The sequence below is a fragment of the Sphaerisporangium melleum genome, assembly GCF_014646695.1.
Classification (GTDB): domain Bacteria; phylum Actinomycetota; class Actinomycetes; order Streptosporangiales; family Streptosporangiaceae; genus Sphaerisporangium; species Sphaerisporangium melleum.
The window spans coordinates 59175-115966 of the sequence record NZ_BMNT01000019.1 but is presented as its reverse complement, the minus strand read 5'-3'; the positions used below and the strand labels follow the sequence as shown (position 1 = coordinate 115966).

Here is a 56792-nt window from a genome sequence, read left to right as displayed (position 1 = left end):
AGATCGACCACCTGAACACGGTCGCCGACGCCCTCCTCAGACACACCCTCACCGTCCCCCCCACCGGCATCCTCGACCTCGACATCGACCTCCCCCCATGGGCGGTGATGTCCCTCACCCAATCGTCCTGACCGCGCCGCCATGCCGCCCCTCAGGGATGGGAGGGGCGGTTGGGGCGGGGTTATTTCTGGGTGCCGACGTACTGGCGGAGGTGGTGGGCGGTGAGGGTGTCGGCGGAGGCGACCAGGTCGGACGGGGGGCCGGTGAAGACGATCTGGCCGCCGTCGTGGCCGGCGCCGGGGCCGAGGTCGATGATCCAGTCGGCGTGGGCCATGACGGCCTGGTGGTGCTCGATGACGATGACGGTGTTGCCGTCGTCGACCAGGCGGTCGAGCAGGGCGAGGAGCTGGTCGACATCGGCCAGGTGCAGGCCGGTGGTCGGCTCGTCCAGCACGTAGGTCGTGCCGTTCTTGGCCATGTGGATGGCGAGCTTGAGCCGCTGCCTCTCGCCGCCGGACAGGGTGGTGAGCGGCTGGCCGAGGCCGAGGTAGCCGAGGCCGACGGCGGCGAGGCGGTCGAGGATCACCCGGGCCTGCCCGGTGGGGAAGAACGCGCGGGCCTCCTCGACCGGCATGGCGAGCACTTCGCTGATGTTCTTGCCGCGCAGGTGGTACGCCAGCACCTCGGGGGTGAACCGCTTGCCCTCGCAGTCTTCGCACACCGACGCCACGCCGGCCATCATCGCCAGGTCGGTGTAGATGAGGCCGACGCCCTTGCAGCCGGGGCAGGCCCCCTCGGAGTTGGCGCTGAACAGCGAGGCCTTCACGCCGTTGGCCTTGGCGAAGGCCGTTCTGATCGGGTCGAGCACCCCGGTGTAGGTGGCGGGGTTGCTGCGGCGCGAGCCGCGGATCGGCGACTGGTCGGCCACCACGACGCCCTCGCGCCCGGCGACGTACCCGTGGATCAGCGAGCTCTTGCCCGAGCCGGCGACGCCGGTGACCACGGTCAGCACGCCGAGGGGGATGTCGACGCTGACGTCCCGCAGGTTGTGCAGCGAGGCGCCGGTGACCGGCAGCCACCCGGCCGGGGTGCGGGGCTTGTCGCGCAGCTCGGCGCGGTGGTCCAGGTAGCGGCCGGTGAGGGTGCCGGAGGCGCGCAGCCCGGCCAGGTCGCCCGCGTAGCACAGCTCGCCGCCGGCCGCGCCCGCGCCGGGGCCGAGGTCGGCCACGTGGTCGGCGATCGCGATCGTCTCGGGCTTGTGCTCGACCACCAGCACGGTGTTGCCCTTGTCGCGCAGCCGCAGCAGCAGGTCGTTCATCCGCTGGATGTCGTGCGGGTGCAGCCCGGCCGTCGGCTCGTCGAAGACGTAGGTGACGTCGGTCAGGCTGGAGCTGAGGTGGCGCACCATCTTCACCCGCTGGGCCTCGCCGCCGGACAGCGTGGCGGACTCGCGGTCCAGGCTCAGGTAGCCGAGGCCGATCTCGGTCAGTGAGTCCAGGGTCTCGCGCAGGGTGTCCAGCATCGGGCCGACGGAGGGGGCGCGGATGCCGCTGACGAAGGCGGCCAGGTCGCTGATCTGCATGGCCGAGCAGTCGGCGATGTTACGTCCGTCGATCGTCGCCGACAGGGCGGCGGGGTTGAGCCGGGCGCCGCCGCAGGCCGGGCAGCCGATCAGCTTGACGGCGCGGTCGGCGAACGCGCGGGCCTGCGGCTGCATCGACTCGCGGTCCTTGGCCAGGTAGGTCCGCCGCACCTTGACGATGAGGCCCTCGTAGCTGATGTTGTGCGTGCCGATCTTGACCTTGGTGGTCGGCTTGTGCAGGAAGTCCTCCCACTGCTGGGGCGTGAAGTCCTTCAGCTTGACCGCCGGGTCGTAGAAGCCGGAGTTCGCCATCACCTGCCAGTACCAGGTGTCGACGGCGAACCCCGGAACCTTGATCGCCCCGTCGTTCAGCGACAGCTCGCGGTCGACCAGCTCGTCGACGTCGATGTCGGAGACCTTGCCCAGGCCCTCGCACTCGGGGCACATGCCTTCGGCCCGGTTGAAGCTGAACGCGGCCGCCGGCCCGATCTGCGGGGTGGCCATGCGGCTGAACAGGATGCGCAGCATGGTGTAGGCGTCGGTGGCGGTGCCCACGGTGGAGCGGGCGTTGCCGCCCATGCGCTCCTGGTCGACGATGATCGCCGCGCTCAGGTTGCGCAGCGCGTCGACGTCCGGCCGGGGGCGGCTGGGCATGAAGTTCTGCAGGAACGCCGTGTAGGTCTCGTCGATCAGCCGTCGCGACTCGGCGGCGATCGTGTCGAACACCAGGGAGGACTTGCCGGAGCCCGAGACGCCGGTGAAGACGGTGAGCCGCCGTTTGGGGATGTCCAGGGAGACGCCCTTGAGGTTGTTCTCGCGGGCGCCGCGCACCTGGATGAGGTCGTGGCCGTCCGCGGCCGCGTGTGTCGTCTCGGCGGGCCGCCCGGCGGTGCCGGGCTCGCGCGGGTCGTCGTGGCGCCGTACGTCGTCTGCCTGCTGGGTGGGGATCACGGGACCTTCCAAGGTCGAGTGGTGGTTGCGTGAGGATAGGGGCCCGCACCGACAGAAACCGGCCGTGGCAGGCAGCGTCGAGCCGCCTGCCGGGTGAGGCGCGTCGGCGGCGCGGAACGCGGGAGGGAAAAGAGGTCGGCGCGAGACGGCGGAGCGGCGCCGGCCGGCGGGTCGACGCGGGCCGGCGCCGGCTCGTGAGGGAAAAACCGCAGGTAGCAGGCTACATCGCCCGGCGCATGGCCTTCTCGCGGCGGGCCGCCACCCGGGACCCGGACTCGCGCCGGGCCATGCGGCGCAGCACGAGCGGCGCGATCAGGAAACCGGCCACCGCCCACACGCCGAGGACGGCGATCGTCTCCAGGTGCCGCCAGGAGTCGCCGACCTCGGCGGCGGCCAGGGTGTCGGGGAGCAGGGCCGAGCGCAGGCCGAGGCCGAGCCAGTAGATCGGGAACGTCTGGCCCACCCACTGCAGCCAATCAGGGAGGGCGGTGAGCGGGTAGAACACCCCGGAGATCCCCATCAGCCCCATCATCGGCAGGGTGATGACGCCCACGTTCTGCGTGCCCTCGAACAGCGAGCCGATGACGGCGCCGAACGGCAGCATCGCGACCAGGCCGATCGTCATGACCCACGCCATGGTCAGCCAGGACGACACCTCGCCCAGCCGCAGGCCGTCGAACAGGAACGCCGCCGGGACCAGGGGGAGGAGCGCGCCCGCGACGGCCAGGCCGGCCCGGCTGACGACCTTGCCGGTGAGGTAGCCGAGCATGCCGTTCGGCGTGGCCTTGGCCCGCAGCAGCGTGCCGTCCTCGCGGTCGATGGTGAGCGCCATGGCCAGCCCCATCATGCCGTTGAGCACGACGTTCAGGCCGATGATGCCGGGGATGGACTGCGAGCTGAGCGAGAAGGCGACCCCGGGGACCTTCTGCCCCCTCATCAGGTACATCACCAGCAGCGCGATGACCGGGAGGAACAGCGCGCCCCAGATCTCCTGGGGGCTGGTCGCGCTCTGCCGGAACTCGATGCGGGCGCGGTGCAGACCGGCCCGGAAGGCGGCGGCCCGCGGGCTGCGGGAGACGGCGGGGGCGAAGGTCTCGCTCACGCGGACACCTCCGCCAGCTCGCCGGGGATCCCGGTGTGCCGCCCGGCCTCGAAGTCGCGCACCATGGCCAGATAGACGTCCTCCAGCCGCACCCGGCGGACCTCCAGGTCGCCGATGGCGTCGCCGTACCGCGCGAACAGGCCGCGGACGTAGCCGGTGGCGTCCTCGACCGACTCGGTGTGGAACTCGCCGTCCCTGCTGTAGCGCACCTCGGCCCGCCCGGTGACCCGCCGGGCCAGCTCGGCCGCGGTGCCGTCGGCGACGATCGTGCCGCCGGCCAGGATCAGGATGCGGTGGGCGAGCTTCTCGGCCTCGTCCAGGTCGTGCGTGGTGAGCAGGATCGTGGTGTCCTCCAGGTCGGCCAGCCGGCGCACCAGCTCGTGGAAGTCCTGCCGGGCCTGCGGGTCGAACCCGACGGTCGGCTCGTCGAGGAACAGCAGGTCGGGCCGTCCCACCAGGCCGATCGCCACGTCCAGCCGGCGCCGCTGGCCACCGGAGAGCCGTCCCGCGACGGCGTCCTCCCGCCCCGTCAGGCCGACCAGGGCGATCAGCTCGTCGGTGTCGTACGGCCGCCTGCGCGAGGGCGTGCTGTAGGGGACGTAGTAGCGGCCGAGGTGGTCCAGCAGCTCGCGCACCCGCCACTTGCCGTGGTCACGCCACGACTGCAGCACGATGCCGAGCCGCGCCCGCCACGCCTCGTCGCCGTGGCCGGGGTCGGTGCCGAGCACTCGCACCTCGCCCGCGGAGCGTCCGCGGAATCCTTCCAGGATCTCGATGGTCGTCGTCTTGCCGGCGCCGTTCGGGCCGAGCAGGGCCACCACCTCGCCGCGGCGCACCCGCAGGTCCACTCCGCGCAGCACTTCGGTGGAGCCGTAACGCATGTGGAGGCCGCGGGTCTCGATCGCCGCCTCTTCGGGTATCTCGTCGTCGTTGTCGCCCGAATTCATACCTTCGATTCTGTCATTGAAGTGCCCTCTTGAACTTTGCGCCGCCGATCAGCAGGCCGGGCAGGGCGTGGAGGCGGATAACCTTCAACTCGCCATGTAACGTTGGGCGGGAAGGCGAGGACGATGGGCGGCGGCGGAACGGGGGCGGGCCTGCGCCCGGTGGATCTGGCCCGGCTCGCCGGCGTCTCGCCGCAGCAGATCCGCAACTACGCCGACGACGGCATCCTGCCTCCGGTGCCGCGTACCCCCGCCGGTCATCGCAGATTCGGCGAGGAGCACCGGGCCGCCATGCTGACCTACCGCGCTCTCGCGCCCGGGTTCGGCTGGGAGGAGGCCCGCGCGATCATGCAGGCCGTACACGCCGGGCACGTCCCGCGCGCGCTGGAGATGATGGACGCCGGCCACGCGGCGCTGCACGAGCAGCGGCGCTCGCTGCGGGCGACCGGCGCGGCCCTGGAGGCGGTAGCGGCCCAGGACGCCGCGCAGGACGAGGTGACGCCGCAGCAGGGCGGGCGGGCGCGGGCCACCGGGCAGGACGGCGCGACGGCGCAGGGCGGTGGCCGGGAGGCGCGGGCGGCCCACGGAAATGCGGCGCAGGGGAGTGCGGCGCAGGGGAGTGCGGCGCAGGGGAGTGCGGCGCAGGCCCAGCGGGGGCTGCGCGTCGGCGAGGTGGCCGCGCTGCTCGGCGTGCGCACCTCCGCGCTGCGCCTGTGGGAGTCGGCCGGCCTGCTCGCCCCCCGGCGCGAGCAGTTCACCGGCTACCGGCGCTACGGCCCGGCCGACGTCCGGGACGCGCGCATGATCGACATGCTGCGGCGCGGCCGCTATCCGCTGCCCCAGATCAAGGAGATCATCGAGGGCCTGCGCCGGACGGGCGGCAGTGAGGCGTTGCGCACGGCGATCGCCCGGCGGCAGGGCGAGCTGACCCGGCGGGCCGCCGCGATGCTGCAGGGCGCGAGCCACCTGCACGCCTATCTCACCGCCACCGGTGCGATGCCCGGCATGCCGGAGACCGCCGCCGCCCGGTAGGGATGTCCCACGGGCGGAGGCGGTCCGGATCCACGCCCTCCGCGCCGCCACGGGTGCGGGAGGGCGTGGGGTGCTCAGCGGCCGGGCGGGGGCACCGGGTCGGCGGGCACCTTCTCGGGCAGGTCGTCGGAGGAGGAGGGTGGCATCGGCAGCGGCACCGCCGGAGCGGTCCTGCCTCCCCGCGTGGAGGCGAACCGCCGCATGATCGGCTGTTCCACCAGCGAGTACAGCGCCCACGACAGCGCCAGGGTGATGCCGACGAGCAGCGCCATGATGCCGAATCCCGCCCAGGTGCTCCAGCCCTGCGGGTTGCCGAACCACTGACGTACGTAGATCAGCACCAGGAAGTGCCACATGTAGAACGCGTACGACACCTCGCCGAGCCACACCATCGGCTTGCTGCCCAGCCAGCCGGTGCGCCGTTCGGAGTCGTTCACCGCGCCCGCGGCGATGATCAGGCCGAGCGGGATGACCGAGATGGCCACCACGTCGAAGGCGATCGGGACCGAGGACGAGACCGCGTACAGCAGGATGCCGATCGCCACCGCGCCGCCCAGGCCGACCGGGATCTTCCGGCCGGTCATGACGATCCGGGCCAGGATCATGCCGAAGACGAACTCCAGCATCCGCACCGGCGGGAACTGCATGACGAACCACATCTCCAGCTCCGTCATGGGGAAGCCGGGGATGGTCGGCTGCGCCGGGAGCAGCTTGGCCACGAACGGGGCGGCGAAGATGGCGGCCACGGTGAGGCCCGCGTACCCCCACAGCCGCTCGGCCTTGATCCGGCTGATGTAGCGGAGCAGCAGCGGGAAGCACAGGTAGAACAGTGCCTCACACGACAGCGACCACGCCGGCGAGTTGAGGGCCGTGCGGATGCTCAGCACCGGCACGTACGCCTGCAGCAGTGTCGCGTGCAGCAGCGCGACGCCGACGTCGATGGTCTGCTTGCCCACCCAGGCCACCAGGACCAGCGCGGCCAGCAGCGTGATGATGTAGTTGGGGTAGATCTTGAAGAACCTGCGGCGCAGGAACGACGCCGCGGTGTCGGAGGACCGCGCCGCGTACGTCAGCACGAATCCGCTCAGGATGAAGAAGTAGGAGACCGCCGCCCAGCCGCCCTGCACGACCGTCGACATGTACAGACCGGCGAACGCCTGGTCGGCGAACAGGGTCGCCCCGATGGCGTGGGTGAGGAACACCAGCCCCGCCGAGACGAACCGCATGCCGGTCAGCGACGGAAGCCGCGATGGCAGGGCAACGGGACGGGAACCGACGGATTGCGATAACTCCACCATGACGCACCTTCTCAAGTTCTGGCCGACTCGGGTTCGACGAGCGGACGGCCCGGCGTGCCCTTTCGCGCGGTCGATCGGGGGAGCCACCGTTCATCGATCGGCAGGACATGACGCTCGCACCCTGGGATACGGCGCCGCATTTTCCAGATTGCGGTCTTCGCGCCGGGGCGCGCCGGACGCCGGGGCAGGAGGAAGGCGACCCGCGCAGGTCAGGCCACCTTTCCCGCCGCCGGCGCTGCCCGGCGGCGCGGCACAGCGCATTCCAGGAGATGCCCGCGCCGCGGGCGGCGGGGAACGCTGGCTCTACGACACGGTTCCGCCGACCATCCGAGACGAAGGACTGCGCGCCGATGGCAGTGGCCACGAACGTTACCGAGCATGGAGTCGCGCTCCGGGGCGAACCCGCCCTCACCCCGGTGGAGATGGTGGCGCGGGCCGAGGCCATCGCGGCGACGCTGGTCGACCGCCAGGCCGAGACCGAGGAGCGCACCTTCTACGCCGAGGACACCCACGAGGAGTTCCGGCGGGCCGGCTTCTACCGGATCCTCGTCCCGCGCCGCTACGGCGGCCTGGAGTACGGGATCGACACGTTCATGCGGGTGGCGATGGCGCTGACCAGAGGCTGCCCGTCCACCGGCTGGATGTACTGCCTCGGCCACGCGCACGCCCTGGTCGTCGCCGCGCTGTTCGACGAGCGGGCGCAGGCGGAGATCTTCGCCGAGGGCGACTTCATCTGCCCGGCCACGGTGGCGCCGAGCGGTACGGCCGAGCGCACCCCCGGCGGTGACTGGGTGCTCAACGGCACCTGGCACTACAACTCGGGCTCGCCGTACGCCACGCACTTCATCGGGCACACCATGGTGTCCCAGGCCGAGGGCGAGCCGCCCGCGCCGATGATGTTCATCGCCCCGCGCAGCCAGTGGCAGCGCGTGCCCGGATCGTGGGGCAAGCAGCTCGGCCTGAAGGGGAGCGGCTCGCACAGCATCACGATGGAGAACGGCGTCGTGCCCGGCCACTTCACACTGGCCACGCACGTCAGCCAGGTCGACGTGTCCAAGGGCACCCCCGGGCGCGCCCTGCACGGCAACCCCGAGTACGGCGGCGGCCAGCTCAGCTTCATGGTCATCGAGGACGCCGCGCTCGCCGTGGGCATGGCGCTCGGCGCGCTGGACGCCTACGAGGAACTGATGCGCGACCGCTTCGCCATGTTCCAGTTCAACGTGCCCCGTACCAAGGACCCCGACTACCAGTACTGGTACGGCCAGGCGGCCGGCATGATCGCCACCGGCGAGGCGGCCGTGCTGAACGCGATCCAGCAGTGGATGGACATCTGCGCGCAGGGCCCGGCGGCGGTCACCAAGGAGCGCGAGATGCGCCTGGCCGCGATCTGCCACCAGGTCGTGGACCTGTGCTGGCACGCCGTGGAGAACTACCTGTTCCCGACGGCCGGCTCCAGCGCGGTGCGGCAGGGCGAGCGCATCGAGCGGGTCTGGCGGGACATGTCGATGTTCCACAGCCACGCCGGGTTCGCCGTCTTCCTGTCCACCATCGCCAAGCGTGAACTGGCCAAGGCCCGCTTCGGCGTGGAGGACGAGCACTGACCCCGTGGGCGGCGCGACCGCCCACCGTCCCGCGATCGGGGACCGGCCCGGCAGGGCCTGCCCCGGGGGACGCATCGACCCTGCCGGCCGTGTCCATCGACGACGCTGCGCACGGCCGGCAGAGAATATCCGCGCCGACCTCACCACCCCTGGGACCACCCTGCCGGGAGCCGCTCCGCGGCACCCGGCCCGCGCCGGCGAAACGCGCGAAACGGCTCCGCCGCCCGGATCACTCATCCGGGCGGCGGAGCCGTTTCGTGTACTGATGCGGTGTTCGCGCCGCACCGCCGGCCCGTGCCCTCAAGGGGCGAGCCGCCGGTACGGCCGGGGCGGGCTCAGCGGACGGGCTTGCGGGCCGAGACGATCACGTAGCCGATCTGGTCCTTGCGCGGCGCGAAGAAGCCCAGGTGCCTGCGGGAGAACTCCGCCAGGGCCTCCTCGCCGAACTTCGCGGCGATCTCGTCCCGGTGGTCCATCGCGGCCCGGATGTACTTGCTCTTCTTGCCGAACACCCGCGGGCCGCACTGGGTGTACTCCTCGACCTCGAAGCCGGCCCGCCGCGCGTGCTCGATCCACTCCTGCAGCGTGGGCAGCTCGCGCAGCTTGAGCGTGCTCATGAACCGCCGCACCCGGGCCGGCTCGGCCGCCGACTCCAGGCTGAAGTCGGAGAACGAGATGCGGCCGCCGGGACGCAGCACCCGGAACAGCTCGCCGAGCACCAGCTGCAGGTCGGGGGCGTTCTGCAGCGACTCCAGGGCCAGGACGGCGTCGAAGGAGTCGTCGGGGTAGGTGAGCCCGGTGTAGTCGCCGTACTCGAAGGTCACCCGGTCGGTCACGCCGTTGGCCGCGGCCCGCTCGTTCGCCTTGTCGATCTCGAACGAGCTGACGGTGACGCCGGTGACCCGCACGCCGTACTCCTTGGCCAGGAACACCGCCGTCTCGCCGGGGCCGCAGCCGGCGTCCAGGACGTGCTCGCCGGGGCGCAGGCCGAGGGTCTCGGTGACCTTGCGGCTGACCCGGTGGACGGCGTCCTTCAGCGGCGTGTCGTCGTCGTTGTCGTACCAGTACCACATGTGCAACTGGCCGTTGCGGAACTCGTCCCCGATCGGCGAACGCTGGTCGTAATGGATGCCGATGTCGGCCGAGTCGATCGTTTCGCTGGACATCAATCCCTCACTCCACACGATGGGCGGCCGGCGGCGGGACCCAAGGAAAGAAAGGGGCGGGCCGGCGGCCGGATCGCCGTGACCCGCATCCCGCGGCCGACGGCGGAAGACGGCCGAATCGCTTTTCCCACCCCTCATGGTGGCCGCGCGCCGGGCCGGTCCGCATCTTTACGCGTGCTGCCTGCCAGGGCATCGCGCCAGCTCGGAAGGGGGAACGCCGGTAAGCACGCTCGGAGAAGCCTGGTAATGGGGGCCGGTGCGAAGATTTCGTGGACGGATTTCGCCGGACGGGCGCCCGCCCATTCCACCCTTTCGTGAAAGGACGCGCGCATGAGTGTTTCCACCACGGGGCCCGCGGTCGCCGAACTGCTGACCGATTTCACCTCGGCCGCGCCGGCGAGCCTGGAGGCGGACTTCCAGCGGCTGGTCGCGGCGCTGTGGCACCGCGGCGAGGCCTCGGAGGACGCCCGGGAGGCGGTCCCCGCGCTCGTCGCCGCGCTGGAGGAGGCCGGTGACGACCGCAAGGGGTACCTGGCCGTCCTGCTCGGCCTGCTGGCCGAGGCCGAGTACCCGATCGTCGACGGCCCACTCAACGCCGCCGTCCGCGAGGGCCTGGACCGCTACCTCGGCCTGCTCGCGGCCGCCGGCAAGGGCACGCCGTTGACCCTCGCCCTGCTCTACCTGGTGTCGCACTTCCCCGGCGACCGGGACCGCATTCTCGCCGCCGTCGCGCCGCTCGACCTGGACCCGCCCGAGCAGAGCCGCCTGGAGCGCGGCCTGGCCTCGCTCGACCGCGACGACCCCGACATCGGCCGGATGTGGCCGTCCCCGTCGGTGTGGGACCTCAGCGCGGCGGACCTGGAGTTCCACCGGCAGCAGCTTCGCAGCCTCACCCCCGCCCAGGTCACCACGAACTGGGAGAACGACACCCGGATGCTGTACGCCTACTCGGGCGCCATGGCGTACTGGGCCGTCCGCAACGGCATGCCGGTCGACCTCCCGCCGGCTCCCGGGAGCGGCGAGTCGCCCGCACCGGCCGGCGAGCTCGGCATCGAGGTCTTCGCGCAGTACGCCGACGTGCTGCGCTGCACCACCTGCTCCGGCTCCCTCGAGCTCGACGGTGAGATCGTCCGCTGCCCCGCGTGCGCGGTCCGCTATCCGATCGCCCTGGGCATCCTGGACCTGTCCGACGGCATCAGCGAGGCCACGGCCGACCTGCCGCACGAGGCGACCGCGAACCTGCTGGCCAAGCTCGCCGAGATGCCCAGCCTCGGGGTCTACTACGAGAAGGTGCTCCGCCCGGCCTACCTGCGCATCGCGGGGGCCAACTGGGGCGGCGCGGTGACCGCGAAGGACGAGGACGCCTACATCGCCCGGCAGATCCGCCCGGTGGACGGCCCCGTGCTGGACCTCGCCTGCGGCGCCGGCCGGTGGACCACCGTGGTCGCCGGGGCCGTCGGCCAGGAGCGCCTCGTCGGCGTCGACATGGGCCTGCCGATGCTCACCGTGATGCGCGGCAAGCTCCCGCAGGTGCCCGCGGTGCGGGGCAGCGCGCTGAACATCCCGTTCGCCGACGCCACCTTCGGCGCGGTGAACTGCTGGAACGCCCTGCAGGCCTTCCCCGACGACGCGGCGGAGGCCATCGCCGAGGTCGGCCGGGTGCTCCGGCCGGGCGGCACGTTCACCGCGATGACCTTCCTGTTCGACCTCGACCCGATCGCCCGTCACTTCCAGGAGTCGCACTACTTCCCCAGCCGCCCGGAGGGCCAGTTGCTCTTCACGATGGAGGAGCTGGAGCGGTGGTTCGCCGACGCCGGCATGTCGATCATCGACGCCTCCGGCCCCGGCACCTTCGTCTTCATCACCGCCGTCCGCGACTGACCGGTGAACCGGCCGCAGACACCTGACCAGAGAGGCGGGGCCGCGATGACCACGATCGACGAGCGGGACACCGGTGTCGCGCTGCCCGGCGAGGCGCCGTACGAGGAGGCGACCCGGGTGTTCAACCTGGTCGCGCCCGCGCGGCCCGCCGCGGCGGTGACCGTCCGCACGGTCGAGGACATCCGTGCCGCGCTGCGCCTGGCCACCGTCGAGCGCATGCCGGTGCGCGTGCACACCACCGGCCACGCCTCGGCGACCGCGCGCCCGATGGACGGCGCCCTGCTCATCCGCACCCGGATGGCGGGCGCCGTCGAGATCGACCCCGTCCGCCGCCTCGCCCGCGTCCCCGCCGGGACCAGCTGGGGCGAGGTCGTCGCGGCGTCCTCGGCCCACGGGCTGATCCCGCCGCACGGCTCCTCCCCGGACGTCGGCGTGGTCGGGTACCTGCTGCGCGGCGGCATGAGCTTCTACAGCCGCAGGGCCGGCCTGGCCGTCAACAGCGTCCGCGCCGTCGAACTGGTCACCGCCGACGGCGAGTGGCGCAGGGTGGACGCCGCCACCGATCCCGAGCTGTTCTGGGCGCTGCGCGGGGGCGGCGGCGGCTTCGGCGTCGTGACCGCGGTCGAGGTGGAGCTGTTCCCCGTCGCCCGCGTGGTCACCGGCGCCGCGTTCTGGCCGGCCGAGCACGCCCCGGCGCTGCTGCGCGCCTGGCGCCGGTGGACCGAGGACGCCCCCTGGGAGGCGGCCACCTCGGCCCGGGTGATGAACCTGCCACCGCTGCCGGACGTGCCGCCCGTGCTGGCCGCGGGGCCGATGCTGTGCGTGGACGGCGTGGTGCTCGCCGCGGACGAGGACGCCGTGCCGGCCGCGCTGGCCCAGGCCGAGGACCTGCTCGGCCCGCTGCGCGCCGTGGCCGAGCCGGTGATGGACACCTTCGAGCTCACCACGCCCGCCATGGTGCTGCAGGCGCACATGGACCCCTCCGACCCGGTGCCCATCGTGGGCGACCACATGCTGCTCGGTGAGATCGGCGACGACGGCGTGGCGGAGCTGCTTCGGGTGATCGGCCCCGGCTCGGGGTCCCCGCTGGTCGTCGCCGGCCTGCGCCAGCTCGGCGGCGCGTACGCGGTGGCCGATCCGGCGGGCGGGGTGCTGAGCCACTTCGACGCGCGGTTCGCCTACTCGGGGGCCGGGGTGCCCGAAGGCGGGCTGACCAGGGAGGCGATCCTCGCGCACTGCGCCACCGTGCGGGAGGCCCTCGCGCCGTTCGACACCGGCCGCACCGCGCCGACGTTCGTGGAGCGGTTCGACCAGCCGCAGGGCCACCTCACCGCCGACCAGGTGGTCGCCGTCGACCGGGTGCGCGCCCGGGTCGACCCGGCCGGCCTGTTCCGCCAGGACACGATGCGGTCCACCACCGCCCTCATCTGAGATCGGGCCGCGGCCCGGCGCTCTCGTCCGGCCCCGCCCGCCTCCGGCCGCGCCCAGTGCGCCGCCGCCGGCGGGCGGGGCCGTCGCATGCCGGCGCGTCACCTGGGGGGCGGGGGCCCGTATCGTCGGAAGGTGGGGCCGCACCCGCGGGAACCGTGGGCTCCGCGGGCCTGTGGGGGAGCGCGCCGAGGCGAATGCCGTGCGGGACTCGTGCGCCCTCGGCGCCCATCGAAATACGGTACAGGGGTATGGTGTTACCGAGAGGGGAGCGCAGCCTCCCGCCCGCACCGACGACAGGAGTGATCGCGTTGACCACCACCACCTACACCGTCAAGGGCATGACCTGCGGCCACTGCGTCAGCTCGGTGCAGGAAGAGGTCGGCGAGGTGCCGGGCGTCACCGGCGTCGAGGTGGACCTGCCCACCGGCCTGGTGACCGTGCGGAGCGAGGGCCCGGTCGACGCCGCCGCGGTCGCCGCCGCCGTCCAGGAGGCCGGGTACGAAGTGGTCGCCGGCTGACGATCGCCGCCCGACGCCCGCCGGACGGCTGGACAAGGAGAGAAGGCATGGCTTCGGTCACCGATGAGAAGACGCCGGGTGCCGGCGGGTCGGTCGAGCTCTCGATCGGCGGCATGACCTGCGCCTCGTGTGCCAACCGCATCGAGCGCAAGCTGAACAGGCTCGACGGGGTCACGGCGACGGTCAACTACGCCACCGAGAAGGCCAAGGTCACCTTCCCCGAAGGGCTGGACCCGGAGTCGCTGGTCGCCGAGGTGGAGAAGGCCGGCTACACCGCCGCCCTTCCCGAGCCGCCCGCCCTCTCCGATCAGGACGGGGATCGGACGGCCGGCGAGCCCGACGAGGCGGGGCCGCTGCGGCAGCGGCTGGTCACGGCCGTCGTGCTGTCGGTGCCGGTCGTCGCGATGGCGATGATCCCCGCCCTGCAGTTCACCAACTGGCAGTGGCTGTCGCTCACCCTCGCCGCTCCGGTCGTGGTCTACGCGGGCTGGCCGTTCCACAAGGCCGCCTGGACCAACCTGCGGCACGGCGCGGCCACCATGGACACGCTGATCTCCATGGGCACGATCGCCGCGTTCGGCTGGTCGCTGTGGGCGCTGTTCTTCGGCACCGCCGGCATGTCAGGGATGACCCACTCGTTCGAGTCGGCCATCGAGCGCACCGACGGGTCGGGCAACATCTACCTGGAGGCCGCGGCGGGCGTGACCGCCTTCATCCTGGCCGGCCGCTACTTCGAGGCGCGTGCCAAGCGCCGGGCCGGCGCCGCGCTGCGCGCCCTGCTGGAGCTCGGCGCCAAGGACGTCGCCGTGCTGCGCGACGGCGTGGAGGTACGGGTCCCGAGCGACCGGCTCGCCGTGGGGGACCGCTTCGTGGTGCGCCCCGGCGAGAAGATCGCCACCGACGGGGTGGTCGAGGAGGGCTCCTCGGCGGTGGACGCCTCCCTGCTGACCGGCGAGTCGGTGCCGGTGGAGGTGCGCCCCGGTGACGCGGTGACCGGCGCCACGGTGAACGCGGGCGGACGGCTGGTCGTGCGCGCCACCCGGGTCGGCGCCGGCACCCGGCTCGCCCAGATGGCCAGGCTGGTCGAGGAGGCCCAGACCGGCAAGGCGCAGGTGCAGCGGCTCGCCGACCGGATCTCCGGCGTCTTCGTCCCGATCGTGATCGCGCTGTCGCTGGGCACGCTCGGGTTCTGGCTCGCGACCGGCGCCGGGGCCGGCGCGGCGTTCACCGCGGCGGTCGCCGTGCTGATCATCGCGTGCCCGTGCGCCCTGGGCCTGGCGACCCCGACCGCGCTGCTGGTCGGCACCGGCCGCGGAGCCCAGCTCGGCATCCTGATCAAGGGCCCCGAGGCGCTGGAGTCCACCCGGGCGATCGACACGGTGCTGCTGGACAAGACCGGCACGGTCACCGAGGGCCGGATGACCCTGATCGAGATCCACCTGGCCGAGGGCGAGGACGAGGCCGAGGTGCTGCGGCTGGCCGGCGCGCTGGAACACGCCTCGGAGCACCCGATCGCCCAGGCCGTCGCCCGCGGCGCGGCCGAGAAGGCCGGCCCGCTCCCCGCCCCGCAGGAGTTCGCCAACGTCGAGGGGCTCGGCGTCCAGGGCGTCGTGGACGGGCACGCCGTGCTCGTCGGCCGCCCGCGCCTGCTGGCCGAATGGTCGCAGGCCCTGCCGGCCGGGCTGGAGGGCGCCGTGCGCGCCGCCGAGGCGGCCGGGCGCACGGCCGTCGCCGCCGGCTGGGACGGCCGGGCCCGCGCCGTGCTCGTGGTGGCCGACGTCATCAAGCCGACCAGCGGGGAGGCCATCGCCCGGCTGCGCGCCCTCGGCCTGACCCCTGTGCTGCTGACCGGCGACAACAAGGCCGTGGCCCGCACCGTCGCGGCCGAGGTCGGCATCGACGAGGTGATCGCCGAGGTGCTGCCCGCCGACAAGGTCGAGGTCGTCAAGAGGCTGCAGTCCGCGGGCCGGACGGTGGCCATGGTCGGCGACGGGGTGAACGACGCCGCCGCGCTGGCCCAGGCCGACCTGGGCCTGGCGATGGGCACCGGCGCCGACGCGGCCATCGAGGCGTCCGACCTCACCCTGGTCCGCGGTGACCTGCGGGTGGCCGCCGACGCCATCCGGCTGTCGCGCCGCACCCTGCGCACCATCAAGGGCAACCTGTTCTGGGCCTTGGCCTACAACGTGGCCGCCCTGCCGCTGGCCGCCGCCGGCCTGCTCACCCCGATGATCGCCGGGGCCGCCATGGCCTTCTCGTCGGTCTTCGTCGTCAGCAACAGCCTGCGCCTGCGCCGCTTCCGCTGACGGACCGCCCGAGGTCTCGTGAAAAGGCCCGCCACGGTGGAAGGACCGGGCGGGCCGTGGCGAACGGGAGGGCCGGGAGAAGGCCGCGGAGGTGGGGGGAGCCCCCACGGCCTTCTCCCGATCCCGTCTTGAGGGGCGGGCCTGACCGGGCCGCCGGACGGGAGTGGTTCAGAGGGGGATGGAGGTGGTCAGACCGCCGTCCACGACGAGTTCGTGGCCGGTGATGTAGGAGGACCGCGGCGACAGCAGGAAGACGGCGGCGTCGGCGATGTCGGCCGGGAGACCGAGCCGGCCGAGCGAGGTGTGGCTGCGGCACTCCTCCTGCGCCTCCGGAGCGGAGGCGATGGAGGTGAACATGTCCGTCACGATGTAGCCGGGGCTGATGGCGTTCACCCGGATGCCGCGGGTGCCGAGGTGCGGGGCGAGGCTGCGGGTCAGACTGATCACCGCGGCCTTGGTGGCGGCGTAGACCGAGCTGAAGGCCATCGCGCGGTGGGTCAGCCACGACCCGTTGACCACCACGGAGCCGCCGTCGCGCAGCAGCGGCAGCGACGTCTGGATGGTGAAGTAGACACCCTTGAAGTTGATGCCCACCAGGGAGTCGAAGTCCTCCTCGGAGACGTCGCCGGTCAGGCCGAAGCGTGCGACGCCGGCGTTGGCGAACACTCCGTCCAGCCCGCCGAAGCGCTCGGTGATCCGCGCCGCGAGCCGGTCGAGATCGCCGGTGCTGGAGACGTCGGTGGGGACGGCCAGGACGCGGTCGCCCGCGTCGAGCTCCTTCACCGCGCTCTCCAGGCGATCCTCGTCGCGACCGGCGAGCACGACCGAGGCGCCCGCCTCGACGAGCCGTTGTGCGGTGGCCAGGCCCATGCCGCTGCCGCCACCGGTGATCAGTACCGTCTTTCCTGTGAACTCGGCCATGGCGTAAGGGTCACATCCCCGCGGGCTCGCGCACATCTTTGTGATTGCGATTCTCCGCGCCTTCCCCGCCGCGCTTGCCCACCGCTTTCTCCGGGCCATTTCCACCTGCCGTGAACCGGGCTTTTGTAGAAGTGAACTCCGGGTGCCGCGAGTGGCTGCCGGGCGGCGAGCACAGCATTTACAGAGATGCGACGCCGCGCGATCGGGCGTGACGATGTAGCGGTGTTGACCGGCGGCGGATACACCGCGCCGCCGTAAGGTCAAGGAAGGAGCCTGCCGTGCCTCGTACCCGTGGCTAGCATCGCTATCGGCACGCCGTCACGGGCCGGGTGGAATCGCTTTCCACGTCGGCCGGGCGGGATCTTCGCCGGGCCGTAAACCGTCCCCGACCTGCGGGCATGCTCCGGACTTCCGCAGCAGGGGCGATTCCACCACGTTCTTCGACCGCCACCCGGACGCCGCGTCCCGGGCCGCCGCAAGGCCGGCCGCCGCGGGCGTGCGCCGGCGCCGGACACATTGTCCGCCACGCTCGCACGCGATTTCCGGGCACCCGCCCGAGCGGTATGCACGACCGCGGTCCGCATGCCCTTTCCCCCGGTCGTGACCGGCCCAGGGAACGGCCGCGGGAAAACCGCTGTGGCGCGGGTGGTCAGCAGGCAGGAAATGGCCGGTACGGCACCGGCCGCCACCGGCCACAGCCACAGCCGATGCCGGATCACAATACGGATTTTCGAGGAGATGACCACGATGGGCAACGACGCCAATACCCGCGCGGTGGTGCTCGGCGGCAGCCTTGGCGGACTGTTCGCGGCCAGAGTGCTCGCCGACGCCTACGACGAGGTCGTCGTAGTGGACCGCGACCTGCTGACCGAGGTGAAGGAGGCCCGGCGCGGCTGCCCGCAAGGACGCCACATCAGCGGATTGCTGACCCGCGGCCAGCGGGCCATCGAGAGCATGTACCCGGGTATCGTCGAGGAGCTTTTCGCCGACGGCGTGCCGCAGGGCGACCTGGCCGGCACCGTGCGGTGGTACGTGCGCGGCAAGCGGCTCAAGCCGCAGAACGCCGACATGCTGTGCGTGGGCGCGAGCCGTCCGATGCTGGAGTACCACGTCCGCCGCCGCACCCTGGCGCTGGGCAACGTCTCCTTCGCCGAGCGGCACGACATCCTCGGCCTGGAGGCCACCTCCGACCGCCGCAAGATCACCGGCGTGCGGGTGCAGAACCTCGACGGTGACAAGGGCGTCGAGGTCATCGAGGCCGACCTGGTCGTCGACGCGACCGGCCGCGGCTCCCGCACCCCGATCTGGCTGGAGGACCTCGGCTACCCCCGGGTCAAGGAGGACCGCAAGAAGATCGGCCTCGGCTACGTCACCCAGCACTACAAGCTGCGCAACGACCCCTACAACGGCGACCTGTCCATCAACGGCGTCGCCTACCCCAAGACGCCGCGCGGCATCCTGTTCGCCAAGACCGACGGCGACCGGGCCGAGATGACCACCTACGGCATCCTCGGCGACCACCCGCCCACCGACCAGGAAGGGCTGTTCGAGTTCATCCGGTCGATCGGCATCCCGGAGATCTACGAGGCCGTCGTCCAGGCCGAGCCGCTGGAGGAGCCGGTCGCGTTCCGGTTCCCGACCACGCTGCGCCGCCGCTACGAGGACATGGAGCGCTTCCCCGACGGCCTGCTCGTCGTCGGTGACGCGGTCACCACGTTCAACCCGGTGTACGCGGGCGGCATGACCGTCGCCGCGCTGTCGGCGCTCACCATCCGCGAGCACCTGCACAGCGGCGCCACCCCGCAGCCGCTGGACTACTTCCGCGACCTGGCCCGCAACGTCATCGACCCGCCGTGGCAGATGACGCACAACGTCGACCTCAGCTTCCCCGGCGTGGAGGGCAAGCGCCCGCTCAGCCTGAAGTTCGAGCAGGCGTTCATGACGCTGGTGCAGACCGCCGCCGCCCGCGACAGCCGGGTCACCGCCGGGTACATGCGGGTCGCCGGCCAGGTCGAGCACCCCAGCACCCTGATGAAGCCGAAGTTCCTGCTGCGGGTGATCCTGGCCGCGCTCGGGCTGTCCAAGACGCCCGGGCCGGAGATCTCCACCCGGGAGATCCCGAAGGCGACCACGACGGCGGCCACGAAGACCGCCAAGACGACCGCCAAGGGCAAGGTCACGACCTCCTGAAGCGGCGGCGTCCCGGCACCGGGGCGACGCGATGGACCGGCCGCCGGGGCCCGACCCGGCGGCCGAACCTCGAAGGGAACGCGAGTGACTGAGGCATCTCCCGCCCGGCGGGCGGTGACATCCCGCGCGCAGGACGGAGCGTGGTTCCTCGACCGGCTCGTCCCCGGCTCTCCGGCGCACCACGCGTACCGGGCGTACCGGGTGACCGGCGACGTGGACCTCGCCGCGCTGGAGGCGGCCTGGCGGCACGTGGCCGCCCGGCACGAGATCCTCAGGACGACCCTGGCGGAGGAGGGCGGCCGCCCCGTCCCCCGATCCGCGCCCACCCCGCCGGCGGCCCCGGCCTTCACCGACCTGACCGCCAGCCCCGATGCGGAGCGGTGGTGCGCCCACCAGGCCGCCACGCCGTTCGACCTCGCGACCGGGCCGCTCGCCCGGCTCGCGGTCGCCCGCATCGCGCCCCGCGAGCATCTGGTGGCGCTGACCCTGCACCGCGCGGTCGCCGACGACCGCTCGCCGACCATCGTGGCGGAGGAGATCTCCGCCTGCTACGCGGCCCTGGTGGCCGGGCGGGCGCCGCACGAGGCGCTGCCGGAGCCGCCCCGCCGCTACGCCGACCTCGCGCTCGCCCAGCGGGAGCGGGAGTCCACGCCGGAGTTCCGCCGGCTGCGCGACTGGTGGGCCGCCGCCCTTGACCCGCAGCCGCCGGCCCCGGCGCTGCCCACCGATCGCGCCCGGCCCGCCGGCCCCGCCGAGAGCGGCGGTCAGGTGCGCTTCGACTGGGACCGCGAGGTGGCCGCTGACCTGCACGCTCTCGCCGCCGCCGAACAGGCCGCGCCGCTCGCCGTCCTGCTCGCCGCGCTCTGGTGCCTGCTGGGCCGGTACGGGCGAGAGGAGCGTCCGGCCGTCGCGATCACGGCGGATGTGCGCCCGCCGGGCTTCGAGCGGGTCGTCGGCCCCTGCGCCAACCTGCTCGTCCTGCCGGGAGACCTGTCGGGACGTCCCTCGTTCCGCGCGGTCGTCGCCCGGGCGGCGCGGCTGCTGCGCGACGTCCACGAGCACCGCGACCTGCCGTTCGACGAGCTGGTGCGCGTGCTGAACCCGCACCGCGACCCCTACCGCCTGCCGTGGTGCGACGTCATGCTCGTCCCGCGCGACCTGCCCGAGGGCGAGCTGGAGCTCACCGGGACCCTCGTGCGTCCCCTGCCGGTGTCCGTGGGCGCTGCCCGGACCGATCTGGCCCTGGTCGTGGACCGGGCCGCGCCCACGATCACCGGCTTCCTGGAGTACCGCGAAGGGCTGTTCGACCTCTCGTCCGCGCGGCGGATGCTCGGCCAGCTCCGGACTCTGCTCGGCGCGGCCCTGCGCGACCCCGGCGCGCCGATCGAGGCGCTTCCGCTGGAGGACGCCGACACGCTGGCCGCCGCCGTACGCGCCGCCGACCGCGTCACCGCCGCGCCGGTCGGTGACACCGGCCGCGCGGACCTGTCCGGCGCGCCTGGCGAGCAGGGCACGGCGATCGCGCCGGAGCCGGTGCACGAGCTGGTGCGCCGGCGGACCCGCGAGCGTCCGGACGCCGTCGCGGTCCGCTGGGACGGCGCCGAGGTGACCTACCGGGAGCTCGCGGCACTCGCGGCGCCGCTGACCGCCGCGCTGCGCACGGCGGGCGGCGTCGAGGGGCGGCCGGTGGCGGTGCGGATGCCGCAGGGCCCGCGCCAGGTCGCCGCGCTGCTCGGCGTGCTGGACGCGGGAGCGCACCTGGTCTGCCTGGGCACCGGCGACACCGGTGAACGGGGCAGGTCGGTGCTCGCCGACATCGTCCCCGCCTGCCTGGTGCTGGACGGCGAGCCGGAGGCGGACCAGCTGGCCGGCTGGTACCGCGGCGAACTGGACGGCCGGATCATCGACCTGTCCGCCCTGGACACGACGACGACGGCGAGCGGCGCCGCCCCGATCGGCACGCCAGGACAGGACGCCACGGAGTCCGCGGAGGGCCGGGAGGTACCGGACGCGCAGCGGCGGGCGTACGTGGCCTACACCTCCGGCTCGACCGGCAGGCCCAAGGGCATCCCGCAGTCGCACGCCGCGCTCGCGCAGTTCGTCACCTGGTTCGCCGCCGAGTTCGGCATCGGCCCCGGCTCCCACGTCGCCCAGTGGGCCGCGGCCGGGTACGACGCGAGCCTGGTGGAGATCTTCGCGACGCTCGCCGCCGGCGCGACGCTCTGCCCCGTCCCCGACCGGGTCCGCGCGAACCCGGACCGGATGGCCGGCTGGCTCGCGGCCGAGCGCATCACGCACTTCCAGACCGTCCCGAGCTTCGCCCGCCAGCTCCTCGCCGCGATCGTCGACCAGAGCGCCCAGGCCGGCCCGGACGAGACCCCGGCGGCGCCGGAGGCGCTCGGGCACCTGCTGCTGGCGGGGGAGCCGCTGGCCGGGGAACTCGCCAACGGGCTGCGCACCACGCTGCCACGAGTGCGCCTGGTCAACATGTACGGCCCGACCGAGACCATCCTGGCCACCTGGCACGAGATCACCGGCCCGGTCTACGGCGTCGCGCCGATCGGCCGGTCCATCCCCGGACGCCAGGTCCTGGTGCTGGACGACCAGGACCGGCCCTGCCCGGCGGGCGTCACCGGGCACCTCGTCATCCGCAGCCCGCACGTCACCCCCGGCTACATCGGCGCCGCCGCCGGAGAGCGCGCCCCGTTCCGGCCGCTCACCGGCTTCGACCCGGCCTGCCCCGGCTACCGCACCGGCGACCTCGGCCGCAGGCGCTGGGACGGCGCACTGGAGTTCGGCGGGCGCGCCGACTTCCAGGTCAAGTTCAACGGCGTGCGCACCGAGCTCACCGACATCGAGGCCGCGCTGGCCGCGCACCCGTCGGTGGCCGAGTGCGCCGTGGTCGCCGTCCCGGACCGCGACGGCCTGGTCACCCGGCTCGTTGGCCACGTCGTCCCGCGCCCCGGGCAGGACGGCGGGCCGGACGCCTGGCGGGCGGCGCTGCGGCGCAGGTTCGGCAAGACCATGCCGCCCGTGTCCTTCCGTACGGCCGAGGCCCTGCCGCGCAACGTCGGCGGCAAGGTGGACCGCAACGCACTGCCACGGCCCGCACCGCCGGCCGCCCGCGCCGGCCGGCCGCCGCGCACACCCGCCGAAGCCGAGATGGCGGAGTTGTGGGCGGAGTCGCTGGGCGGCGCCCGCATCGAGGCGGACACGACGTTCTTCACCGCCGGCGGGCACTCCCTGCTGATCCCCGCACTGCTCGAACGGATCCGCCTGCGCTTCGGGGCGGTGGTGTCTCCGGCACAGTTCTTCGCCGACCCGACACCGGCCGGTCTGGCCGCCCTGGTCCAGGCGCGATCCGTACCGAGAAAAGCTGTTACCCAAACCATGATGGGGTGAGAAACGTGACTCTGGTGGAAACCGAACTGTCCGTTGATTTCGACGGCGAGAGCCTGGAAATCGCCGACGTCCGGCGGGTCGCCGAGGATTGGGCGAAGGTCGCCATCGCCCCCGCGGCGCTGGCCAGGGCCGCCACCAGCCGCCGGATGTTCGAGGACACCGTGCGGCAGGGCATTCCCGTCTACGGGGTGACCACCGGCTACGGCGAGATGATCTACATGCTGGTGGACACCTCCAAGGAGGTGGAGCTGCAGACCAACCTGGTGCGCAGCCACAGCGCCGGCGTGGGCCCGCTGTTCGCCGAGGACGAGGCCAGGGCCATCCTGTCCGCCCGGCTGAACGCGCTGGCCCGCGGGTACTCCGCGGTGCGGCCCGAGCTCCTGGAGCGGCTGGCGCTCTACCTCAACCTGGGGATCACGCCCGCCATCCCGGAGATCGGCTCGCTCGGCGCGAGCGGTGACCTGGCGACCCTGGCGCACGTGGCCACCACGCTGATCGGCGAGGGGTACGTGCTGCGCGAGGGCAAGCGGGTCGAGACGGCCACCGTCCTGCGCGAGCACGGCATCGAGCCGCTGCAGCTGCGCTTCAAGGAGGGGCTGTCGATGATCAACGGCACCTCCGGGATGACCGGGCTGGGGTCGCTGGTCGTCGGCCGGGCCATCGAGCAGGTGCGCCAGGCCGAGATCGTCACCGCGCTGGTGGTGGAGACGCTGCGCGGCTCCACCAGCCCGTTCCTGGCCGAGGGCCACGACCTCGCCCGCCCGCACCAGGGCCAGATGGACAACGCGGCCAACATGCGCGCGCTGATGAAGGGCAGCGGGCTGACCCTGGAGCACGCCGAGCTGCGGCGGCAGGCCCAGGAGCAGCGGGCCGGCAAGGGCGTCGACCGCACCGAGGTCTACATCCAGAAGGCCTACACCCTGCGCGCCATCCCGCAGGTCGTCGGCGCCGTCCGCGACGCCCTGTACCACGCGATGGAGAAGCTGCGCATCGAGCTCAACTCCTCCAACGACAACCCGCTGTTCTTCGAGGGCCAACCGGAGATCTTCCACGGCGCCAACTTCCACGGCCAGCCGATCGCGTTCGCCATGGACTACGTGACGATCGCCCTCACCCAGCTCGGCGTCTTCTCCGAGCGCCGCACCAACCGGCTGCTCAACCGGCACCTCAGCGACGGCCTGCCGGAGTTCCTGGTCAAGGGCGACCCGGGGCTCAACAGCGGCTTCGCCGGCGCGCAGTACCCGGCGACCGCGCTGGTGGCCGAGAACCGCACCATCGGCCCCGCCAGCATCCAGAGCGTCCCGTCCAACGGCGACAACCAGGACGTGGTCAGCATGGGCCTGATCGCCGCGCGCAACGCCCGCCGGGTGCTGGGCAACAACAACCGCATCCTCGCCGTGGAGTTCCTCGCCGCGGCCCAGGCCGTGGACGTCTCCGGCAGGTACGACCAGCTGAGCCCGGCCGGCAAGGCCACCTACGGGCTCGTGCGCTCGCTGGTGCCGACCCTGGAGGCCGACCGGTTCATGTCCGACGACATCGAGCTGGTGGCCGCCGCGGTGTCCCGCGGCGAGTTCCTCGAGGCCGCCGCCAGCGTCGACGTCACGCTGCGCTGACCCGCCGCGCCGCCGCCGCGGCGGCGCGGCCCGGCGCCCGGGAGTCGTCCCGGAATCCAGCACTACAGAAGAACAGCGACCCGGTCCGGGATGGTTATGGTGAATCGGTATGGCCGCGCGGCCGTTCGTTTCCATCCCGGGCCCGGACGGCCCGATGAATTCTCCGGCGCGTTCCGGAATTCCGCGCGGACCCGTCGGCGCCGGGTAATGGGACCGCGCGGACCCGGAGGAGGATCTGGAGCATCATGACGATTTCTGCGGCGCCGTACGCGCCGGCCGGCACGGCGGATCGCATTCCGCTCTCCTTCAATCAGGAATTCCTCTGCAATTTCGACAAGGGTGATGAGGAGGGGCCGTTCGGCCCCAAGTACAACATCGTCTGCGGCTGGCGGGTGGCCGGCGCCGTCGACGTGGAGACGCTGCAGGACGCCCTGGACGACGTGGTCACCCGGCACGAGTCGCTGCGTACGCTGATCATCCGCGACGCCTCGCCCCGCCACCAGGAGGTCCTCCCGCCGACCCCCGCCGCGCTGCTCGTCCACGACTTCACCGCCGTGGCCCCCGACGCGCGCGAGCTGCGCGCCGAGCAGCTCCTCATCGAGCTGGAGGCCGGCAACTACGGCATCGGGGAGCTTCCGCTGCTGCGGGCCGTTCTCGGCCGCTTCTCTGACGACGACGCGGTGCTCGTCCTCATCGCGCACCACACCGCCGCCGACGAGTGGTCGATGCGCCTGCTCATCCGCGACCTGGTCGCCTGCTACGCGTGGCGCGCCGGGCAGGGTGACGAACCACCCCCGGTGCCGCAGTACCCCGAGTACGCGATCTGGGAGCAGGAGAACGCCACCGGCGCCGCCTCGGCGAGAAAGCGCGCGTACTGGCGGGAGAAGCTGCGCGACGCGCGCATCCTGGCCACCCCCACCGACCACCTGCGCTCGGCCGGCCTGCCCAAGGCCACCGCCTGGCACCGGTTCTGGATCCCCGCCGAGCTGACCTCCGGCGTCTTCGACATCGGCAAGAGCCTGCGCGCCTCGCCGTTCATGGTGCTGCTCTCCGCGTACGCGACGCTGCTGCGCAAGCGGACCGGGGTCACCGACGTCGTCGTGCCGACCTTCACCTCCGGCCGCGCCCAGCCGCGCTTCATGGACACCGTCGGCTCGTTCTTCAACTTCGTCCCGCTGCGCATCGACCTCGCCGGCTGCGAGACCTTCCGCCAGGTGGTCGAGCGCACCCGGTCCACCTGCATCGCGGCGTACTCCAACGACATCCCCTTCGCGCAGGTCCTCGAAGAGGCGCCCGAGCTGATGCTCCCCTCCATCGCCGACGACCGCGCCGTGTGCGCCTTCCAGGTCTTCCGCTCGCCCCTCGCGGGGGAGGACTCCTCCGCGGGTGGCCTGTCCTACTCGGAGATCCGCCGGCGGCTGCTGTCCCAGCCGGTGGGCGGGGACATCCCCGACGGCGCGATGTGGCACCTGGAGATCGACTCCACCGGCGACATCGTCGGGACCCTCGGCTTCAACAGCAATCTGTTCGACAAGAACACCATCACCGACATGGCGTCGGAGTTCCACCAGGTGGTCGCCGACGCGGTCACCGCCCCCGACGCCCCCGTCCGGTGGACCGAGAGACCAGCAAGCACCAGTCGAACCGACAGCGAGCGAGAGGACGTCGAAATGAGCGCAGAGGGCACCGGGAAGTACACCGTGGCCGAGATCGAGCAGAAGGTCGAGGCCATCTGGCGGGCCGTCCTGCAGGTGCCCGAGGGCCACGAGGACGAGACCTTCTTCGAGCTGAACGGCGAATCCATGGCCGCCAACCGGCTCGTGTCCCGGGTCGAGGGCGAGCTCGGCATCTTCGTCGAGGTCGGCGACATCTTCGAAGAGGACCCCGACCTCGCCGGTTTCATCCGCACCGTCGTCGCGAAGGCCGGCGACCCGACGCGCGTGTGACCTCCTTGGGCCGGTCATCCGCGACGCCCGCGCGCGGCCCGCGCGCGGGCGCGGCAACTCTCATGAGGAAAGGTGGTCTGCGATGGCGGGCCTGACCCGGGTAGGACCCGATGCCGACCTCGATGAGGTCGTGGAGATCCTGGAACGCGACGGTGCGATCATCGTCGAGAACCTCGCCGACGACACCACGCTCGCGGCGCTGTGGGACGACTTCGGGCCGGCCCTCGAAGCCTGCGAGTACAGCCAGGACTGGTACAACGGCAAGCGCACGCGGCGGGTGTCGTCGCTGTTCGCCCGCACCACGCACCTGACCCCCGTGGTGACCCACCCGCTGTACCTGGGGGCCGCGCGGCGGATCATGCAGAAGCCGGTGCCGATGTGGCTCGGCAAGTCGCGGGTCGAGATGACCCCGACCATCCAGATCAGCGGCACCCAGCTCATCCAGCTGCACTCCGGGCAGGGCAAGCAGCCCTTGCACCGCGACGACGCGCTGCACCTGCGCCGCCACCCCGGGCCGACCAGCCGCGTGCAGCTCATGCTCGCCATGAGCGAGTTCACCGCGGCCAACGGCGGCACGATGGTGATCCCGGGCAGCCACCACTGGGACGACGAGCGCGCCCCGGAGGCGACCGAGGCGATCCCCACCGAGATGCCGGCCGGGTCGGGCCTCATCTGGCTCGGCGGGGTCTACCACGGCGGCGGCCGCAACGACACCGACACCCCGCGCACCGGCATGACCATCGCGCTGGACCTGGGCAACCTGCGCCAGGAGGAGAACCAGTACCTGGCCGTGCCCAAGGAGACCGTGCTGGCCTACCCCGAGGAGGTGCGGCGCCTGCTCGGCTACGACCGCTGCCCGCCCGGCCTCGGCTGGTACGAGATGGAGGACCCCTACCTCGCCCTGGAGACCGACGAGCGCCCCGGCGTCCCCCTGACCCCCGCCGTCCGCGTCTGACACCACACCGGCGGCGACCGGCCGCCACCAAGACCGGCGAAGGCCCCGCCTCCGCCGGTCTTCCCATGCCCACCGGACGCGAGCGGGCTACCTCTGCAGGAACTCCCGCGCACCGCGCAGCTTCGTCGCCAGATGACGTTGCGTCAGGGTGCAGTCCAGCCGCACGTCGAGCGGCCCGGGAACGCCGCTGCCGGCCCGCAGGCCGGACGGCAGCCGGGCCGGGTCCAATCCATCACGCTCCGCGATGAGACACCCGAGCTCGTACCGGCTCATCGCGTCCGTCCCGGCCACGTGGTGGATCCCCGTGCGCCCCGAGCCCGCGAGCTCCAGGAGCGCCGCGGCCAGGTCACGGACGTGTACCGGGCACCGCACCTCGTCGGTGAACAACACCTTCCGCAGGCCGCCCGTGGCCAGCGCGTGCACCAGGGCCTCGTGCGGAGAGCCGCCGTCACCGATGATCAGGGACGTCCGTACGATCACCGCCGTGGGATCGATCGCCTGCACGGCCGTCTCCGCGGCGGCCTTGGCCGCTCCGTACGGCGAGATCGGGTCGGGGACGCGGTCCTCGGCATAGGTGATCGCCGCCCCCGAGAAGACGGCATCGCTGGACACGTGCACCAGCCGCCCGCGGTTCGCGGCGGTGGCGACGGCCACATGGGCGGCGCCCTCGGCCGTCGTCACCCAGTCCGACTGCCGGTAGGCCGCGTTGACCACCACCTCCGGGCCGAACGCGCCGATCACGCGGGTCACCGCAGTACGGTCACGAATGTCCAGCGGCAGCCAGTCGGCGCCCGCAGCCGTTCCCGGCCGCGTCGAAAAGGTCGCCGCCACGACATGCCCGCCGGCCGTGGCCCGCCGCACGAGTTCGCCGCCGAGAAACCCGCTCCCGCCCACGATGAGCACCCTCATGCCCGGTGACCGTACCGGATCCCCTGGACCAGCGGCCGAGGACGGCGGAGCGGCGTGCGGTGAGGGCCGCCTCGGCGGGACGAAGCCGAAGGGGGTACGTACGCGGACGAGGCCACCGACGGGGGTCGGTGGCCTCGCGGGGTTCAGGGGTCAGGGGTTGAGGGTGTTGCCGTTGCCGATGCGGCGCAGGTGGTCGAAGGAGGACAGGTCGGGGACGGTCCAGCCGTCCAGGTCGTACTCCGACAGGCACTGGTCGACGAACGCCTTGTAGCCGTCCACCTCGCCGCCCACGATCTGGGCGTTCAGCAGCTCCACGCGGGTGTTCTCGTGGTTGCCGGCGTAGTTGCGCTCGTACAGCTCGTGCCGGCCGCCGAACTCGGTGCCGACGGCGTCCCAGAGCAGCTTCATGACCTTGATGCGCTCGACGGCGTCGCTGCCGTCCGAGGAGCGCAGGTACTTGTCCAGGTACGGGCGGACGTCGGGGTTCTTGAAGTCCTCGGAGCTGGAGTTGACGTAGATCAGGCCGCTGGCGATGTCCTGCTGGATGATCTCCTTGATCCGCGGGTAGCCGGTCTGCATGAACCAGCGGTAGGCCAGCCCGTACGCCGGGTTGGGCAGCAGCGCGCCGTCCTTCCACTCGACCGGGTTGCGCGCGGCGGCGTCGGAGAACGCCCAGAACAGGTTGCGCCAGGCGAGCACCTCACCGATGCGGGTCTGCACGCCGCGGAAGTCCTTGGTGCCGGTGATCTCGGTGGCCTTGATGAGCAGGCCGGCGATGAACTCCAGCTTCACCGCCAGGCGCGTGCAGCCGTGGAAGGTGAAGCGCTCGAAGAAGCCGGAACGCCCGCTGAACAGCAGCGCCTTGCCGAGGTTGCCGTAGACGAAGACGTTCTCCCAGGGGATGAGCACCTTGTCCAGGATCAGGATGGTGTCGTTCTCGTCCAGGCGCGAGGACAGCGGGTAGTCGAACGGCGTGCCCATCACCGTGGCCGCGGTGGAGTAGGACGGCCGGCAGATGAGCTTCATGCCCTTGGCGTCCATCGGGATGGTGGCGACCAGGGCGAACTTCTTGTCCTTGATCGGCAGCCCGTAGTGGGCGATGAAGTTGTAGTGGGTGAGCGCCGAGCCGGTGGCCACGACCTTGGCCCCGCTGACGATGAGGCCCGCGTCGGTCTCCCGCTCCACGTGCACGAACACGTCGGCCACCTCGTCCGGCGGCCGGTTGCGGTCGACCGGCGGGTGCACGATCGCGTGGTTCCAGTACAGGACCTTCTCCTGCGACTCGCGGTACCACCGCCGGGCGTTGTCGGCGAACGGCTCGTAGAAGTCGGCGTTGGCGCCGAGCGTGCCGAGGAAGGACGCCTTGTAGTCGGGGCTGCGGCCCATCCAGCCGTAGCTCATGCGCGCCCACGCGGCGATGGCCTTCTGGTCGGCGACCAGGTCGTCGACGCTGTGCGGGGTGGTGAAGAACCGGTGGGTGTAGCCCTCGCCGCCGCTGTCGGTGGCGGTGGTGAGCACGTCGCGGGTGGCCGGGTCGTGCAGCGCGTCGTACAGCCGCGCGGTCATCCTGATGGGGTTGTGGAAGGCGGGGTGGGAGGTGACGTCCTTCACGCGCTCGCCGTACAGGTAGATCTCACGGTCGTCGCGCAGGCTCTCGATGTACTCCTCGCCGGTCAGTGGACGTGTCGTGGTCCGAGCCCCGGCGTCGCCGGCGGCGGGGGCCGCGTCGCCGGCTGCCGGACTTCTTTCCTCTACGTGCACCTCAACTCCTCGATGAATCGGTGGCCGCCGGGCGAGCCGTCCAGGGGACGCGCCCGGAGAAAAGTCCGCTGTCGCACGCGGGCCGGCCCAGGGGCCGGCCGTGGTGTCGCCGACGAAACGTTCCGCCCGGCGACGGTGGCGGGTGGGCGCACCGGAAGCCTGTCGCGGAGTTTGATAGTCACATCCGGCGCGCCGCCGGCACATCTCTCACATTGCGGTCCGCAGCTCGTGGAATGCCGCTTCGGCAATTCAGAAGATGCGGCGCGCAGGGCCCGATGCGACCGTCGGAGGGGTGAGCATCGGCGGCCGGCGACCCGGCCACATGCGAATTCCGGGAACTCCGGCGCCCGGCCGGCCCCGTGTTTTCCCGCCGGACATTTCTAGGAGGATATGGTGCTGACGACCGATGTTCCGACCCGGGAACAGCTCGTCCGTCGCGCGTCGGAATTGGTGCCGCTCCTGCGCGGGCACGCCGCCTGGGCGGAGGAGAACCGTCGCATCCACGAGGAGTCCATCGAGGCGCTGGCCGAGGCCGGCGTCTTCCGTCTTCGTACGCCCCAGAAGTACGGCGGGTACGAGGCCGACACCCGCACCCTGGTCGAGGTCGCCTCGGAGCTGGGCCGGGCCGACGGATCCACCTCCTGGGTGGCGTCGGTGTACTGGATCCCGACCTGGATGGCGTCGATGTTCCCCGAGCACGTCCTGGACGAGGTGTTCGCCACCCCCGACGTGCGCATCTGCGGCACGCTGAGCCCGACCGGCATGGCGTCCCCGGTGGAGGGCGGCGTCGTGATCAACGGCAAGTGGGGCTTCATCAGCGGCGCCCTGCACGCCCACTACCAGGTCGTCGTGGCCGTCCTGATCGGCGGCGAGGGCCAGCCCCTGCCGATCGTCACCGTGGTTCCGATGTCGGACCTGACCGTGGTCGACGACTGGCAGACCTCGGGCCTGAAGGGCACCGGGAGCGTGACCACCATCGCCCGGGACCTGTTCGTCCCGAACGACCGCTGGCTGCCGCTGCCGGTCGTGCTGCAGGGCCAGGCGGTCTCGGAGTCCGTCGCCGGCCGCCCGATCTACAGCGCCCCGCTGCTGCCGGTCGCCTCGGCCTCCTCGGTCGGCACCCTGATCGGCCTGGCCAGGGCCGCCAAGGAGACCTTCCTGGAGCGGCTGCCCGGCCGCAAGATCACCTACACCGGGTACGAGAGCCAGGCCGAGGCGCCGCTGACCCACCTGCAGGTGTCCGAGGCCGCCATGAAGATCGACCAGGCGGAGTTCCACGCGCACCGGCTGGCGTCGGTCGTCGACGGCAAGGGCGCCGAGGGCGCCGCCTGGACGCTGGAGGAGCGGGTCAGGGCCCGCGCCGACATGGGCCAGGTCGTCAAGCTGGCCAAGGAGGCCGTGGACATCTTCGCCGGCGCCAGCGGCGGGTCGTCCATCTACAGCATCGTGCCGATCCAGCGCATCGCCCGCGACACCCACGCGGCCAACCTGCACGCGCTGATGCACCCCAACACCAACGCCGAGCTGTACGGGCGGGTCCTCTGCGGTCTCGAGCCCAACACGCTGTACATCTGAGCAACGACGCCGGAAGGGTTCCGCCATGACCGTGACCACGACCGCCCCTCCCATCACCGACGCCGACAAGGCCGCCGTCGCCTCGGTCCCGAGCCGCATCGTCGCGGCGTGGGCCAGCCACGACGCCAAGTCCTTCGCCGAGGTCTTCACCCCGGACGGGACCATGATCCTGCCCGGCGCGTTCAGCAAGGGCGCCGCGGAGATCGAGGCGTACATGACCGCGGCCTTCGCCGGCCCCTACAAGGGCACCCAGGTCACCGGCCTGCCCATCGACCTGCGCTTCCTCAACCCCGACACCGCCGTGGTGATCACCCAGGGCGGCGTGCTCGCCGCGGGTGAGAACAAGGTGCCCGACGCGCGCGCCGTCCGCGCCACCTGGCTCGTCGTGCGCCACGAGGGCGCGTGGAAGCTCGCCGCCTACCAGAACAGCCCCCTGAAGGCGGTCTGACCGTCGCACCGGGGGAGTCACACCGCGAGATCCGGGACCGTGCCCGGCGTACGCGCGCAACGACGCGCGGCCGCCGGCCGGTCCCGGCCGCGTTCCGGGACGTGGGTGACGGCCTCGGCCGCGAGCGCGTCGCGAACCGGCGGACGACCGGGCGCCGGCGCGCCTTCTTCTTCCACGTTGCCGAATCCGTTTTCCCGCGTTGACGTGGCCTTTCTCCTGCATGTTCCATTGGAGGCGTGTCAGCACCCCGGGTGGTCCGCGGCACGCGCCGGGGTGCGGGACGCCGGGCGGGCCCTGCCGGCGAAGCGGCCGCCGGCCCCCCTTCCGGCGGCGGCTCCGGCTGTGGCGGCCCTCCCGGGAGGTCTTGGGGGTCCGCAGATCCGTCGCGAGGAGGTGCCTGATGGCGCCCACACCTGACAGCTCGCCGCCGGCGCTCTCGCCGCCGGACGCCGGTCTGGAGGAGGTCGCCGAGTGCCTGGCCGGGGAGGTCCACCTGGCCTACGCCCACCGCCCGGAGTCCGGGATCACCGCCGTGGCCGCCGCGTTCACTCCCGAGACCGCACGCGCCCGGGCGCGGGCCCGGGCCTCGGCATTGGTCGTCCTGCACGGCCTGCCGGACGGCCTCGCGGCGCCGTGCTCCCCGGACGAGCGAGAGCTGTGCCTGGCGGACTTCATGCCCGAGCCGCCGGCCGAGCGGCACGTCCGCGTGTCCGGCGACGGCCTGCTGAGCGGCGAGCGGTACACGCTGCCGGCCGAGGTCGTGTGGCTGGGCGACCGCGACTGCCGGGTCGAGCCGACCGCGGTCGGCGTGGTCGGCGCCGCCGGAGTGCCGGGGGCGATCGCCGACCTGCTGGCCCACGACATGGTGACCCGCTGGTGGGCGAACCCGCGCATGCCGCTGCTGCGGGTCTCGCAGTACCTGGCGGCGATGATCCCGCCGCGCGTGGCCGAGGCGGTGTCCCTGCTCGGTCTGCGGGTGTCGGCGTTCGCGCTGCCCGGTCCGGGGTTCCAGATCGCCGTCGTGGGCGTGAGCGGGGACGGGACGACGATCGCCACCGCCGCCGCCCGCTCGGTGGAGGACGCCGTGGCCGAGGCGTTCCTGCGCGCGCTCGCGGCGCGGACGGAGCCGTGGAACACCCTGCCCACGGCCGACTCGCTGCGCCGGCTGACCGTGTGGCACCGCGAGGTGGACTACCTGGCCCACCTGGAATGGTCGGCGCTGGACGCCGACGCCACGGTGCTCGGCCGGCCGGGGGAGGCGGCGTCGAGCTGGGCGGACATCGCCTGCCGCAGGTTCGGGCACGAGCCGGTCGTGGTCGCGTCGGAGGCGGGCGAGCCGGTGAAGGTCGTCTGCCCGGGCGCGGCGTGCTATCGCACCGTGCCGCCGGGCACCTCTCTGCCCTGCCCGGTGCCCTGACCGTTGGCCCCCGCCGCACCGCTCGCGGTGCCGTTCCCGTGCGCCGTGCCGTTCGCGGCCACGCCGCGGTCGTGGACCAGGCGCCACAGGAACGTGCCGAACATCTCGCGCTCGTCCGGGGTGAACGGGGCGAGGAAGGTGTCCAGCGCGTTCAGCATGGCGGGGCCGAGCTTGTGCCGCAGCAGCGCCTGACCCTCGACGGTCAGGCCGATGGCGTACTTGCGCCGGTCGTCGGGGTTGCGGGCGCGCTGCACCAGGCCGAGGCGCTCCAGCCCGTCCACGACGCTGACCATGGTGGTGCGGTCGATGCCGTGGCCGCGGGCGAGCTGCTGCTGTGACTGCGGCCCCATCGCGTCGATCGCCGTGAGCACCACGACGTCCTTGGCGCGCAGCCCGAACGGCTCGACCGCCGTCTCCAGGAGCTCGTCGAACAGGTCGCCGGCCTTGCCGAGCAGGATGCCGGTGGAGCCGGCGGAGAAGTCCGGCAGGGAGACGTCGGAGTTCGGAGAATCAGCGCTCACAGACGTGCCTTCCGTGGTCCCTGTCGCCGAGATGTGCGGCATGCCGCATATCGAGTACGGCTCCGCTGGCACGAGTGTCACACGCTGAGATGAGTAGCGCAACCGATGGTCACACATCAAAATCGTCAGTAAAACTGATTGACAGTGGAGCTGATGGTCTGCGAAGCTACTGATAGCGTGTTGGGCGAGTGAGGGCTCCGGCCAGAGAGCACCGAACATGGTGGTGAGGGAGGTCCTCATGTCCGACAGAGCCGTCCCCGCCCCCGGGACCACGTGGGACCAGATCGGCGACATCTGGGACGAGGTCCGGGAGATCGTGATGGAGTGGGAGGGCGCGCAGCCCGCCGGCGAGCCGGAAGGCTGAGCCGCCCGGCCGATGGGAAGGTCTAGGCCATGGGGGCGAACGGGCGGGAGCCGGCGCCGGCGACGCGGCTGCTCGCCGGGTCCGCCGGCTGGCTGCTCGGCGACGTGGCACGCGAGGTCACGCTGCGCCTGGAGGAGGCGCTCAGGGGCGACGAGCTGCGCTGGCGCGACTACGGCGTGCTCGTCATCCTGGAGTCGGCCGGTCCGCTGTCCCAGCAGGAGATCGGCCGGCGGCTCGCCGTCGACCGCTCGACGATGGTCCACGTCATCGACGTGCTGGAGCAGCGAGGGCTGGTGGCCCGCGGCCGCGACCGCGCCGACCGGCGGGCCTACGCCGTCGAACTGACCGGCGCCGGGCGCGCCCTGCTGGCCGAGGTGCTCCACCCGCTCACCGACGCCGTCCACGAACAGGTGCTCGGCCGCCTCACGCCCGGGGAGCGCCGGACGCTGACCCGCCTGCTCGCCCGGCTCGCCGGGCCCGCCCGGGACGCCTGAACCGGCCCTTCTCCCGCCCTGCCCGCGAACCCGTGGCGGCGCGATATTCGCCGGGGATCCCGCCAACAGAGCAATTTGGAAGAATAAGAAACCATCTGGATCTCTGATAGTTTGTATTTACGCATATCCACGAGAGCAGGGCGGGGACCGCTGGGCCCCGGTCCCGCCTGGGTGAAGTAGTACATGGCCAGGAGGCGAGCCATGGACATTTCCGTCATCGGTGTCCCTGCTGAAGCACTGGAGATCTACCGGTACTTCCTGCGGCATCGTGGCGACGGCATCGGTTCGATCCGCCAGGCGCTCGACATGGACCCCGACAGCATCGAGGCCGCGGTGGACGTCCTCGAACGCCTGTCCCTGCTCGACCTCACCGACCGTCACCGCGTGATGGCCACCGAGCCGCGCATCGGCATCGAACGCCTGGTCGAGCACCGCCTCAACGAGCTGAACTCCGAGATCCGCCGGGTCCTGACCGCCCGAGACGCCATCACCACCCTGATGGAGGACCAGCGGGCCGGCGAGAACTCCAGCTCCTCGCTGGACATCGAGCGCGTCGAGGGCCTGGACCGCGTGCGGCAGCGCCTGGACGACCTCGGGTTCTTCTCCTACAAGGAGACCCTGTGCCTGCACCCCGGCGGGCCGCTCTCGCGTGGTGCCATCGAGACCGCGCTCCCGCTGGACACCCGCTCGCTGCGCCGCGGCCTCGCGGTGAAGGCGGTGTACCACCCCAAGGCGCTCGACGACGCGAACATGATGGCCTACCTGCGGGAGCTGGTGAACCTCGGCGGCCAGATCCACATCACCGAGGACCCGTTCGACCGCATGCTGATCTTCGACCGCAGCATCGCCGTGGTGCCCATCCACCCCAAGGAGAGCGCGCGCGGCGCGCTGCTGGTCAAGGAGGCCGGCCTGGTCTCGCAGCTCGTCACCTATTTCGACGGCGTGTGGGATGCCGCCACCGATTTCAAGGAATATCTCGAGCCGAGCACGGAAGGGCCGCTCCTTTCCGAACTGGAGCGGAAAGTCCTGGCCGTCATGGCGATCGCGGACAAGGACGAGATCGCGGCCCGGGAAATCGACGTGTCGGTGCGCACGTACCGCCGATATGTCGCCGACCTGATGGCCCGCCTCGGCGCGGTGAACCGTTTCCAGGCCGCATTGCGCGCGAAAGAAGAAGGCTGGATCTAGACCGCCGCCGCGCACACTCGGAGATGACAGCGAAGGCCGGCAGGCTTTTCACTGGTGTAAATCGAGGAGATGGTGTGATGCTGGTCTGCGTTACCGGGGGCACGGGATTCGTCGGCGCCCATTCTGTGGCGGCGATGGTCCGCGGTGGCCACCGCGTCCGCATGCTGGTGCGCGACACCGCCAAGGCCGCCCCCGCTCTGGCGCCCTTCCGCCTCGGTCCCGGCGCGGTCGAGCTCGTCCCCGGGGACGTCACCGACGCCGCCTCGGTGGCCCGCGCGGCCCGCGGCGCGGACGCGGTGCTGCACGCCGCGTCGGTGTACTCCTTCGACAGCAGGCTGCACGGGCGGATGCGGCAGGTCAACGAGCGCGGCACGCAGATCGTGCTGGACGCGGCGCGCCGCGCCGGGGCGGGACTGATCGTCCACGTCTCCAGCGTCGTCGCCCTGTTCCCCACTCCCGGCCGCGTGGTGGACGCCGCCTCGCCGGTCGGCCGGCCCCGCGAGACGTACATGGCGAGCAAGGCGGCGGCCGAGCACGTGGCGCGCCGGCACCGGGCCGAGGGCGCGCCCGTCGTCATCACCTACCCTCCCGCGCTGCTCGGCCCGCACGACCCCAACCTGGGCGACCAGGTCTCCCGGGTCAGGGCCGTGCTGCGCGGGCTGACCCCGCTCTGGCCGGACGGCGGGTTCCCGGTCGGGGACGTCCGCGACACCGCGGCGCTGCACGCCGCGCTGGTGGACGCCCCCGAACGGGCACTGGCCGCCTCCGGGCGCCACTTCGGGCCAGGGCACTACCTGACCACGCGGGAGTATCTCGCGGCGCTGCGCGAGACCACCGGGCGCGCGCTGCCCGCGGCCTTCCTGCCCGCCCGCGCCATGCTTCCCGTGGGCGTGCTCGCGGGTCTCGCGCAGCGGGCGTGGCCGTGGCACATTCCCGCTGAATTCGGAGCCATCTACACATGCGCCTGCGCGACGCGGGTGGCGGGCCACGCGAGCACGTTCGGCATCGCCCCCCGGCCGGTCGCCGAGACCTTCGCCGACACGGTGCGCTGGCTGCAGGAGAACGGGCATCTGTCGGCCCGGCAGGCGGGCCTTGACCGGCCGGGCCTGTCGTCGGCAGGCGTGCGATGAGGGGAGAGGCCGCCATGAGCGAGCAGATCACGACGAGCCCCGAGCTGGTGGAGGACTACCCGGCACCGGAGCCGCTGAGCCCCGTCGGCATCGACTTCGTCCCGGTCGCCGTGCCCCGGCGCCCGGGCACCCCGCCCGCCGCCCCCGGCGAGCCGCGCCCGGCGGAGGAGGGGGAGGAGGCCAGGACGATGGAGGCGCTGCGCGAGCGGCACGGCGGGCTGCGCGGTGGCATCCTCGCCGGCCGCCGCGAGGGCGTCGAGCGCCAGCACCGGCTCGGCAAGGGCACCGCACGCGAGCGCATCGCCATGCTGCTGGACGAGGGCTCGTTCATCGAGCTCGACATGTACCGCAGGCACCAGGCGCACGGGCTGCGCATGGAGGAGAACCGCCCGCACACCGACGGCGTGGTCGCCGGGTCGGGCACCATCGACGGCCGCCGGGTCTTCGTCTACGCCCAGGACTTCACCATCTTCGGCGGCTCGCTCGGCGCCGCCCACGCCGCCAAGATCCACAAGGTGATGGACCTGGCGATCTCCACCGGATCCCCGCTGATCGGGCTGATCGACAGCGGCGGCGCGCGCATCCAGGAGGGGGTCGTCGCACTCAGCGGGTACGGCGGGATCTTCCAGCGCAGCGTCCAGGCGTCCGGGGTGATCCCGCAGATCAGCGTGGTGCTCGGGCCCTGCGCGGGCGGCGCGGCCTACACCGTCGCGCTGGCCGACTTCGCCTTCATGGTCCGCGACACCGCCCAGCTCTACCTCACCGGGCCCGACGTCGTGGCGGCGGTGAGCGGCCAGCGGGTCACCCACGCCGAGCTGGGCGGCGCCGACGTGCACGGCACCAAGTCCGGCGTGGCCACCTTCGTCCACGACGACGAGGAGACCTGCCTTGAGGAGGTCCGCTACCTCGTCTCGATGCTGCCGTCCAACAACCTGTCCCTCCCGCCGCGCGCGCCGTCCTGCGACGCCGCCGACGACGTGCGCCCGAGGCTGGCCGAGATCGTCCCGGTCGAGCCGAACAAGCCCTACGACATGCGGCAGGTCATCGCCGAGCTGGTCGATGACGGCGACTACCTGGAGATCCATCAGGGGTGGGCGCAGAACGTCGTGTGCGTGCTGGCCCGCATCGACGGCGAGGTGGTCGGCATCGTCGGCAACCAGCCGATGGTGCTCGCCGGGGTGCTCGACGTCTCCGCCTCGCAGAAGGCCGCGCGCTTCGTCCGGTTCTGTGATGCCTTCAGCATCCCGCTGGTCACCCTGATCGACGTCCCCGGCTTCCTCCCCGGCACCGACCAGGAGCACGCCGGCATCATCAGGCACGGCGCCAAGCTGCTGTACGCCTACTGCGAGGCGACCGTGCCGCGCATCCACGTCATCGTGCGCAAGGCGTACGGCGGCGCGTACATCGTCATGGACTCGCGCACCATCGGCACCGACCTGTCGCTCGCGTGGCCCACCAACGAGGTCGCCGTGATGGGCGCCGAGGGCGCGGTGAACGTCATCTTCCGCAAGGAGCTGGCCGCCGCCGCCGACCCCGCCCGCCTGCGCGCCGAGCTGGTCGCCGAGTACGCCGAGCAGCTCATGCACCCGCACTACGCGGCCGAGCGCGGGCTGGTCGACGACGTCATCGACCCGGTGGACACCCGCGCGGCGGTGGCGCGGGGCCTGGCCATGCTGCGCGACAAGCGCAAGCCCGCTCCGCAGCGCAAACACGGCAACGTCCCGTTGTGACCCGTCCGGCCGGCATTCTCCGGCCGGCTCTGGCGGGGCCTTCCTCATCCGCGGTGCGGCGGCCGGAATTCAGCTGACCGGCCGGGCCGGGAAATGCGGGCGATGGACGAAAGCGGCGGAACCGATCGACGCGGACGGGGTCTGCGCCGGGGCCTGCGCAGCGCGCGGGTCGAGGTCTCGGACTTCGAAATCTTCCCGTGGGAAAACAGCGCAATCGGGAAGAAGAATCACCTGGAACAGGGCCGGAAAATTGACTTCGGCGTTTCCCCGGTGCCCGCGCGGCGGGCCCCGCGGGAAACCGCCCGCCTGCGCCGGTGCGCGGCGGGCCGACGGTCGATTCCGGGATCGAGGTTCTTCATGGCGACCGAGACGATTTCCGCGTCCCCCCCGAAGGTGTCCCGCCTCAACGGCGCCCAGCACAAGCTCTGGCTGAACATCTTCATGTTCATCGTGATCGCGCACTGGGCCGAGCACATCGCCCAGGCGATCCAGCTGTGGGTGCTCGGCTGGCCGCCCAAGCAGGCGCTCGGTGTGATCGGCGTGCTCTACCCGCCGGCCTTCACCTCCGAGTGGATGCACTACGGCTACGCCCTGCTGATGCTCATCGGCCTGATCGCGCTGCGCAAGGGCTTCACCGGCACGTCCCGCACGTGGTGGAACATCTCGCTCGGCATCCAGGTGTGGCACCACTTCGAGCACCTGCTGCTGCTCGTCCAGGCGCAGACCGGCTGGCACCTGGCGGACCGCCCCGTGCCCACCAGCATCCTGCAGCTCTTCGCGCCGCGCGTGGAACTGCACCTGTTCTACAACGCGGTCGTGTTCGTCCCCATGGTCATCGCGGTGGTGCGCCACATGCGCCCGAGCCCCGCGGAGCGGTCCGCGATGCTCTGCACCTGCGCGCTGCCGGCGCGGGCATGAGCGAGACCGGAACCCGGCAGGGACGCTCCCCGGTCTTCAGCCTGGCGCTGACGCTCGTGGGGGCGTTCCTGCTCTACCTCGCCGTTCCCAACATCGGCCCGGTCGTCCGCGCGGCCCGGGCCGATGGCGTTCCCGGAGTCTTCACCGCCGAGTCCGTCTCGTGCATCTCGCACCCGGGGCACGAGAGCTGCTCCTGGAGCGGGGACTTCCTTTCCACCGACGGGACGATCCGGCGCACCGGCATCACCCTCTACGGCGCCGACCGCGACATGCTGCGTCCGGGGCAGCGCACCCCGGCCGTGGACATCGGGCGGGAGAGCCGGGTCTACGGGCCGGGCGGCTCCAACGAGTGGGTGTTCACCGCGCTGCTCCTGCTGGCGGGTCTCGCCGTCATGCTGTTCCCGTACGTCCGGCCGCTGCGCCGCCTGCTGCGGCCCGCGGCCCCGTCCCGTGAGATGGCCGTGCCGGGAGGGCCGGGACGATGACCGGGGCGCCGCCGCGCATCATGATCGTCGGAGACTCGATCAGCCAGGGCCGGGAGGGCGACCACACGTGGCGCTACCGGTTCTGGCGGGCTCTGCTCGACCGGGAGATCGCGGCGCGCTTCGTCGGACCGTGGAAGGGCACCTGGGTGCCCTCCGCGGTCTGGCCGGACGAACGTCCCGTCCACCCCGCCCGGCCGGACGACCCGGCGCACAACGGCGCCTACCGGCGGGGGATCCACTTCCCGGCGTGCCGGCACTACGCGAGCTGGGGACGCCTGCTCCACGAGGCCAAGGACAACATCGCGGGGGCCGTAGCCGCCTTCGAGCCGGACTGGCTGCTGGTGGCGCTGGGCTTCAACGACCTGGCGTGGGGCGTCTCCGGCCCGGACCGGGTGCTCGCGGATCTTTCGGCCTTCGTCGAGCGTGCCCGGGCGGCCCGTCCCACCGTGCGATTCCTGGTGGGGAACGTCGTGCCGCGCACTCCGCTGCCCGAGCACCCGCATCTGGCGGATGACACCGCCGCCTGCAACCGGGAGCTGCCGGCGCTGCTGGCGGCCCTGTCGACGGACCGTTCGAAGGTCGTGCCGGTGGACATGGCCGGGGTCTACGATCCCCGCGTCGACTCCTACGACGGGGTCCATCCGAACATCTCGGGGGAGATCAAGATCGCCGCGGCGTTCTCCGCCGTCTTCCTCCAGGCGCTCGGTCTCGCGCCGGGCGGCGTCTCCGCCCCTCCCGCCGCGGCCTTTCGCTGAGCGTCGCGCCCGGTGGGCCGGAGCGCGTCAGACGCGCTCGGCGGCGATGGAGGTCAGCAGGCGGACCAGGCGGTCGGGGGCCGACACCATCGGCCAGTGGCCGGTGTCGAGCGTGTGGAAGGTCCAGTTGGGCTCGGCGCGCATCGCCGCGACGTCGTCGGAGACCCGCCCGCCGAAGTGCTCCTTGGTACAGACGATGTAGCTCGCCCGCTGGTGGCCCAGCGGGCGGTTCAGCACGGCGGGCTCCATCAGGGTGTGCCCGGGGTGGCCGACCAGGCGGTCGACCAGCCATCTGGCCTTGCGGGCGGACAGGCCCTGCCCCTCGGCCACGGCCGCGACGTCCGGGACCGGCCAGCGGCCGTGGTTCTCGGCGATGAGCTGCAGTTCCCCGGCACGCACACGCTCGGGGAAGGCGTGCAGCATCGACTTGCCGTCGTGCGGGAGGAACCCCTCGACGAACACGGTGCGCGCCACGCGCTCGGGCGCGCGGTCGGCGACCTGGCCGGCCACGATGCCCGAGTAGCTGTGGCCGACGACGATCACGTCGCGCAGGTCGTCCCTCTCCATCAGTGCCAGCACGTCCTCGACATGGGTGCCGAGCCCCACGGAGGACACGTCGGCGTCGGCGTCGCGCAGCCCGGACAGGGTGATCGGGTGGACGTCATGGCCGCGCGCGCGCAGCCCGCGGGCGACCGGCTCCCAGGCCCACGCGCCCATCCAGGGGCCGGGAATCAGGATGAATTGGTTTTTCACGGCAGGTCAGCTTCCTCTCCTTTACGGCTGGACTGCCTGAACGGTACGGAATTCGGACCTGGCGGTGCTTTTAGTATGCGAGCCGGGGCGAGATGATTTTCCGTAGTTATTGAACAGGCTCGTGCCGGATGGCGTCAATGGTGGCAATGTCGGTCGGGGTTGCCGGTCAGGCGGCCATGAGCAGCGGGGCCGTGGAACGCAGGTCGGAGGCGTCCCATTCGGACACCCGGATCGGCACATCGCCGATGACGGCCACCACGCCGGCGTACCCGTCACCGGGGTAGATCGTGCGCAGATGCACCCTGCGCGGAGGGATGTCCAGCGGCCAGCTGAGCAGCGCGGGCTCCTCGCGCGGGCCGCTCACCTCGACCCGGTGCGGCGAGATCCGCAGGCCGTGGCCGGTCGCCTTGAGCACGGCCTCCTTGCACACCCACATGCGGGCGAAACCGGCCTGCTGGTGCCGTTCGGGCAGCGTCTTCAGCAGGTCCTGCTCGCCCTTGGACAGGGCGCACCCCACCAGCTCGCTCACCGGAGCCGTCGGCACCTGCTCGACGTCCACGCCCACCTCACCGGCGGTGGTCAGCGCCACCGCCACCCGATGGGCGGAGTGGGAGATCGAGGCGTGCAGCCCGTCGTCGGTGAGGACGTAGGGCCGGCCGTGCGGCTTGTCACAGCTCATGCAGCGCCGTTCGATCGGCACCCGCTCGGGGGCCATGTCGAGCTGGGCGCCGGCGGCGGTGCGCAGCAGCCAGGCGGCGGTGACGAACCGCTGCCGGTCCTCCTCGCGGCGGTACCCGGCGGCCCGCCGCAGCTCGGTGGGGTCCAGCACGCCGACCATGTCGTCCAGGTGGTGGTTCTGCGGGTCGGCCCACCAGATGTGGCACTCGGCGGTGCGGAGAGCGGTAACGTTCATGACTTTTCCTCCTTGGTCGCGGACCGGCCGTTGGTCAGGGTCCGGCAGGTCACCAGTTCCCAGTCGCTCACTTCGGGGTTGGTCAGAATCTGCGTCACCTCGGCGCGGATCTGCGTGTCAGTGGTCTCCTCGTCTGTGTGCACGCGGATGGCGATGTCCCCGGTGACGGCCCGGAGGTCCTTACGCCACCGCTGCGGAAGCAGGGCCAGGATCCTGATCCCGTCGACCGGTGAGTTCGGCACCGGATCGCCCGCCGTCCTTCGGATGGTGAGTTCGACGAGCACGACCTCACCTCGATCCCCGGTCGTGCCGGGCGCGGGCGCCGCACGGCTCCCGCGCGGCGGGCCCGCGCGGGCCGCAGAATTCGCACCTGATAATGTTCGTCCGCCGCATTCTCCGCTGCCGTCCTTTTCTTTTACGGGCGGCCCTTGCCGGGTCCGCCGATTTCTTCTGGCACACCCAACTCTGCGGGATCGGGCACCGCCGGAACAGAAGAAGCGAAGTCAGCAAGTTGCACGCGGGTGGCAGCATGCTGCCAATCCCCGCGCCCGGAAGCGGGTATGACGAAGAAACGCCGGTGACCGAGCAGGTCACCGGCGTGGCGGCTCTCCCGGCGCGAGCCGGCCGGCCTTCGCGCGGCCGTCGCCGCGGCGGTGTGCCAGGGCCGCGTGGTAGGGCAGGATCGGGGCTGATAGAACGAAAGCAGCGGCTCCGGACGCGACCGGTGCCCAGGAGGTGGACGCCTTGCGGCAGCTCAGCGCCCTCGACGCGCAGTTTCTCAACTTCGAGACCGACACCAACGTCGCCAACGTGGCCGGCCTGTCGATCCTGGAGGGGCCGGTCGACCGGGACGAGTTGCTGAGCCTGGTCGAGGAACGCGCCGAGCGGGTCCCGCCGCTACGCCAGCGCATCATGCAGGTGCCGTTCGGCCTCGACCACCCGTACTGGGTGCAGGACGAGGAGCTCGACCTCGACTACCACGTGCGCGAGCTGGCGCTGCCGCCGCCCGGCACCGACCGGCAGCTCGCCGCGCAGGTGGCCCGGCTGCACGCCCGCCGCCTGGACCGCCGCCACCCGCTGTGGGAGATGTACCTCATCCACGGGCTGCAGGGCGGGCGCACCGCCATCTACACCAAGCTGCACCACGCGGCCATCGACGGCCTGGGCGGCGCGGACGTGCTGGCCGCGTTCATGGACCTCGAACCCAACCCGCGGCGCGGGCCGGGCCGGCCGGCCGCCGAGCCCGACCTCGCCCCCGAGATGGCCCAGATCCTGGTCAGGACGGCCGCCCGGCTGGCCGCCAACCCCGCGCACCTGCTCAGGTTCCTCGCCGAGGCGGTGCCCTACCTCGACGAGATCCCGATCGTCTCGCGCATCCCCGGCGCGGGCGCCCTGTCGCGGGCGACCCGGCGGCTGGCCCGCGAGCTGCGGATCACCGATGGCGAGGAGGTCCCCGAGCTGCCCAAGCTGGCGGTGCCGCGCACGCCGTTCAACGGCCCGGTGTCGGCGCACCGGCGGTTCGCCTTCGTCCAGGTGCCGCTGGAGGAGGTGAAGAAGGTCAAGAACGCCTTCGGCGTCACGGTCAACGACGTCGTCATGACGCTGGCCGCGACGGCCGTGCGGCGCTGGCTGGACGCCCACCACGCGCTGCCGGACGGGCCGCTGGTGGCCGGCGTTCCCTTCTCGCTGCGCGGTGTGGACGGCGCCGCAGGGCCCGGCAACCAGGTCACCTTGATGATCACCTCGCTGGACACGCAGGTCGCCGACCCGCGTGAGCGGCTCTTCGCCGTACGCGACTCGATGCGCCGCATCAAGGACCGCTTCAACCTCTCCCCGGCGCGCTGGCTGCGCCACCTGAGCGAGGGCATGCCCGCCGCGCTCACCGGCCTGGCCGACCGCGCGGCGTTCAGCCTGGTCGCCCAGACCACGCCGCCGATCAACCTGCTGATCTCCAACGTCCCCGGCCCGCAGATCCCGCTGTACGTGTGCGGCCGCCGCCTGCTCGCGCAGTACCCGGTCTCGGTGATCAGCGACGCGAGCGGCGGGCTCAACATCACCGCGTTCTCCTACGACGGGCAGATCGGCTTCGGCATCGTCGCCGACCGGGCCATGATCCCCGACGTCTGGACGCTCGCCGGCCACCTCCCGGACGCCCTCGACGAGCTCATGGCCCTGGCCTGAGCGGCGCCGGCCGGGGTGGCCCGGCGGCGCCGCTGCGGGCTCATGCGCCGGTCAGCCCTCGGCGCCGTCCACCCAGTTCAGGACGGCGGGAGCGTAGCCGGCCGGCTTGTCGCCGACCTTCGCGCCGGGGTTGATCAGCCAGTTCTGGTAGCCCGGCGCGAACATCTGGTAGACCTGCGGCACCGGCACGGCGCTCGCCTCGTCGAGCCTGGCGCGCAGCTCGGCCGGCAGCTCGAAGTCGAGCGCGGCCAGGTTGGCGTCGAGTTGCCGCACGCTGCTCGCCCCGGCGATCGCCGACGCGATGCCGGGCTGGGTGGCCGTCCAGTTGAGCGCGACCTGCGCCATCGTCACGCCCAGCTCGCCGGCGACGCTCTCCAGCGCCTCCAGCACCCGCCGGTCGTGCTCGGTCATCGTGCGCCCGAGGCCGCCCGCGCCGCTGAGCCTGCCCTCCCCGCCCAGGCCCTGATCGGTGGCGTGATACTTGCCGCTGAGCAGGCCGCCGGCGAGCGGGCTCCACGCGGTGATGCCGAGGCCCAGCTGCTGCCCCATCGCGACGTGCTCCAGCTCGATCCCCCGATGGACGAGCGAGTACGGGAGCTGCAGGCTGACCACCGGTTCGAGAGCGTGCGCCTCGGCGTAGGTCTGGGCCCGCGCCGCGTACCAGGCGGGGACGTCGGACAGTCCGGCGTGGCGGATCTTCCCGGCCCTGGCCAGGTCGTCGAAGGTCCGCATGACCTCCTCGACGGGGGTGATCCGGTCCCAGGTGTGCAGCAGGAACAGGTCGATGTGGTCGGTGCGCAGCCGGCGCAGCGACGCCTCCAGCGCCCTGATCATGTGCTTGCGGCCGTTGCCACCCGCGTTCGGGTCTCCCGGGTCGACGCTGTAGGTGTACTTGGTGCTCAGCACCACCCGGTCGCGCACCTTGGCCGCGGCGATGAGGTCGCCGAGGATGGTCTCGCTCTCGCCGGCGGTGTAGAAGTCGGCGGTGTCGATGAGGTTGCCGCCCGCTTCGAGGTAGCGGTGGAAGATCGGCGCGGCCTCCTCGGCGGTCTTGCCGTACGCGGCGTGGAAGCCGCCGGTGCCGAAGTTCATCGTGCCCAGCGCGAGGCGGCTGACGCGCAGACCGGAACGTCCGAGCAGGTAGTACTGGTCCATGGTCATGACGGTTATCGCTTTCGTTCGCTGACGGCCCGCGCGCACCGCCCTGGCGGGGCCGGCGGCGCCGGGATCGCCGGGTCGCCGGGTGCTCGCGAGACATGTGGGTCTCCACCACACGCGCGGCGGCGAGTCGCCGCCGGCCCCAGGGAGCCGCCGGCACTCTCACGGGCACCGACACCCTCTGGACCATGTGGTTCACTGAGTCTGGCCGCAGCAAAATGGACTCTCAAGTCCAAACCCGACCGGCTGGGGCCGGGGGAGAGGTCAGGACGGCGGGAGGGCCATGCGGGCCGCACCGACCAGTCCGGCGTCCCGGCCGAGCGCCGCGGGGACGACACGCAGCCGCCGGACGTACTCCAGGCTCGCCTGCCCGGCGACCGCCTTGCGCAGCGGGGCGAAGAGCACCTCGCCCGCCGCCGAGACCCCGCCGCCGACCACCACCAGGTCCAGATCGCAGATCGTGGCCACCGCGACGATGCCGGCGGCGAGCCCCTCGGCCGCCCGGTCGAAGGCGGCCAGCGCGACCGGCTCGCCCGCCGCGGCCGCCTGCGCCAACTCACGGGCGTCGGCGCCCCGCCACCCGTTCCCGGTGGCCCAGCGGACCATCGAGGGCCCGCTCGCGATCGTCTCGACGCAGCCCGTCGCGCCGCACGGGCACCGGGCGCCGCCCGGGTCCACCACGATGTGCCCGATGTGCCCGGCGTTCCCGGTCGGCCCGGTGTACGGGACGCCGTCGAGGACCAGCCCGCCGCCGACGCCGGTGGACACGACGATGCCGAGCATGGCCCCGGCCTCGCGCCCTGCGCCGCGCCAGTGCTCGCCCGCCGCGGCGGCCACGGCGTCCCCGAACAGGTGGCAGGGCGCCCCCGGGACGGCGTCGGCGACCCGCGCGAGGACCGGGTAGTCCCGCCAGGCGGGGATGTTCACCGGGCTGACCGTGCCGGCCTGCGGGTCGAGCGGACCGGCCGAGGCGACGCCCACCGCGAGCGGAGGCTCCTCACCCGCGACCTCGCGCAGCAGCCCGGTCAGCGCGTCGGCGACCACACCCGGCCGGCCCGGGGGAGCGGCCGGAGTGGGCACCTCGGCCCTGCGCAGCACCGTCCCGTCCTTGCCGACCAGGGCCGCGGCCAGCTTGGTACCGCCGATGTCGGCGGCCAGCACATGCGATGTCATGGGTTCTCAATCGCTCCGGATGTCGCAGGGAACCGCCGCCCGGAGGGCGCGCGCGACAGGCGGCGCGAGCCGCCGGCCGTGTGAGGTCAGGCTGAGTCTGTCACGCCCCCGGCGGCCTGCCGAGACAGGGGCATGTCCGCCCGCGGCCATGGACGTGTCCGGTCCCGCGATCGCCGTCCCCCTTCTCGTGCCGCACCAGGCGTGGCGACGGGGCATGATGGTGCGTCGCGCCAAGGAGCGGACGCTCTGCCGCGTGAGTCGATCGGGTCCGCCACTTCTCCCTGTGAGGCACCGTGCCGAAACTCGACATCCGCCCGCTCCTCGTCGTCGTCGAGCACGACATCCCCATGCCCATGCGCGACGGCACCGTCCTGCGCGGCTCCGTCCATCGGCCCGCGGAGGACGGACCGTTCCCGGCGCTGCTCGTGCGCTCGCCGTACGGGGAGGACTCGTTCCAGGGGACACCTTTGCTGCCCATGCTGAGAGCGGGGTACGCCGTGGTGCTGCAGCACTGCCGCGGACGGGGGACCAGCGACGGCGAGTTCCGGCCCTGGCTGGACGAGGGCGCCGACGGGTACGACACCATCGCCTGGATCGGGAGGCAACCCTGGTCGAACGGCGAGGTCGTGATGAGCGGGATGTCGTACCTGGCCGGTTGCGCGCTGCAGGCGGCGGCGACCCGTCCGCCGGGGCTGAGGTCCGTGGTCGCCGCCATGACGCCGCACGACTTCCATGACGGCCTGAAGTACCACGGAGGTGCGTTCGCGCTGGGCTCGGCGCTCAACTGGGGGGCGGTGCAGGCGATGCTCGGGCTCGCGCACGCCACGGCGGCGGGGGAGGACGTGACCGCCGAGGCCGGCGTCGTTCTCGCCGTTCTCGGCGACCAGGAGACCGCCGCGCGCACGCTGCCGCTCTCCGCCGTCCCGGGCATCCCCTGGTGGCAGGAGTGGACCGCCCACCCCGAGCGCGACGCGTACTGGGAGGAGGCGGCACAGACCCTGCGGCACGACCGCATCGAGGTGCCCGTCATGCACATCGGCGGCTGGTTCGACCTGTTCCTCGCCGGCACGCTGGAGAACCACCGCCGCCTGGGCGGCCCGCTGGTCATCGGTCCTTGGTCCCACCTGTCCCCGCGCGCGCCGGCGGCCGGGCGGCTGTACTTCGGCGCGTCCGCCTCCGCCCAGGCGATCGAACTGGAGCAACGGCAGCTCGCCTTCCTGCGAGGTGAGGACACCGGGCCCGCCGTGAAGCTGTTCGTCATGGGGGACGACACCTGGCGGGACGAGGAGGCCTGGCCGCTCGCCCGAGCCGTCGAGACCCGCTACCACCTGCACGCCGACGGGTCGCTGTCCACCGAGCCGCCCCGGGGGGATGAGCCCGCGACCTTCACCTTCGACCCCCGCGACCCGGTCCCCACGGTGGGCGGCCCGGTCATGCTGGGCGACCCGGCCAACGTCGGCCCGCAGGATCAGCGCGACGTCGAGACGCGGGCCGACGTGCTCTGCTACACCACCGGCACGCTCGGCTCCGACGTCGAGGTGACCGGCCCGGTCACGGTGACCCTGCACGCGGAGACCTCGGCCACCGCCACCGACTGGACGGCCAAGCTGGTCAACGTCCATCCGGACGGCCGCGCGATGAGCGTGACCGATGGCATCGTCCGCGCGACCGAGCCCTCGGGGACGTTCCTGGTCGACCTGGTCGCCACCAGTCAGGTCTTCAAGGCCGGCCATCGCATCCGGGTGGAGATCTCCAGCTCCAACTTCCCCCGGTTCGACCGCAACCCCGGCACCGGCCGGCCCGCCACCGAGGCGGACCTGGTCGCGCAGCACCAGAAGGTCTTTCCCCGTTCCTTCATCACCCTGCCGATCGTCCCGCGCTGACAGCGGCGCCCGGCCCTCCCGCACGCGGCGGACGAGCGGTCGTTCCACCTCGGTGGTGCGTCCGTGAGATGAGCCGGTTTGTCCGGAGAGTTCACCGGGCCGGCCGGGACGAACCCGCCGCCGCCACTCGTGCGACGGTCTTCTCCCGTTGGTCCTCGGGCCGAAAAAGGAACACGGCGTGCGAGATGCGGACGGATCTCAGCCGGCGGGGGCGCGCAGCACGGTGGAACGGAAGTCCTCGCGAGCGTTCGATCTGGGGAAGGACCGATCGGGGACCGGGACGCCGAGGAAGGCGCACAGCGGCGCCCAGCCGTCCTCCACACGGAAGACGAGCAGCCGGTCCGCGGCGACGGTCCGCCGGACCTCGTCGTTGTGCCGCTCGTAGCAGGCGATGACGTGGTCGCGGTCGTCGATGCGGCCGGCGAAGGAGCGGCCGATGAGCCCGGCCTCCCGGAAGGCGGCGAGGTGCTCGGCGGCCTCGAAGGCGCGGAAGCGCTCGGCCGTCTCGGGGAACCGCCCGCCGATCGCCGCGAACACCGTGTTGCGCATCGACTCGTACCATTCGGCGGCATCCCTGATGGTCAGGATCACCTTGGCGTCCGGGAACGCCTCGGACATCTCCCGCCAGAACACCACCCCGGGCCAGTCCGTGGTGGCGGCGTACCCGTGCAACGGCACCCGCCAGGCGCCCGGCTCCCGCCCGTCGGCCGCCGCCGCCCAGTGCGGGAGGTGTTCGGGATGGGCGAACACCTCTGTGAAGTGGTAGCACGGCGCGAACCCGAGCATGCCCAGCGCCGTCTTCAGTGTCATTGTCCCCGTCCGGCCGAAACCGGCTCCGATGACTCGCAGCATGGAAACCCCCAGGCCACGACATCAGACCCGCACATCGCCCGGCAAGTCCGTTCGTGCCGGTCATAGCGTGTCTTGTCGCGACGCATCCGGTCCATGGCCGCTCTTTCCTCCGCGGTGGCCCGAAGTGGAGTTTCGCCCCGCCGCGCTCGGTGGCCGAGGGCCGGGACGCGGGGCAAAGTTAAATTTCCGGGCGGAAATGCAGGGATTTCCTGATGGTCGCCTGGTGCGGAGAGCGGCGAAGAAATTTCCCGGCGGGCGGGAACAACCCCGGGGGAGTCGCCGTTACATGACTCGTGGCCGGTGTGCTCGGTGTCCCCGGGCCTCACCTATTGCCTTCGCGGACTACCGTTCGGCTGGAGCCGCGTTGAGCGTTTCGCCGAGAGGCGACCCACACACCGGTTCGCAACGTGGGAGGACCCCGCCGGCAGCCCGGCGGGGTCCTTTCATGTTTCGGGACGGGTTCCGCACTTCCCTGGCGATCCGGCGTGCCGATCTCCGGTGCCCGGACTTCTCCCGCAGGTGCTCTCCGCTCTGCTCGGAGATGTCTCCGGGAGCCGTCAGCACCCGCCTCGCTGCGGACCACGAGAGCCGCGCCGAAGTCGTTCGGTCACCGGCGCGCGAACGGGCGCTCCGGGGAGACGGCGTGGCCTGGGCGGCGGCGCGGGACCCGGCGAGGTCGCCGCGCCGTTCGAGCACCAGGGCGACGGGCTCAGGAGCGGGGGGCGCCGGATTCGCTGTCGAGCATGCTCATCTGCGCGGGGGCGTAACGGTCACCGGCCGCGGCTCCGGCGGGGATCGCGTTCTCGATGGCCGCGAGGTCCTCCGGGGTCAGCGTGAGCTCGGCGGCGGCCAGGGACTCGCTCAGTCGGTCGCGGCGGCGGGCGCCGACGAGCGGGACGATGTCCTCGCCCTGGGCGGCGACCCAGGCGACGGCGATCTGCGCCACCGTGCTGCCCTTGTCCTCGGCGATGCGGCGCAGCGCCTCCACCAGCTCCAGGTTGCGCTGCAGGTTGTCCCCCTCGAAGCGCGGGCTCCGGGAGCGGAAGTCACCCGCGGCCAGGTCGCGCTCGGGGCGCCAGTGCCCGCTGAGCAGGCCCCGCGACAGCACGCCGTAGGCGGTGATCCCGATCCCGAGCTCGCGCGCGACCGGCAGGATCTCCTGCTCGACGCCGCGGGACAGCAGGGAGTACTCGATCTGCAGGTCCGAGATCGGGTGGACGGCGTGCGCGCGCCGCAGGGAGTCGGCACCGACCTCCGAAAGGCCGATGTTGCGGACATACCCGGCCTGCACCAACTCGGCGATGGCGCCGACCGTCTCCTCGATCGGCACCGCGGGGTCGAGCCGCGCGGGACGGTAGACGTCCACGTGGTCGGTGCCGAGCTGGCGCAGAGTGTAGGCGAGGAAGTTCCGGACGGCGGCCGGCCGGGCGTCGTACCCGGACCAGCCGCCGTCCGGGTCGCGCAGGGCGCCGAACTTCACGCTGATCACCGCCTGTTCGCGGGCGCCGGGCCGGCCGGCGAGCGCGTCGCGCAGCAGCATCTCGTTGTGGCCCATGCCGTAGAAGTCGCCGGTGTCCAGCAGGGTGACGCCGGCGTCGAGGGCGGCGTGGATCGTGGCGATCGACTCGGCCTCGTCGGCCGGTCCGTAGAGGTCGGACATGCCCATGAGGCCGAGGCCCAGCTCGGAGACGGCGGGACCGGTCTTGCCAAGGGTTCGGGTACGCATCGACGTTCGTCCTGTTCTCTGTCATTCGACGGTGTGCCGCTGAGGTTACGTTGCTAACGACTTCACAGTAGCGCTGCTAACTTAGCGACGCTACTCCGGTTCTGTTAGCGTTGTTCCATGGCCGTCGAGACACCCAGCACCAGAGAGCGCGTGCTGCGCGCCGCAGCCGACCTGTTGTCCGAGGGAGGACGTGAAGCGGTCTCCACCCGCGCGGTCGGCGCGGCGGCCGGCGTCCAGGCCCCGACGCTCTACCGGCTGTTCGGCGACAAGGACGGACTGCTGGCCGCCGTCGCGGCCCACGGCTTCGAGCGGTACCTGGCCGACAAGGTGGCGATGGAGCGAACCGGCGACCCGGTGACCGACCTGCGCCGGGGGTGGGACCTGCACGTGAGGTTCGGCCTGTCCCAGCCCGCCTTCTACACCCTCATGTACGGCGACGCGCGCCCGGACACCGACTCCCCCGCCGCGCGCGAGGCGTCCAAGCTCCTACGGGGCCTGGTGGAGCGCATCGCGGCCGCCGGCCGGCTGAAGGTTCCGGTGGACCGGGCGGCCCGCGTGGTGCACGCCGCCGGCGTCGGCGTCACGCTCTCCCTCATCGCCGCCGCCCCCGAGGAACGCGACCCGGAACTGTCCCCCATGACCCGCGAGGCCGTCCTGGCCGCCATCACCACCGCGGAAGCCCCACCCGCCGACGGCCCTGCCCCGCACGCGCCGCCCCCCGAAGGGCACGGTACGACCGGCGACCGGGCCGCGGTGCTCGCCGCCCGCGCCGTCGCGCTCCAGGCGGCCCTGCCCGACCGCGACCCCCGCCTCACCCCCGCCGAACAGGCCCTCCTCACCGAATGGCTCGACCGCCTGTCCCACTGACCCGCACACCGCGACCGTCGGCTCACCGACCCGCTTACCGCGGCCGACTCACTGTGCGACGGCTGACTCGGGCTCGCCGCGCCCAGCACCGGAAAAGGCCCTGCCGGTCGGCCATCGCTCGTTCTGGCTCACTGATCGCGGTCGGGGGCGCCGGGGCGTACGGAGTCGTCGCCGTGGGTGCTCTTCCACCACTCGCCCTCGACGATCGCGTACGACACCGAGGCCATGGTGAGGATGACGGCGGCCAGGAACAACCACCAGTGCTGCCAGATCCCCGCGTAGAGGGCGAGCGCCAAGAAGAAGATCAATGCGCCGCAGGCCACGATCAGCCTGACATTCAGTCGTGGGTCCATACCAAAGCCCCTACCCACCCACACCGCCTCAACCTCCGCGCTCACCCGGCCGTGGTCCTCGGCGGACCTGGGCGTGGTCCTCGAACGTTCTGGGGATAAGGCACGACGCGAGCGCAGGCGTTTCGCCCTGGCGGATCGCTGGACATGATCAAGGAGGCGGCGGCTCTGTGGGCGCAGAAGACGTGAGCTTCCCGGAACTCTCCGGGGCCGTATGGAAGAAGAGTTCGCGCAGTGGAAACAGCGGCGGGAACTGCGTGGAGGTCGCAGGCGATCTGCCGGGGGTCGTCGGCGTCAGGGACAGCAAGAATGCGGCCGGCCCCGTCCTGGTGCTCCGGTCTGACGTCTGGTCGGCGTTTCTGGGGGCCGTCAAGAGCGGCGTGCTCTAGGCGCAGGCCGCCGATCCCACCACGAGTAGCGCAAGGAAATGATCAAGAGACGGCAGGGCAATGGAGCGTGCAGAGCCGGCCACCGCGGACCTGTCGCAGGCCGCGTGGCGGAGAAGTTCCCGCAGCGGTAACAACGGCGGCGAATGCGTCGAGGTCGCCGGCGGCCTCCCGCACGTCGTAGCCGTTCGGGATAGCAAGAACGCGGCCGGACCGGTTCTGGTCTTCCGGTCTGACGACTGGTCGGACTTTCTGCGTGCCGTCAAGAGTGGCGCGCTTCCGGGTAGGCCCTCGACCTGACCGAGCAGTGGACCATGAGAGCCCGCACCGCGGTGCGGGCTCTCATGGTCCAGGCGTGGTCCGAGCCTCATGGTCAGCTCGAGGTGGTCTTCCGTCGGCTCGGCTGCTTCGTCGCGGGTCTCGAACCACTTCGCTGAGGTCAGGGGGAAGGGCGGTGGAAGAGGGCGGTGAGGAGGAAGGGGACGCCGAAGTGGGGGGAGTCGGCGGGTTGCTCTTCCATCGGGCGGGTCTCGACCTCGGTGAGATCGGCGAAGATCCAGCGCAGCGCCTCGGGTGTGTAGGCGAGGCCGCCGTGCAGGCGGCCCTGGCGGTAGAACTCCTCGTCGGGCAGCTCCGAGCCGTCCTGGCCGGCGGCGAAGCAGGTCAGGCCGAGGTGTCCGCCGGGGACGAGCACCCGGTCGAGCAGGGCGCGATAGCTCACCCGGCGGTGCGGCGGCAGGTGGTGCAGGCAGCCGGAGTCGTACACCAGGTCGTACCGGCCGAGGTCCAGGCCGGGGGCGAAGGCGTCGCCGCGCAGGAAGCGGATCTCCGTGCCCGCCTCGTGAGCCCGCTGCTCGGCCCACTTGACGGCGGTAGGGGAGAGGTCGACGGCGTCCACCTCGAAGCCGCGCGAGGCCAGGTAGATCGCGTTGCGCCCCGGCCCGCAGCCGAGGTCCAGGGCACGTCCCGGGGGGAGCAGAGTCTGTTGGGTCAGGTGGCGAAGGGTCGGCGGGGGGCGCCGCGGCGGGAGAAGGCCACTCCTAGGCCGATCATGATGATGCCGAGCAGGAAGTGCAGCCAGTTGTCGGCGGTGTTCAGCGGGACGAAGTTGGCCGCGTGCGGGCCGGTGACGATCAGGCCGTAGATCCACAGCAGCAGGTAGATCACACCGCCCCAGACGAGGTACTTGCGGGCACCCTCCCAGGTGCGGGCCATCGCGAGGCCCGCGACCCCGTACGCCAGGTGGACGAGGTTGTGCAGCACCGATACCTGGAACAGCCCGAACAGATGGGCGCCGGAGGTGTGCCCGGCGAACTTCATGGCGCCGTAGCCGGTGGTGATGCCGGGGACGAACCCCAGGACGCCGACCACGAGGAAGATGATGCCGAGAACGAACGCCGCGGTCTGCAGCGGTGTCCTGGTCATCTGATGGGTGTGCGCACTCATGAGGCCTCCGTTGTGCCGATCTTGAGCGGGCTTGTGGTGTGGCCGGACCGGGTCCCGCGGTCCATGCCTTGGTCTTCGCCGGTGCCGTAGGGCCGGGCCGCGCGGGCGGGCCGCCGGGACCATGCGGGCCGCCGGGGCGGATCGTGGAGCGGTTCGGTTGCCGGTCAGTGGTGGGTGCGGACGGTGTGCATGCGGACGGTGGCCGGCAGCTTGTCGGTCTCCAGCGACCGGCGCAGCCGGGCCACCGCGTTCTGGATGCCCCGCCGGGCGGCTGCCGGGTCGGACTCGTCGGGCAGGACGACGGCCAAGGCGAGGCGGGGCGCGGCCGGGTCGCCGCTCAGCCGAGCCCGCACCCGTTCGCGGGCCGGGCCGCGCGTCGCGTGCTCGTCGTGCAGGGCGTGCTCCACGTCGTCCACGAACGCCTCGGCGGTGGCCCGGGCCGACAGGTGCGTGACGCCGTGGCCGGGGTCGGTCTCCAGGTCCAGATGCCGGATGCCGCTCCGGCGGACCTGCGTGAACAGCCAGCGCAGGGCCAGCAGCCCGATCACCAGCGCGAGGACGGCGAGCGCCGGCCAGAACCACGCGTTGCCGGTCGCGAAGCCGGCGACCGGCGCGGAGACCACCGGCTCGGTGCTCCGCCCGAGCAGTCCGAGGCCCTTGGCCAGTGCCGCGGCGCCGGCCGCGATCAGGATCAGCCCGATGATCGCCAGCCAGGTGCGGTTGATCCGGGCGAGATGGGTGTCGCGGGCGTTCCAGCGGCTCACCGTTCACTCTCCCTTCCGCCGGACGGCGACCTTGACCCGCATAGGCCGCAGAGGGCGCAGTTCGGCGAGATGTTCCTCGACGGCCTGGCCGACCTGCCCCGAGAGCTCTCCCGGGTCGCGCAGCGGGGTCGCCACCGTCACCGCGGCCCCGCGGCGGCGCAGTCGCACATGGGCGCGCGAGACGCCGTTCACGGCCGCCGCGACGGCGGCCAGGTGCCGGCGCAGGCCGGACCGGGTGATCCCGGTGACCGTCTGCGGGTCGTCCGAGGCCAGCGGGATCAGCCGGGCCCGTCCCGGCTTCAGCGCGGTGGTCAGCAGGACGAGGCCGAGCAGCAGGCTGGCCGCCGAGGTGGCGAGCGTCGCCGGGTCGTCCCAGCGGGCCCGGCCGAGCGGCGCCAGCCATGACAACGCGGGCATCGTCGCGCGTGCCCGGACGGCGGCGGCCACCGCCCCGACCAGGGTCACGATGGCCGCCGCCAGGACGACGAGCGCGACGATGGTCGCGGGGACCGTGCGGTTCGACCGGAACGTCCGGGAGGCCGCCTTCCGTTGCCTGCGCGGCCTGGGCGCCACCCGGGCGTTCCGGTCCGGGACGTCCGGGCCGCCCCACTCTGCGGGCTGGACGGGGCCCGCCGGTCCCGCCTCGGGGCCGGGTACGGCGGGCTCGCCGGGAGCGGTCATCGCAGATGTCTCCGGAACGCGCTCGCCCGGGCCGGGAGTGCTCGCCGCAGTCACCTCCGGGCCGGGTTCGCCGGTTCCGGAAGGGGGTGTCGGCCTGTCCTGTGAGCCGGGGCCGGACGCGGTGACCGGTCGGTGCCGCGGGGCGGGTTCGCCGGTGCCGGGAGTGGTGGCCGGCCTGTCCTGCGGGCCGTGTTCGCCGGGGCCGGGAGTGGTCATCGGACCCGCCTCTCCTCCTCGGCCGGGTGGATCAGGCGGCTGACGTCGATGTCCACCTGCCGCGCCTCCAGGCCGGTCAGCTCCCCGACCCGGGCGGTGACGTGCTCGCGTACCCGGTGCACGATCTGCCGGATCGGCGCGGGGTAGACGACCGACAGGGTCACCCGCAGGATCGCCATCCGTCCTTCGACGTGCCCGCTGACCCGGGGAGCCGTCCCCTCGGCCTCCCGGCCGAGCGGCACGCCCAGCATCCGCGGCCTGGCCCCGCCGACCTGCCCGACCTCCTGGACGGCCCGGGCCGCGATCTGTTCCAACACCCGGTCGGAGATGCCGGTGTGCCCGCGCGACTCAGGCGGCGCGGACGTTCCGGGGCGGTGCTCGGCCGGTGCGGTGGTCGAGCCCGCGCCCGGGGGCGCCGGAGGGGCCGGTTCGCGGTTCACGTACGTCTCCGGCCGCCGAACATGCCGCTCATGTCGAGGCTGCCGGTCAGCGCCCGGCCGACCAGGAAGCCCACCACGCCGAGCACCAGCACGACGAGGAAGGCCGTGAGGCCACCGAGCATCACGGCGAAGCCGAGGGCGGCGCCGAACAGCAGGCCGATCGCCGGCCACAAACGGTTCTCATCCATCTCGTTCACCTTCCACTGTCGAGCGGCGGCGGCGTCCGTCTGGTACGGCGGCGCCGCTCGCCGCCGGTCACCCGTCCGCCTCCGTGTCGTGGCCGCCTTCCCGGGCACCACCCGCTCCGCGCGGCCCGGACGGCCGTTCCTCGCGAGCGGACTCCGGGGCGGTGGCCTGCGACGAGTCGCCCGCGGCGGGCTGCTCGTCGCCGGGGAGGGCGATGTCGTCGATGCGGACGTGGACCGCCATCCCCGGGGCGAGCGGCTCCACCGCCGCACGGACCTCCGCG

The 56792-nt window shown here is 72.4% G+C and carries 52 protein-coding genes (1 of these 52 only partly in view); 28 read left to right on the top strand and 24 right to left on the bottom strand.

From position 1 onward, the window contains the following. A protein-coding gene (locus IEY93_RS18200; protein ID WP_189164274.1) for a GH39 family glycosyl hydrolase crosses the window boundary here: on the top strand, window positions 1-131 show its 3' end. 1507 nt of this gene lie to the left of the window's left edge; 131 of the gene's 1638 nt are visible here — the last part of the coding sequence; the start codon falls outside the window, past its left edge; the stop codon is at window positions 129-131. A gap of 50 nt (window positions 132-181) precedes the next feature. Here IEY93_RS18200 and IEY93_RS18195 read toward each other — a convergent pair whose 3' ends face one another. The 3 genes from IEY93_RS18195 to IEY93_RS18185 form a co-directional block, all read right to left on the bottom strand. Next, window positions 182-2413: an ATP-binding cassette domain-containing protein gene (locus IEY93_RS18195; protein WP_229691247.1), complete on the bottom strand. Its 2232-nt coding sequence runs from the start codon at window positions 2411-2413 to the stop codon at window positions 182-184. A gap of 340 nt (window positions 2414-2753) precedes the next feature. Further along, entirely contained in the window at window positions 2754-3635 is an 882-nt protein-coding gene (locus IEY93_RS18190; protein ID WP_189164273.1) for an ABC transporter permease, read from the bottom strand. After that, window positions 3632-4582 carry an ABC transporter ATP-binding protein gene (locus IEY93_RS18185; protein ID WP_189164272.1) on the bottom strand — a complete coding sequence of 317 codons (951 nt, stop codon included), beginning with the start codon at window positions 4580-4582 and terminating at the stop codon, window positions 3632-3634. Before IEY93_RS18185 ends, IEY93_RS18190 begins: the two co-directional genes overlap by 4 nt. A gap of 123 nt (window positions 4583-4705) precedes the next feature. Here IEY93_RS18185 and IEY93_RS18180 point away from each other — a divergent pair, with 123 nt between their 5' ends. Then, window positions 4706-5611 carry a MerR family transcriptional regulator gene (locus IEY93_RS18180; protein WP_189164271.1) on the top strand — a complete coding sequence of 302 codons (906 nt, stop codon included), beginning with the start codon at window positions 4706-4708 and terminating at the stop codon, window positions 5609-5611. Window positions 5612-5685: 74 nt separating this feature from the next. Here the strand turns inward: IEY93_RS18180 and IEY93_RS18175 are convergent, their stop codons facing one another. After that, window positions 5686-6909 carry an acyltransferase family protein gene (locus IEY93_RS18175; protein WP_203968673.1) on the bottom strand — a complete coding sequence of 408 codons (1224 nt, stop codon included), beginning with the start codon at window positions 6907-6909 and terminating at the stop codon, window positions 5686-5688. 350 nt (window positions 6910-7259) lie between these two features. On the opposite strand from IEY93_RS18175, the gene IEY93_RS18170 reads away from it, so the two are divergent. Further along, on the top strand, window positions 7260-8510 hold the full coding sequence (locus IEY93_RS18170; protein WP_189164269.1) for an acyl-CoA dehydrogenase family protein: 1251 nt from the start codon (window positions 7260-7262) through the stop codon (window positions 8508-8510). Window positions 8511-8845: 335 nt separating this feature from the next. Here IEY93_RS18170 and IEY93_RS18165 read toward each other — a convergent pair whose 3' ends face one another. After that, window positions 8846-9676: a methyltransferase domain-containing protein gene (locus tag IEY93_RS18165; protein ID WP_189164268.1), complete on the bottom strand. Its 831-nt coding sequence runs from the start codon at window positions 9674-9676 to the stop codon at window positions 8846-8848. A 330-nt stretch (window positions 9677-10006) separates the two neighbouring features. On the opposite strand from IEY93_RS18165, the gene IEY93_RS18160 reads away from it, so the two are divergent. The 4 genes from IEY93_RS18160 to IEY93_RS18145 all read left to right on the top strand — a co-directional run bounded on the left by IEY93_RS18160 (window position 10007) and on the right by IEY93_RS18145 (window position 15812). Then, entirely contained in the window at window positions 10007-11557 is a 1551-nt protein-coding gene (locus IEY93_RS18160; protein WP_189164267.1) for a class I SAM-dependent methyltransferase, read from the top strand. Window positions 11558-11602: 45 nt separating this feature from the next. Continuing rightward, window positions 11603-12988 carry an FAD-binding oxidoreductase gene (locus IEY93_RS18155; protein WP_189164266.1) on the top strand — a complete coding sequence of 462 codons (1386 nt, stop codon included), beginning with the start codon at window positions 11603-11605 and terminating at the stop codon, window positions 12986-12988. A 308-nt stretch (window positions 12989-13296) separates the two neighbouring features. Continuing rightward, window positions 13297-13506, top strand: a complete 210-nt coding sequence (locus IEY93_RS18150; protein ID WP_189164265.1) for a heavy-metal-associated domain-containing protein — start codon at window positions 13297-13299, stop codon at window positions 13504-13506. Window positions 13507-13553: 47 nt separating this feature from the next. Continuing rightward, on the top strand, window positions 13554-15812 hold the full coding sequence (locus tag IEY93_RS18145; protein ID WP_189164264.1) for a heavy metal translocating P-type ATPase: 2259 nt from the start codon (window positions 13554-13556) through the stop codon (window positions 15810-15812). Between the two features lie 168 nt (window positions 15813-15980). Here the strand turns inward: IEY93_RS18145 and IEY93_RS18140 are convergent, their stop codons facing one another. After that, window positions 15981-16733, bottom strand: a complete 753-nt coding sequence (locus IEY93_RS18140; protein ID WP_189164263.1) for an SDR family NAD(P)-dependent oxidoreductase — start codon at window positions 16731-16733, stop codon at window positions 15981-15983. A gap of 738 nt (window positions 16734-17471) precedes the next feature. Here IEY93_RS18140 and IEY93_RS18135 point away from each other — a divergent pair. From IEY93_RS18135 to IEY93_RS18115, 5 genes are all read left to right on the top strand, one after another. Next, window positions 17472-18923, top strand: coding sequence for an NAD(P)/FAD-dependent oxidoreductase (locus tag IEY93_RS18135; RefSeq protein ID WP_203968674.1), 1452 nt, complete (start codon window positions 17472-17474; stop codon window positions 18921-18923). 84 nt (window positions 18924-19007) lie between these two features. Beyond that, window positions 19008-22325: a non-ribosomal peptide synthetase gene (locus tag IEY93_RS18130; RefSeq protein ID WP_189164262.1), complete on the top strand. Its 3318-nt coding sequence runs from the start codon at window positions 19008-19010 to the stop codon at window positions 22323-22325. Further along, window positions 22322-23938 (top strand): tyrosine 2,3-aminomutase, encoded by a 1617-nt coding sequence (gene cmdF, locus IEY93_RS18125; RefSeq protein ID WP_203968675.1) that lies wholly within the window; start codon window positions 22322-22324, stop codon window positions 23936-23938. Before IEY93_RS18130 ends, cmdF begins: the two co-directional genes overlap by 4 nt. Before the next feature lie 245 nt (window positions 23939-24183). After that, window positions 24184-25884, top strand: a complete 1701-nt coding sequence (locus IEY93_RS18120) for a condensation domain-containing protein (RefSeq protein ID WP_189164261.1) — start codon at window positions 24184-24186, stop codon at window positions 25882-25884. A gap of 82 nt (window positions 25885-25966) precedes the next feature. Then, entirely contained in the window at window positions 25967-26839 is an 873-nt protein-coding gene (locus tag IEY93_RS18115) for a phytanoyl-CoA dioxygenase family protein (protein ID WP_189164260.1), read from the top strand. Between the two features lie 87 nt (window positions 26840-26926). Here IEY93_RS18115 and IEY93_RS18110 read toward each other — a convergent pair whose 3' ends face one another. Both IEY93_RS18110 and IEY93_RS18105 read right to left on the bottom strand, forming a co-directional pair. Then, the gene (locus IEY93_RS18110) at window positions 26927-27748 is read right to left on the bottom strand and encodes an SDR family oxidoreductase (RefSeq protein ID WP_189164259.1); all 822 of its coding nucleotides are present in this window, start codon (window positions 27746-27748) and stop codon (window positions 26927-26929) included. 150 nt (window positions 27749-27898) lie between these two features. Beyond that, complete coding sequence (locus IEY93_RS18105) at window positions 27899-29509, bottom strand: 4-hydroxyphenylacetate 3-hydroxylase family protein (RefSeq protein ID WP_189164258.1); 1611 nt, start codon at window positions 29507-29509, stop codon at window positions 27899-27901. 390 nt (window positions 29510-29899) lie between these two features. Between IEY93_RS18105 and IEY93_RS18100 the strand changes: the two genes are divergently transcribed. The 3 genes from IEY93_RS18100 to IEY93_RS18090 all read left to right on the top strand — a co-directional run bounded on the left by IEY93_RS18100 (window position 29900) and on the right by IEY93_RS18090 (window position 32949). Next, window positions 29900-31084 (top strand): acyl-CoA dehydrogenase family protein, encoded by a 1185-nt coding sequence (locus IEY93_RS18100; protein WP_189164257.1) that lies wholly within the window; start codon window positions 29900-29902, stop codon window positions 31082-31084. Window positions 31085-31109: 25 nt separating this feature from the next. Beyond that, window positions 31110-31532, top strand: a complete 423-nt coding sequence (locus tag IEY93_RS18095) for an SgcJ/EcaC family oxidoreductase (protein ID WP_189164256.1) — start codon at window positions 31110-31112, stop codon at window positions 31530-31532. A gap of 400 nt (window positions 31533-31932) precedes the next feature. Continuing rightward, window positions 31933-32949 (top strand): hypothetical protein, encoded by a 1017-nt coding sequence (locus IEY93_RS18090; protein ID WP_189164255.1) that lies wholly within the window; start codon window positions 31933-31935, stop codon window positions 32947-32949. Here IEY93_RS18090 and IEY93_RS18085 read toward each other — a convergent pair. Continuing rightward, window positions 32901-33470 carry a MarR family winged helix-turn-helix transcriptional regulator gene (locus IEY93_RS18085; protein ID WP_189164254.1) on the bottom strand — a complete coding sequence of 190 codons (570 nt, stop codon included), beginning with the start codon at window positions 33468-33470 and terminating at the stop codon, window positions 32901-32903. The genes IEY93_RS18090 and IEY93_RS18085 overlap by 49 nt on opposite strands. 238 nt (window positions 33471-33708) lie before the next feature. Between IEY93_RS18085 and IEY93_RS39360 the strand changes: the two genes are divergently transcribed. The 8 genes from IEY93_RS39360 to IEY93_RS18050 all read left to right on the top strand — a co-directional run bounded on the left by IEY93_RS39360 (window position 33709) and on the right by IEY93_RS18050 (window position 40534). Further along, window positions 33709-33834: a hypothetical protein gene (locus IEY93_RS39360; RefSeq protein WP_268241564.1), complete on the top strand. Its 126-nt coding sequence runs from the start codon at window positions 33709-33711 to the stop codon at window positions 33832-33834. Window positions 33835-33863: 29 nt separating this feature from the next. After that, complete coding sequence (locus IEY93_RS18080) at window positions 33864-34328, top strand: MarR family winged helix-turn-helix transcriptional regulator (RefSeq protein WP_189164253.1); 465 nt, start codon at window positions 33864-33866, stop codon at window positions 34326-34328. Between the two features lie 201 nt (window positions 34329-34529). Beyond that, a complete protein-coding gene (locus IEY93_RS18075) occupies window positions 34530-35516 on the top strand; it encodes a helix-turn-helix domain-containing protein (protein ID WP_189164252.1) in 987 nt (328 codons plus the stop codon). 77 nt (window positions 35517-35593) lie between these two features. Then, complete coding sequence (locus tag IEY93_RS18070; protein WP_189164251.1) at window positions 35594-36646, top strand: SDR family NAD(P)-dependent oxidoreductase; 1053 nt, start codon at window positions 35594-35596, stop codon at window positions 36644-36646. A 188-nt stretch (window positions 36647-36834) separates the two neighbouring features. Continuing rightward, entirely contained in the window at window positions 36835-38376 is a 1542-nt protein-coding gene (locus IEY93_RS18065; RefSeq protein WP_189164323.1) for an acyl-CoA carboxylase subunit beta, read from the top strand. A gap of 357 nt (window positions 38377-38733) precedes the next feature. Beyond that, entirely contained in the window at window positions 38734-39294 is a 561-nt protein-coding gene (locus IEY93_RS18060) for a hypothetical protein (RefSeq protein ID WP_189164250.1), read from the top strand. Further along, a complete protein-coding gene (locus tag IEY93_RS18055) occupies window positions 39291-39779 on the top strand; it encodes a hypothetical protein (protein WP_189164249.1) in 489 nt (162 codons plus the stop codon). Before IEY93_RS18060 ends, IEY93_RS18055 begins: the two co-directional genes overlap by 4 nt. Further along, window positions 39776-40534: a GDSL-type esterase/lipase family protein gene (locus tag IEY93_RS18050; RefSeq protein WP_189164248.1), complete on the top strand. Its 759-nt coding sequence runs from the start codon at window positions 39776-39778 to the stop codon at window positions 40532-40534. Before IEY93_RS18055 ends, IEY93_RS18050 begins: the two co-directional genes overlap by 4 nt. 27 nt (window positions 40535-40561) lie before the next feature. Here IEY93_RS18050 and IEY93_RS18045 read toward each other — a convergent pair whose 3' ends face one another. The 3 genes from IEY93_RS18045 to IEY93_RS18035 form a co-directional block, all read right to left on the bottom strand. Beyond that, window positions 40562-41287, bottom strand: a complete 726-nt coding sequence (locus tag IEY93_RS18045) for an alpha/beta fold hydrolase (protein ID WP_189164247.1) — start codon at window positions 41285-41287, stop codon at window positions 40562-40564. A gap of 166 nt (window positions 41288-41453) precedes the next feature. Continuing rightward, a complete protein-coding gene (locus IEY93_RS18040) occupies window positions 41454-42200 on the bottom strand; it encodes a 4'-phosphopantetheinyl transferase family protein (protein WP_189164246.1) in 747 nt (248 codons plus the stop codon). Further along, on the bottom strand, window positions 42197-42484 hold the full coding sequence (locus IEY93_RS18035; protein ID WP_189164245.1) for a hypothetical protein: 288 nt from the start codon (window positions 42482-42484) through the stop codon (window positions 42197-42199). Before IEY93_RS18035 ends, IEY93_RS18040 begins: the two co-directional genes overlap by 4 nt. Before the next feature lie 451 nt (window positions 42485-42935). On the opposite strand from IEY93_RS18035, the gene IEY93_RS18030 reads away from it, so the two are divergent. Next, on the top strand, window positions 42936-44381 hold the full coding sequence (locus IEY93_RS18030) for a WS/DGAT/MGAT family O-acyltransferase (protein ID WP_229691241.1): 1446 nt from the start codon (window positions 42936-42938) through the stop codon (window positions 44379-44381). A gap of 51 nt (window positions 44382-44432) precedes the next feature. On the opposite strand, the gene IEY93_RS18025 is transcribed toward IEY93_RS18030, so the two are convergent. Both IEY93_RS18025 and IEY93_RS18020 read right to left on the bottom strand, forming a co-directional pair. Continuing rightward, on the bottom strand, window positions 44433-45542 hold the full coding sequence (locus IEY93_RS18025) for an aldo/keto reductase (protein ID WP_189164243.1): 1110 nt from the start codon (window positions 45540-45542) through the stop codon (window positions 44433-44435). 261 nt (window positions 45543-45803) lie between these two features. Then, window positions 45804-46712, bottom strand: coding sequence for an ROK family protein (locus IEY93_RS18020; RefSeq protein ID WP_189164242.1), 909 nt, complete (start codon window positions 46710-46712; stop codon window positions 45804-45806). 293 nt (window positions 46713-47005) lie between these two features. Here IEY93_RS18020 and IEY93_RS18015 point away from each other — a divergent pair, with 293 nt between their 5' ends. Further along, window positions 47006-48595 (top strand): CocE/NonD family hydrolase, encoded by a 1590-nt coding sequence (locus IEY93_RS18015; RefSeq protein WP_189164241.1) that lies wholly within the window; start codon window positions 47006-47008, stop codon window positions 48593-48595. A gap of 198 nt (window positions 48596-48793) precedes the next feature. Here IEY93_RS18015 and IEY93_RS18010 read toward each other — a convergent pair whose 3' ends face one another. Both IEY93_RS18010 and IEY93_RS18005 read right to left on the bottom strand, forming a co-directional pair. Further along, window positions 48794-49447, bottom strand: a complete 654-nt coding sequence (locus IEY93_RS18010) for a sulfotransferase family protein (RefSeq protein ID WP_189164240.1) — start codon at window positions 49445-49447, stop codon at window positions 48794-48796. Window positions 49448-50156: 709 nt separating this feature from the next. Continuing rightward, window positions 50157-51173, bottom strand: coding sequence for an aldo/keto reductase (locus IEY93_RS18005; protein WP_189164239.1), 1017 nt, complete (start codon window positions 51171-51173; stop codon window positions 50157-50159). 117 nt (window positions 51174-51290) lie between these two features. Here IEY93_RS18005 and IEY93_RS18000 point away from each other — a divergent pair, with 117 nt between their 5' ends. Further along, on the top strand, window positions 51291-52040 hold the full coding sequence (locus IEY93_RS18000; protein WP_189164238.1) for a TetR/AcrR family transcriptional regulator: 750 nt from the start codon (window positions 51291-51293) through the stop codon (window positions 52038-52040). 128 nt (window positions 52041-52168) lie between these two features. Here IEY93_RS18000 and IEY93_RS17995 read toward each other — a convergent pair whose 3' ends face one another. After that, the gene (locus tag IEY93_RS17995; protein WP_189164237.1) at window positions 52169-52393 is read right to left on the bottom strand and encodes a hypothetical protein; all 225 of its coding nucleotides are present in this window, start codon (window positions 52391-52393) and stop codon (window positions 52169-52171) included. Window positions 52394-52560: 167 nt separating this feature from the next. On the opposite strand from IEY93_RS17995, the gene IEY93_RS17990 reads away from it, so the two are divergent. Then, the gene (locus IEY93_RS17990) at window positions 52561-52779 is read left to right on the top strand and encodes a DUF397 domain-containing protein (protein ID WP_229691240.1); all 219 of its coding nucleotides are present in this window, start codon (window positions 52561-52563) and stop codon (window positions 52777-52779) included. Window positions 52780-52839: 60 nt separating this feature from the next. Next, complete coding sequence (locus tag IEY93_RS17985) at window positions 52840-53076, top strand: DUF397 domain-containing protein (RefSeq protein WP_189164236.1); 237 nt, start codon at window positions 52840-52842, stop codon at window positions 53074-53076. Window positions 53077-53215: 139 nt separating this feature from the next. Here the strand turns inward: IEY93_RS17985 and IEY93_RS17980 are convergent, their stop codons facing one another. From IEY93_RS17980 to IEY93_RS17955, 7 genes are all read right to left on the bottom strand, one after another. Then, window positions 53216-53734 (bottom strand): class I SAM-dependent methyltransferase, encoded by a 519-nt coding sequence (locus IEY93_RS17980; protein WP_229691246.1) that lies wholly within the window; start codon window positions 53732-53734, stop codon window positions 53216-53218. A gap of 32 nt (window positions 53735-53766) precedes the next feature. Further along, the gene (locus IEY93_RS38255) at window positions 53767-54222 is read right to left on the bottom strand and encodes a DUF4383 domain-containing protein (protein WP_229691239.1); all 456 of its coding nucleotides are present in this window, start codon (window positions 54220-54222) and stop codon (window positions 53767-53769) included. Window positions 54223-54386: 164 nt separating this feature from the next. Continuing rightward, window positions 54387-54986: an Asp23/Gls24 family envelope stress response protein gene (locus tag IEY93_RS17975; RefSeq protein WP_189164234.1), complete on the bottom strand. Its 600-nt coding sequence runs from the start codon at window positions 54984-54986 to the stop codon at window positions 54387-54389. A gap of 3 nt (window positions 54987-54989) precedes the next feature. Beyond that, window positions 54990-55667: a DUF6286 domain-containing protein gene (locus IEY93_RS17970; protein ID WP_189164233.1), complete on the bottom strand. Its 678-nt coding sequence runs from the start codon at window positions 55665-55667 to the stop codon at window positions 54990-54992. 212 nt (window positions 55668-55879) lie between these two features. Next, entirely contained in the window at window positions 55880-56323 is a 444-nt protein-coding gene (locus IEY93_RS17965; protein WP_189164232.1) for an Asp23/Gls24 family envelope stress response protein, read from the bottom strand. Then, window positions 56320-56511, bottom strand: a complete 192-nt coding sequence (locus IEY93_RS17960; RefSeq protein WP_189164330.1) for a hypothetical protein — start codon at window positions 56509-56511, stop codon at window positions 56320-56322. Before IEY93_RS17960 ends, IEY93_RS17965 begins: the two co-directional genes overlap by 4 nt. Before the next feature lie 67 nt (window positions 56512-56578). Beyond that, a partial coding sequence (locus tag IEY93_RS17955; protein WP_229691238.1) for a hypothetical protein occupies window positions 56579-56792 on the bottom strand: 214 nt, incomplete at its 5' end.

Coding starts and splice junctions, on each gene's coding strand:
- IEY93_RS18185 (WP_189164272.1), bottom strand. CDS start 4,582: ATGAATTCGGGCGACAACGACGACGAGATACCCGAAGAGGCGGCGATC.
- IEY93_RS18180 (WP_189164271.1), top strand. CDS start 4,706: ATGGGCGGCGGCGGAACGGGGGCGGGCCTGCGCCCGGTGGATCTGGCC.
- IEY93_RS18175 (WP_203968673.1), bottom strand. CDS start 6,909: ATGGTGGAGTTATCGCAATCCGTCGGTTCCCGTCCCGTTGCCCTGCCA.
- IEY93_RS18170 (WP_189164269.1), top strand. CDS start 7,260: ATGGCAGTGGCCACGAACGTTACCGAGCATGGAGTCGCGCTCCGGGGC.
- IEY93_RS18165 (WP_189164268.1), bottom strand. CDS start 9,676: ATGTCCAGCGAAACGATCGACTCGGCCGACATCGGCATCCATTACGAC.
- IEY93_RS18160 (WP_189164267.1), top strand. CDS start 10,007: ATGAGTGTTTCCACCACGGGGCCCGCGGTCGCCGAACTGCTGACCGAT.
- IEY93_RS18155 (WP_189164266.1), top strand. CDS start 11,603: ATGACCACGATCGACGAGCGGGACACCGGTGTCGCGCTGCCCGGCGAG.
- IEY93_RS18145 (WP_189164264.1), top strand. CDS start 13,554: ATGGCTTCGGTCACCGATGAGAAGACGCCGGGTGCCGGCGGGTCGGTC.
- IEY93_RS18140 (WP_189164263.1), bottom strand. CDS start 16,733: ATGGCCGAGTTCACAGGAAAGACGGTACTGATCACCGGTGGCGGCAGC.
- IEY93_RS18135 (WP_203968674.1), top strand. CDS start 17,472: ATGACCACGATGGGCAACGACGCCAATACCCGCGCGGTGGTGCTCGGC.
- IEY93_RS18120 (WP_189164261.1), top strand. CDS start 24,184: ATGACGATTTCTGCGGCGCCGTACGCGCCGGCCGGCACGGCGGATCGC.
- IEY93_RS18115 (WP_189164260.1), top strand. CDS start 25,967: ATGGCGGGCCTGACCCGGGTAGGACCCGATGCCGACCTCGATGAGGTC.
- IEY93_RS18110 (WP_189164259.1), bottom strand. CDS start 27,748: ATGAGGGTGCTCATCGTGGGCGGGAGCGGGTTTCTCGGCGGCGAACTC.
- IEY93_RS18100 (WP_189164257.1), top strand. CDS start 29,900: ATGGTGCTGACGACCGATGTTCCGACCCGGGAACAGCTCGTCCGTCGC.
- IEY93_RS18095 (WP_189164256.1), top strand. CDS start 31,110: ATGACCGTGACCACGACCGCCCCTCCCATCACCGACGCCGACAAGGCC.
- IEY93_RS18090 (WP_189164255.1), top strand. CDS start 31,933: ATGGCGCCCACACCTGACAGCTCGCCGCCGGCGCTCTCGCCGCCGGAC.
- IEY93_RS39360 (WP_268241564.1), top strand. CDS start 33,709: ATGTCCGACAGAGCCGTCCCCGCCCCCGGGACCACGTGGGACCAGATC.
- IEY93_RS18080 (WP_189164253.1), top strand. CDS start 33,864: ATGGGGGCGAACGGGCGGGAGCCGGCGCCGGCGACGCGGCTGCTCGCC.
- IEY93_RS18075 (WP_189164252.1), top strand. CDS start 34,530: ATGGACATTTCCGTCATCGGTGTCCCTGCTGAAGCACTGGAGATCTAC.
- IEY93_RS18070 (WP_189164251.1), top strand. CDS start 35,594: ATGCTGGTCTGCGTTACCGGGGGCACGGGATTCGTCGGCGCCCATTCT.
- IEY93_RS18065 (WP_189164323.1), top strand. CDS start 36,835: ATGGAGGCGCTGCGCGAGCGGCACGGCGGGCTGCGCGGTGGCATCCTC.
- IEY93_RS18060 (WP_189164250.1), top strand. CDS start 38,734: ATGGCGACCGAGACGATTTCCGCGTCCCCCCCGAAGGTGTCCCGCCTC.
- IEY93_RS18055 (WP_189164249.1), top strand. CDS start 39,291: ATGAGCGAGACCGGAACCCGGCAGGGACGCTCCCCGGTCTTCAGCCTG.
- IEY93_RS18050 (WP_189164248.1), top strand. CDS start 39,776: ATGACCGGGGCGCCGCCGCGCATCATGATCGTCGGAGACTCGATCAGC.
- IEY93_RS18040 (WP_189164246.1), bottom strand. CDS start 42,200: ATGAACGTTACCGCTCTCCGCACCGCCGAGTGCCACATCTGGTGGGCC.
- IEY93_RS18025 (WP_189164243.1), bottom strand. CDS start 45,542: ATGACCATGGACCAGTACTACCTGCTCGGACGTTCCGGTCTGCGCGTC.
- IEY93_RS18020 (WP_189164242.1), bottom strand. CDS start 46,712: ATGACATCGCATGTGCTGGCCGCCGACATCGGCGGTACCAAGCTGGCC.
- IEY93_RS18010 (WP_189164240.1), bottom strand. CDS start 49,447: ATGCTGCGAGTCATCGGAGCCGGTTTCGGCCGGACGGGGACAATGACA.
- IEY93_RS18005 (WP_189164239.1), bottom strand. CDS start 51,173: ATGCGTACCCGAACCCTTGGCAAGACCGGTCCCGCCGTCTCCGAGCTG.
- IEY93_RS18000 (WP_189164238.1), top strand. CDS start 51,291: ATGGCCGTCGAGACACCCAGCACCAGAGAGCGCGTGCTGCGCGCCGCA.
- IEY93_RS17995 (WP_189164237.1), bottom strand. CDS start 52,393: ATGGACCCACGACTGAATGTCAGGCTGATCGTGGCCTGCGGCGCATTG.
- IEY93_RS17985 (WP_189164236.1), top strand. CDS start 52,840: ATGGAGCGTGCAGAGCCGGCCACCGCGGACCTGTCGCAGGCCGCGTGG.
- IEY93_RS38255 (WP_229691239.1), bottom strand. CDS start 54,222: ATGAGTGCGCACACCCATCAGATGACCAGGACACCGCTGCAGACCGCG.
- IEY93_RS17970 (WP_189164233.1), bottom strand. CDS start 55,667: ATGACCGCTCCCGGCGAGCCCGCCGTACCCGGCCCCGAGGCGGGACCG.
- IEY93_RS17960 (WP_189164330.1), bottom strand. CDS start 56,511: ATGGATGAGAACCGTTTGTGGCCGGCGATCGGCCTGCTGTTCGGCGCC.